The organism is Prevotella sp. Sow4_E9_plate (assembly GCF_052116205.1).
Lineage (GTDB): Bacteria > Bacteroidota > Bacteroidia > Bacteroidales > Bacteroidaceae > Prevotella.
Map to the genome: position 1 here is coordinate 57,672 of NZ_JBQKLN010000004.1, position 57,671 is coordinate 115,342.

The window sequence follows — 57,671 nt, forward strand, 5'->3', positions numbered from 1 at the left end:
CAAGTATTATTTCGAGGACATCGGTATTAGAAATGCCGTGGTAGATTTCCGACAGATAGAATTCACCCATATCATGGAGAATGTGGTTTATAACGAGTTGCGGAAGCAGGGGTATACTGTGGATGTGGGGTCAGTGGAGAACTTCAGGCGGGATGAGAATGGCAAACTGCAGCGTAGGAATCTTGAGATAGATTTCGTGGTGAACCGTCATGATGAACGCCTCTATATCCAGTCGGCTTACGCCTTGCCGGATAAGGAGAAGGTAAATCAGGAGCAGGCTTCTCTTTTGAATATAAACGATGGCTTCCGCAAACTGATAATCGTAGGGGATAGATATCGTTCGGGTTATAATGAAGAAGGCATTCTGATGATGAGCCTCTCCGATTTCCTCTTGGGGAAAGAAAATAAGGGATAGATGGTCTTGAAGAAAATATCAAGAGCGGAAGGACAACAGGGGTTAACAGAGTTAACAGTTGTTTTTCCGCTCTTTCTTTATCTTTATATAGGATTTTTATGCCTCGCAGAGCCTTGCCAATTCTTCCAGGTTATTCGCCACTTCAATCACATCTCGCCAATCGCCGCGAATCATGCTTTTCTCTGCCATATCATCCAACAGAGCGATGGTGGAGTTCCAAAAGCCTTTCATGTTGTAGAGAATCACCATCTTGTGGTGGTAGCCGATGGTGTGGGCGGCGGCGATGGTGAAGATTTCATCCAGGGTGCCGACGCCGCCAGGAAGGGCTACGAAGATGTCGCTCTGGGCGAGCATCAGGTCCTTGCGGTCGCTGAGATTATCACATGGAATCTCGATGTCGAGGTCTGGGAAGGTTCTGCCGCCTCGCTCTACAAGCGTAGGAACCACACCGATGGTTCTGCCGCCATTCGCCTTTACTGCCTTGCCGATGCAATCCATCAGACCGGAGTTGCAGCCGCCGAAAACCAGGTCGTGGCCGTTCTCAGCCATCCACTTTCCCATCTCTTCAGTCATCGTGAAGAAGTCGGGGTCGATATTCTTATTTGCTGAACAAAAAACTGCTATTTTCATATTGCTTTATCTTCTATTTGATAATGTTTTATCCGTTATTTATTGATGTTTTATCTTCTATTTGCTAATGTTTTATCCGTTATTTATAGATGTTTAGGCAAAGGTACGCAAAAAAATCGAGATTATTAGGCTCTTTTTGCGGATAATTTCTTAATTTTGCAAACTATAACTAATCTTATAAACAGGAAGATAGATTTCTAACAAAACAAGACAAGAGAATGAAAAGGATTATCGCATATAGTATTATAGCATTGTTGCAGGCGTCGGTGTCGCTTGCTCAGACCCCTGTGTCGCTTGCACAACCCCCTGTGTCGCATGCGCAAACCCCTTCGAAGCCAAAGCTTCAGAAGCGGGAGAAGTATGAATGGCAGGGAGAGATTCCTACCTATGTAGAAACGCTGAAGAAGGAACTGACCTATCCGATGGCTTGGGGAAACAGTCCGATTAAGAACTTCAAGAAGTGGAAGAAGGCGGCAAGGGCGAAGGTATTCGAATGCATGATGACGCCTCCGAAGGCGGCTGCGGCTTGGGATATGGAAGTATTGGGCGAGGAACAGAGAGACGGATATAAAGCGCAGAAAATTGCCTTCAATATCAACGCCTATTCCCGAATTACGGCTTATCTCCTGATTCCGGATTCTGAATACGGAAAGAACTCGAACGCAGAAGATGGAAAGAACTCGAAAGCAGAAGATGGAAAGAACTCGAAAGCAGAAGATGGATTGCTGCTTTCTGCTCAGAATAAGAAAGCTGGAAAATTCCCAGCCGTGGTGGCGCTCCACGACCATGGTGCCCATCTCTTTATCGGAAAGGAGAAGATGATTCGCCCTTTCTTTATCGCTTCTGAAGAGCAGGATGCGGATGGGAAGATTTCTGAAAAGAAGAAGGCTGCCAACCAGGAAATATTGGATGATGCGGATGCGTGGATAAACCAGCTTTATGAGGGGCAGTACGTGGGCGATTACCTGACGAAGCATGGCTATGTGGTGCTTTCGATTGATGCGCCGATGTGGGGAGAACGAGGCCGGAAGGAGGGCGTGGACAGAAACAAATACGACCTGATAGCCGGCAACATGATGATGCTGGGTAGAGACCTCTCTGCCTTCATGACTTACGATGATATTTCCAGTACCGAGTTCCTGGCTTCGCTGCCGATGGTAGATGCGAAGTGTATCGGATGCGTGGGCTGTTCGATGGGAGCCTATCGCTCGTGGATGCTCTCTGCATTATCGGATAGAATCAAGGTGGGTGCTTCTATCTGTTGGATGATTACCACCGATGCTCAGCTTACCCGAAGATTTGGAAGAAAGGAGAATGGCGGTTTTGCGAATTGCATCCCAGGGTTGAGGCAATATCTCGACTATCCTCACATCGCCTCTCTCGCCTGTCCGAAGCCGATGCTCTTTATCAACGGCACAAAAGACAAGCTCTTCCCTGTGCCTGGTGTAAAGGATGCTTTCGCCGAAATGCACAAGGTTTGGAAGAGTCAGGGAGCAGATAATCTGCTGGATACGGAGCTTTGGGAAATTCCTCATTCCTGCGGTTTGAAGGCGCAGGAGAAAATGCTGGAGTTTCTGGATAAGAATCTGAAATAGGGGTTAACAGAGTTAACAGTTAACAGCTGTTTTTCTGTACCTTCTTCTCTAAAATATCAAAAGTCTACTACGCTAACCCCTTAAAAAATGGCGTTAGCGTAGTAAACTTTTGCGTTTTGCTTGTGTTTCCCGAGAAAAAGTTGTATATTTGCACCCAACAAAATATAAAGTTTGCAAGTATGGGTACTTTTAATGGAATTATAGGAAGACAGCGTGAGATGGCTCTGTTGCAGGAGATTTACGAATCTCCTAGGGCGGAGTTCGTGGCTGTTTATGGCAGAAGACGTATCGGTAAGACCTATCTTATCGACAAGTTCTTTGGCGATAAGTACGACTTTTATATGACGGGTATCTATGAGGGTACCCGTAAGGAGCAGTTGGCAAACTTTGCCCATCAGCTGGAGTTTTATTCTCATAAGGATCAGAAAACTCCAAAAGACTGGATGGAGGCTCTGTTTATGCTTCGCAAGTATCTGGAGACATTAAAAAAGGAAAAACCAGTACTCTTGTTCTTTGATGAAATGCCTTGGCTGGATACCCGTTATTCTCGCTTTCTCAAGGCTTTCGAACTGTTTTGGAACGAGTGGGCTTCGAAGCAGGACAATCTGAAACTGATAGTTTGTGGTTCGGCAACCACCTGGATGACGAATACCTTGCTGGGCAACAAGGGCGGTTTGCACAATCGTGTGACTCGCTCCATCTATCTCCGTCCGTTCAATCTGGCAGAGACGGAGGAGTTTCTGGTTTCAAGAGGATTCTCGATGGAGCGCTTCCAGATAGCCGAGTTGTATATGGCGATAGGTGGAACCCCTTTTTATCTCAATATGCTGAATCGTTCGCTGAGCGTGGCGCAGAATATCGATGAACTCTTCTTCTCATCCAGTGCCCCTTTGAGAAGCGAATATGGCTTTCTCTTCAAATCGCTCTTCAAGGAATCCACGCTCTATAGAAGGGTGGTGGAGGCTTTGGCTAAGAAACTGAAGGGAATGACTCGCCCTGAGTTGATAGAGGAGCTGAAGGTGGAGGATTCCGGGTATGTTTCTACCGTGCTCTCTGACTTATGCAACTGTGATTTCATCCGCAAATATTCGGCTTTTGGCAAGATGGATAGGGATTTCATGTATCAGTTGACCGACCTGTATTCGCTTTTCTATCTGAAGTATGTGAAGAACTATCATGGTGAGGATGAGCATTATTGGAGTCATCGCCAGATGGATATTTCCAGTTGGGAGGGCTATGCTTTCGAGCAGGTTTGTCTGCATCATATTCCTCAAATCAAGAGGAAGTTGGGAATCGGTGGTATTCTGTCGAATATCTGCACGTGGTCGTGCCGTGCTTTTACGGATGCAGAGGGTAATAAGCAACCTGGGGCACAGATTGACTTGATAATTGATAGGGGAGACAAGACGATTAATCTCTGTGAGATGAAATTCGTGAATCATCCTTATTCCATCACTCCCGATTATGCGGCTTGGTTAATCAAGCGCAGGGAGTTGTTCAAGCAAGCTACAGGAACGAAGAAGACTCTCCATCTAACGATGATAACTTCGTATGGTGTGGAGCATAATGCCGGTTGGCAAAACATTCAGAACGAGGTGGTGCTGGATGATTTGTTCAAAGTAGAATAACATGGTTTTTATGCTGTAGTATTTCTTTATTGCAAGCAATTTTTAAATTAGTGATTTTGAAATAACTAACTGAGAAAATACTAGAATATAAAAGAGCGGAAGAACAACCGGGGGTTAACAGAGTTAACAGTTAACAGTTGTTTTTCCGCTCTTTTCAATATGATTTTACCATAATTCAGCAGGCGATAGATCCTTGTCCTTTCTGCCCATCAGATAGTAATCGGCAAGGAACTGGATGTAAGCCTGGGTAACCTTCAAACCGATTTCTCTTACATATTTGCTGGTGAAGAGGTTGGCATCAGGCAACATATTGTTTTCTATCAGCTTGCACACAATCTCGTAAGGGAATGGACGGCCCAAGCCAGAGATGATATTGAAGCTGTCGAGCTCTGCATGCTCAGCGTTGTAATATGGATTCTCAGGCGATGCGATGCAGTGGGCCATACCGAAGCAGATATTGATTCCGGTATATGGACTTCCGCAAACGATGATTCCCTTCTCGTACTTTGGAGGGAACTTGATGTTGGCTGGTAATTCGAAACCAACTTCCTTTAGGAAACTCTTCAAGGTCTTGACATCCTCCAGGAAGATGAACTTATCACCGTAGCCCTTTGCCTTGAGCAGGTTGTAATCGTTGATAGGCTGCTCGTGGTTCACCTGAGCCTTCTCTGCCTCAATCTGCTCCTTGTTCTCCTCGTAGTTTGGGTTCAGCAAAGCACCCGTCTGCCACCAGTCGCCACCGAAGTAGAAGAGATTGGTAACCATCAGCTGCTCGCCACTGAGGAATGCGCTGGCATCTTCGATATTGGTAGAATCCTTTCGAACTCTATATAACTTCTCTTCCTCAGCATCCTTATCAGAAGCATCTTTCTCAGAAGCATCATACAAATCCTTCAGATAGAAGAAGTTCTCATCCTCCTTGATCATCTTGAAGGCACGGGTGCCCTTGTAGTCGATTTCTGTCCAGAGTTTGTGGGCAGGATGATGTTCGCTCACCTTGGCAAGCCATTCGGCAGAGGTGAGGGCGAGGAGGTTGTTGCGGCTGTTCATCGTATGCTCTATCTGGATAGAGTAGGCGATGACATCATTGAAGCCCTGTGGAGAGTGGGCGAGGCGCTCCAGCTCCATCTGAAGGCGGAAGCGGTTTCCCACGTTGAAGAAGCAGCCATAGTGGAACCAGGCTAAGGCATCGCGATATTCATAGAACTTGTCTTCATCGGTTGGCAATTCGCAAAGGAAATCGTAGAGACGCTCGTTCTCCGGCGCTGTCTCGTATTCCTTGTCGAGCACATTATAAGCCATCTTGGCTGCCAGCTCCAGGGTGCTAAACAGGAATGGTACAGGTTCCTGCACATAACTGCTCTGCTGGTAATGGTGCCAGCACAGGAACTTGATGTCTGCATAGTTGATTTCGTCAGGATCGTATGGAGACTCATCATCGTTCAGCGTATTCTGGATAAATTCCTTCTCGTTCTCGTAGAAAGGAATGTAAGTGCCATAGCGCTTCTTGCATTCTGCAGTAAAGGTCTTCCAGATGCAGGTACCTGAGATGACGTCCTCAAAGTAGCCGGCGATGCTGAGTGCAAGCTGCTTGGCTTCTTCCACGTTCTTAAACTGGTGGGTGAAGCACGCCTCATCGAGGGCATGGTATATTTCGTTAGCCAGTTCTGTATAGTACTGATCTACTTCATTTGGTTTCTCGTATGGATGCATTGTCATCCATTCTTGGGTGAAAATTACCTTTTTCATATCTTTCGATTCTTTGTTATTCGAGGTTATAATCGATATTCGTTGTGATGCGATGTCGTTATTTCTCGGGTTATTATATCTATTTGTTAGTCGTTCGGCATGAAATGTCGTCCGAATTATCTGTAAAGATAATGCAAAGATAATGATTTCTGCGCAAAAAAAGCAAGAAAGTCACATTTTTTTCGTATCTTTGCACCCGAATTTAGGCAATCTTAATAAATACGTACGATTGCCGCAAGCGTTTCGGAAGGATTTTGCACCCTAATTCATGGCTGGGAGGGTGAATTCGGCCTTCCATTTTGATTATAATGAATTAAGGTTAAAAAGATTTGAAGACATTTGAAGAATTGGGCGTGAGCGAGGAGATTCGCCGTGCCATCGAAGAGCTTGGATTTGAAAATCCAATGCCAGTTCAGGAAGAAGTAATCCCATATTTGCTTGGTAATAAGAACGACGTGATTGCGTTGGCGCAGACCGGTACGGGTAAGACTGCATCTTACGGTATTCCGGTTATCCAGAAAACTGATGCCAGCAGCAAGCAGACACAGGCTATCATCCTCAGTCCTACACGTGAGCTCTGCCTCCAGATAGCAGACGATTTGAACAGTTTTGCCAAGTACATCAACGGTTTGCATATTGTCGCTGTTTATGGCGGTACCGACATCGGAAGCCAGATTCGCACCCTGAAGCATGGTGTGCAGATTATCGTGGCTACCCCTGGTCGTCTGCTCGATTTGATTAATCGTGGCGTGGCTCAGTTGGAGAACGTGAACAACGTGGTGCTTGATGAGGCTGACGAGATGCTGAACATGGGCTTCTCTGAGAGCATCAATGCCATCTTCGAGAACGTGCCGGAAGATAGAAACACTCTGCTCTTCTCGGCTACCATGAGCAAGGACATCGAGAAGATTGCCCTCAACTATCTGCACGACCACAAGGAAATCGTAGTGGGTTCGCGCAATGAGGGTGCTGAGCATGTAAACCACATCTACTATCTGGTAAATGCCAAGGACAAGTATCTCGCCCTAAAGCGTGTGGTGGATTTCTATCCGCGCATCTTTGCAATTATCTTCTGCCGCACCAAGCTGGAGACTCAGGATATTGCAGATAAGCTGATTAAGGACGGTTATAATGCAGAGGCACTGCACGGCGACTTGAGTCAGCAGCAGCGTGACCTCACCATGCAGAAGTTCCGCAACCATACCGTTCAGTTCCTGGTGGCTACCGATGTGGCTGCCCGTGGTCTGGACGTAGAGGATCTGACTCACGTTATCAACTACGGTTTGCCTGATGATGTGGCTAGCTACACCCACCGAAGCGGTCGTACGGGTCGTGCCGGAAAGAAGGGAACATCCATCTCTATCATCCATACCAGAGAGAAGTTCAAGGTTCGCCAGATTGAGAAGCAGATTGGCAAGGAGTTCGTGGACGGCGTTTTGCCAACTCCAGAGGAAATCTGCAAGAAGCAGCTCTTCAAGACCATGGACGACATTATGAAGACCGATGTGGACGAGGATCAGATTGAACCATACATGGCTGAAATCAACCGCCAGTTTGAGTACATCGACAAGGAGGACATCATCAAGAAGATGGTAACCATCACCTTCGGTAAGTTCCTCGATTACTATAAGAATGCTCCTGAGATTATCAAGCCTGAGACCGGCAAGGGTTCCCGTGGCGGTGAGGGTCGTGGAAATCGTGGCGAAGGCCGTGGCAAGGTTTCCAATGGTCGCAGAAAGCATGAGACTGAGGCTGGTTTCAAGCGCCTGTTCATCAACCTGGGTAAGGCGGATGGTTTCTATCCGGGCGAAATCATGCAGTATCTGAACAAGCACGTGAAGGGTCGTCAGGAGGTGGGTCACATCGACCTGCTGAGTAAGTTTGCCTACATCGAGGTGCCTGAGGAGGATGCGAAGCGCGTGATGAAGGCATTGAACGGTACTGAGTACAAGGGCAGAACCGTAAGATGTAACGATGCTGATGAGGAAGGTCATGGCAGAGCAGCCCGTGGCGGACGTGATGCTGAGAGCCGTGGCGGCCGTTCTTCAGAAAGAGGCGGACGCAGCCGCAGAGGTTCTTCTGATGATGCAAGAGACTCTCGTGATTCTCGTGGAAAGGGAGGACGTGGAAGCCGTGGCGAATCTCGTGGCGGCAGAAAGTCTCGCTCTCAGGAGGATACAGGCGATTGGCGTCAGTTCTTCCAGAACAACGACAACGTGAAGTTCAAGGGTGAGGAACCAAACTTCGAGGAAGAAGGCTGGGCTCGTCGCAGACCTAAGAAGAAGTAATTTAGGCAGCGATTTATAATAAGATGAAAGCCTGCATCAAAAGGGATGTTTTGATGCAATATTCATATTTTGCGGTAAGAATACAGCTATTTCTTTGGTAAATTGCGGTGTTTTTACCGCAATTTTTGTATATTTGCAGCCGTAAACATCAAATAAGGCAAGAAATATGGAATTATTGAAGCAACTTTCAGACAATCTTATCAAGCGTACCGATACTCGATACCTACGATATATGTATCATCAGATTCCTTGGTCGAATCGGATGACGGCTCTTGTTGGACCTCGTGGAGTCGGCAAGACAACACTTCTTTTGCAGTATATCAAATTGAATCTTCAGATAAAAGACACACTCTACGTGAGTGCGGAATCCATCTATTTCGCTAATCATACTCTCTTTGAAACTGCAATGAAGTTTAGCCAACTTGGAGGCAAGCATCTTTTTATCGATGAAATACATAAATATAAGGGATGGGCTACAGAACTTAAAATGATATACGATAATCTGCCAACCTTGCAGGTGGTTTTTACCGGTTCTTCTGTGCTTGATATTTATAAAGGTACAGCAGATTTAAGTCGACGAGTACTGGTCTTTACGATGCAAGGTTTGTCTTTTCGCGAATACATCGGTATGGAAAAGGGCATAGACATTCCTGTCTCTACATTGGAACAAATCGTAAACAATGAAGTCGTTTTGCCGGAGGAGATTGAGCATCCGTTGGCATTGTTTAATGAATATCTGTGCAAGGGCTACTATCCTTTTTCTAAGGATGAGGGCTATCGGATGCGACTGAATCAAGTAGTGAGTATGACTTTGGAGACGGATATTCCACAATATGCCAATTATACGGTGATGGTGTCCAGAAAATTGAAGGAACTGATGCAGGTAATAGCTGATAGTGTGCCTTTCAAGCCAAACATGAGTACCATTGCTACAACTATCAAGGTAGATCGCAATAATCTGCCCGATTACTTCGAACTTATGGAGCGTGCAGGTTTGATAGCCCAACTTCACGAGTCCACAGAAGGTGTGCGTGGTTTGGGCAAGGTAGAAAAGGTGTATCTTGATAATACCAACCTCTCCTTTGCTCTCTCTTCTTCGGTGCCTGATATTGGCAATCAACGAGAGACTTTCTTTTTTAATCAGATGCGTGTGAATCATGCTGTCTTCAATTCTCCAATCTCTGATTTCATGATAGAAGACAAGACTTTTGAGATTGGTGGTAAAAAGAAAGGTCAGAAGCAGATTTCTGAGGCAAAAGAGGGATATGTTGTGAAGGATGATATAGAGACAGGCATGGGTAATGTTATTCCACTCTGGGCTTTTGGTATGAACTATTAGACAATTATAAGTTAATGAAGAAAACTATTCTTATCGCTTGTCTGGGACTGGTAAGTCTGGGCTTGCAAGCACAGAGCATTTCGCTCGCTGGTGAATGGAATGTGGAGTTGGGAAAGAGCGGTAGTGCTTTCGTCAAGAGTAAGCATGCCTCGCAGGGTGAGGTGAAGCGTGCCATCCTTCCTGGTACCATCGATACGAACCATCTGGGATTCGCTCCGAAAGATACGATGGAAACAACGCATCTTACGAGACTCTATGCCTATAAAGGAGCTGCTAGATATTCCAGAACCATCAATATCCCGAAGGATTGGAAGAAGAAGCCGGTAGAACTCTTCCTGGAGCGTACCCGCCCGACATGGGTGTATGTGGATGGAGAACTGGTGGACTCCTGCAACTTCATCTCTACTCCTCAGCGCTATCTTCTGCCCAAGAAGGTGAAGCCGGGCAAGCATTTCCTGGAAATCGTGGTGGATAATGGAAGAAGTGTGCCTGAGCAGGTTTACGGTTCCAGCCATGCTTATACGGAAGATACGCAGACCAACTGGAATGGAATTATCGGAAGGATAGAACTCCAGCTAGCCAGCTCTGTAGAGAGCAAATCTGCAGAAACTCTAACAGGAGCAATCCCTAGCCGTTCTGTAGCTTCTCCTTCCACCCTTCAGATGCCTGATTTCGCCAAGGATTTCCATATTGAGGGCGCCCACTTTTACGCCAATGGCCATAGGATATTCCTTCGTGGCAAGCACGATGCGGCTGTATGGCCGCTGACGGGACATGTGGAGATGAGCGTGGAAGGCTGGATGAAGTATCTCGGAACCTGCAAGGAGTATGGAATCAACCATGTGCGCTTTCATTCCTGGTGCCCACCGGAGGCGGCTTTCGTGGCTGCGGACAGTCTGGGAATCTATCTCCAGCCGGAGCTTCCTTTCTGGGGTTCTTTCGATAAGAAGGATGAAAGGCTGATGGCGTTCCTGCATCAGGAAGGCGAAAATATCCTCAGAGAATATGGTCATCATCCATCTTTCAGAATGATGGCGCTGGGGAATGAACTCTGGGGCGACATCGACAAGATGAAGGAGTTTGTGGATGATTTCCGCAAGATTGCGCCAGAAAAATACTATACCTTCGGAAGCAATTACTATCTCGGTTATCAGGGAATAAAAGAAGGAATGGATTACTTCACCACTTGCCGCATCGGAGGCGAGGGATGGGGCAAATACAATACTCATACCCGTGGTTCCTTCTCGTTTGCCGACGCCTACGATGGAGGAATGATCAATCATTTCCATCCTAATTCTACGATGAATTTTGATGAGGCTTGCGATAAAGCCGGAATCCCAATCATCTCTCACGAAACAGGCCAGTTTCAGACCTATCCTGATTATCGGGAGATGAAGAAATACACCGGAGTGCTTCATCCTTATAACTTTGAAGTGTTCCGCCGCAGGCTGGCTGCAGCCGGAATGCTTTCGCAGGCAGATGATTTCCACAAGGCTTCGGGCTTATGGAGCGTGAAACTCTATAAAGCCGATATAGAGATGGATTTGAGAACCCGGAATATGGCGGGCTTTCAACTGCTCGATATTCAGGATTATTCCGGTCAGGGAAGTGCTTTCGTAGGCATCCTGGATGCGTTTATGGAGAGCAAGGGAATCACTACGCCCGAGGAATGGCGCCAGTGGTGCTCGCCTGTGGTTCCTCTGCTGGAAATGAAGAAGTTCTGCTTCGAGGATGGCGAGAAGATTCTGGCTAAGGTAAAGGTAGCCAATTATGGCGGTTCTTCGCTGAAGGGCAAGAAACTGAAATGGCATCTGGCTGCCGAGAACGGATTGTTCTGTATGGATGATGGAACTTTCAGTACCAAGGATGGTGAAGTGAGAAAGAATGTGGGTGACTTGATGGCTGAGGATGAGGGAGTATTGAACATCTTTTCATACGATGAAGGTTTGGTGGATGTGGGTGAACTGAATGGTGTTTTCCACGTGCAGAAACCTACCAAGCTGCTTCTTACATTAAACATTGAAGGAACAGAGGCAAGAAACTCCTACGAATTTTGGATTTATCCGAAGAAGACGTTGGAAAAGAAGGGCGTCATCATTGCCAGAGATTTGAACCAGGAAGTAGTGAAAGTCTTGGAAAATGGTGGAAAGGTGCTTTGGATGCCTACGGCTTCCAGTCTTTTTGTGGCTGCCGATGATACGCTTTCGCAGGCAGATAATGCCACGCCTTATACAGTGGGCGGACTCTTCCAGACCGATTACTGGAATTATCGCATGTTCAAGACCATCTGCGAGAACAACAAGAAGAAGGTTTCTCCAGGAACCCTGGGCATTCTGACGAATCCGGAACATCCGATATTCAAGGGATTCCCTACGGAAATGCACACCAACTGGCAATGGTTCCCGGTTATTAAGGAATCGCATCCGCTGGTGCTTGACAACTTCGCCAAGGATTATCGCCCGATAGTTCAGGTGATAGATAATATCGAGCGGAATCATAAGTTGGGCTTGGTAATGGAATGGAAGGTGGGAGCCGGAAAGCTTCTCGTCTGCATGAGTGATTTGGAGAAGGCAGCCAAATATCCGGAAGGCAAGGCTTTCTATCAGAGTGTAATTGATTATATGCGCTCTGCTTCTTTCAATCCATCTGCAGAAATAACGGTGGATGAATTGAAAAAGAAACTTGTCGAGAAGCCTCGTCAGGTTTCATTGAAGGAGCTGAATAATATCTCGCAATATTAATAGGAATTCTGTAAGTTGCGAATCTGTAAGATAAAAATAAGCTGAAAATCAGCAAGATAACAAGAATAGGAAGACTAAATAAAACAAGAGCGGAAAGCCAGGAGTTAACAGGGTTAACAGTTAACAGCTGATTTTCCGCTCTTTTTATATCATCCTGGGATTAATCTTTATCCCAGGATAAACCTTTATTATCATCTCTGTTGATTCAGAGATAGGATTTACTTCGCATTGATCTCCTTCAAGAGGCGGTCTGCGTGTCCCCACTTATCCATCAGGTAGAGCACGTAGCGAATATCCACACCAATGCAGCGAGCCAGGCGCTTGTCGAAGTTGATGTCAGAGCTGAGGCTGTCCCAGTTGCCATCGAAGGCAAGACCAATCAACTCACCCTTGCCGTTGAACATTGGGCTACCAGAATTACCACCGGTAATATCGTTGTTGGTGAGGAAGCAGAGCTGCATCTTGCCAGTCGTCTTATCCTGATACTTGCCGAAATCCTTCTCAGAGAGAAGCTCGTGCATGATAGGCTCAGCGTAGTAATCGATTATCTTATCGCCCTGCTTCATCTTCTCAACGATACTCTCGGCTGTGGTATAATAGCCTGATGGCTTGCCACCGAGGTCGAAACCGCCTACCTGACCATAGCTCAATCGCATGGTGAAGTTGGCGTCGCTGTAGTGAGGCATGTCTTCCTCCATACGGAGCTTGGCAGCACAGAGATACTTCTCCTGCTCGGCGATGCTATCGTTGATGCTGCCCATCTGAGCAGCGAAATCACCATATACATCGTTCAGATCCATACCGAAGATGACGCCTGGATCCTTCTCATATCCCTTCTTGTTGAAGTAGAGCTTAGCACCCTTCTTCATGATGAGCGACTTCTCCCAGAGATAATCCACATACTTGGCGTAGTTGCCGCCAAACTCAGCATCGATGGTCTTGTAGAACTTAGGCAACCACTTGCTGTCTACGTGCTCCTTGTAATTCTTCAAGAGGGTAGCGAGCACCTCCTTATCGAGCGCCATATCCCATTCTGCAGAGTTATCTTCAAACTCATGATACTGCTTCTTCTTCTTGTTCTTCTCAGGACCCTTCACCTCCATGTTGGTCTGGAGCTTGATGGCACGGGTAGAGAACTCGATGTTGCTTCTTCTTGTGAAAGATTCAGAGAAGTTGGTCCAGGCATACTTCACGTCTGCGCTCTCCTTGTAGAGCTTGGCGAGCTTGTCGAAATCTACCTTGTGGGCGAGGTCGTTGGCTGCCTTGGCTGTATCCTGCCAAGCACGGAGACGGGTTTCGTACTCACGCTTCAGATTCACGATGCCGATAGAGTCGATACACTTGTTCATACCGATGGCATTCTTCCAGTAATTGGAGCTCTGGGCGTACTTGCTGTCATACTTGATGCGCACAGCCTCGTCGGCACGCATGTGCTTCTGCATCACCTCCTGCTTTACGCCACGAACCTGGGCACGAGGCGCATTCTCTGCATCGCGCATGGTCTGGATTCCGTAGCTTGAAAGATAGCGCTCTGTGCTGCCTGGGTAACCCATGGTCATCGCATAGTCGCCATCCTTGTAACCCTGGAGAGAAACCTGTGCCCAACGCTTAGGATGATAAGGCACATTATCCTTGCTGTAGGCAGCAGGACCATTGGTCTTAGGGTCGGCATAGATGCGGAATACAGAGAAGTCGCAGGTCTGGCGAGGCCACATCCAGTTGTCTGTATCGCCACCAAACTTACCCATAGACTTTGGTACGGTGAAAACCAGACGCAGGTCGGTGAAGTCGCGATAGGTAGTAGCGTACCACTTGTTGCCCTCGTAGAATGGCTGAACGGTGATATGAAGGGTAGAATCGTTCTTCTTCACCTCCGTAGTCATCTCGTTCTCCAGAGAATCGATGAGTTCATCGCGCTTCTTGTTGTCGAGTTTCTCGTATCCGAGGCTCATCACCTTATCGGTTACATCTTTCTGTTCAACCATAAAGCTGACGAACATATTCTCGTTAGGCAATTCCTCTGCGTAAGATTTAGCAAAGAAACCGTTGAGCATATAGTCGTGCTCTACGGTAGAGTGGCTTCTGATAGCCTCGAAACCGCAATGGTGGTTGGTAAATACCAGACCGTCTGGAGAAACGACTACGCCTGAGCAATAGCCAGAGAAGTTAACCACAGCGTTCTTCAAGGCGTTCTCGCCGTTGTAGAGCTGGTCGTAAGTCATACTGAAGCCTTCGCGCTGCATCATCTCATACACAGCGTTTGGCAAGTTGTAAATCGTCCACATTCCCTCGTCAGCGTGTGCGGTATTGATTCCGCAGAACGCCATGATAGAGGCGATAAGGACCGTTGCTTTTTTCTTCATTTTATTCTTTGTGTTGTTGTTATATGATTTGCAAAGTTACGATTTTTCTGCGAGATAACATCAAGTAGAACAGAAAAAAGCGAAAAATTCCATTAAAGTTTCCTTTTTAGAGTTATTTCTTTCACTTATACTAGAAATATTCGATAAAAACGCAATGTTTTTCACTTATACATGAAAAAGGTTATAAAAGTAGCGAGTTTTTCTTGTATAAGTGAAAAATTAGTGCTATCTTTGCGCCATAAAAAAGTGTTTCTTATTTTTTGATGATCCATTTCCCTCCCTTGTCTGGTCCTATTCGTTCTATTATGTGTTCTTCTTTCAGTTTCTTTATATGTTTAGAGATGGCACTTCGGTTGATTTGCAATTGTTTACTCATCTCATTGGTGGTGACAAATGGGTCGGATGCGATAAGGGAAAGGATAGAGTCTTTGGTTTTCTGTCCACCTTTTCTGCCCACCTTTTCTGTTTTCTGTCCACCTTTTCTGTCCACCTTTTGATGAGGCGTATGGGGTACTTGTGGGGTAGCAAGTCTTGGCTGTACCTTCCATTCATCTGTAGGATCTATATGCAAGTATCTGTTTTTGAGCACCCAGCTATCTTTTAGGAGTAAGTTCCTGAAGAAACGAACCAGGTAGATAGGAGAATAATCTATGCCTTTCTGAATGTTTCGATAGTTGGCACGAACCAGGGCATTGCGGAAATACCAGGAATGCTTGGCAAACATTTCGTTGTTCACTTCATATCCTAACGAACGGAGATATTGGATGGTGAAGATCGCCGTGGTTCGGGTGTTTCCCTCTCTGAAAGCATGGATTTGCCAGAAACCTGAAATGAATTTGGCAATATGCTCAATCTTCTCATCATCCGTCAGACCTTTGTATGAGAAGTTCTTCTCCTGTTCAATATCCCAATCCAAGGCTCTTCGCAAGTCTTCCCAATTCAGGTAGTTTACGGAATCTCCTTCGAGCACCCATTCTTTCTTGGAAATATCGTATTGGCGGATTTCTCCTGCGTGCTTGAATACTCCCTCGAATATTCTTCGATGCAGGGAGACATAACCGTTGGTATTGAAGGCAAAGGTCTTGCTGGCGAGAATCTTCGCGATGTTGGCAGAAACCTTATCTGCCTCTTCCTCGTCTTCATCCTTAGGTGTACGGACCGTCTTGCTCTGATAGTAAGAGTCAATCAGTTTTCTGGTTTCATCCAGAGTGATTTCCCCTTCGATATTTCGTTTAGCCACATCTATGAGATACGCCGATGGTTGCAGCCCATCTACAGCCTGCAATCCGATAGCCGTCTTCCAGTTCTCGGCCCTTTCCTTCTGCAAAGGCTCTCCTTGTCGAAGATATTCATCGAAGGATGCGAACTCGTTGATATTATCTTTATTCATAGATGTAATGCTTGATATTTAACCTTGCAATTTGGACTCCCTTGCAAGCCGTTGTTCCCGCAAGCGCTTGAATTGAGCTAAGCACTCCTCCAGCGAAAGCGGATGCTCTCGCCAATAAGCCATTGAAGCCATCTTCAAGGCATTGACTTTCTTGTGATAATCGTTCAGTTGTATCTCCATCCATTTATGTATTATATTGTTAGAATATTACGTTTGCAAAGTTACGACTATTTCCCGAATTTTCCAAGGCTTCGCTTGATTTTCTTCATAATTTGCCTTTTTGCCGATAACATTCCTGGTGATAGAACCTCTTGCTCCAGCATCTCCAGAGCCATTCTTAATTCTTCAAGGAGTTCGGGATAGTACTTCATCTGCTCGTAGGCGAGCTTCATGCAGTAGCAGCGGATGGCGTAGGGCTGGGAACAGGCGGTAATCTTGGCGATGCAGAAATCGATGAAATCGGAACGGAGTGATTCTTCCTCGAAAGGCTGACGGAGAAGAAGATGGAGCATCAGGCGGCGCTTGGTCTCATTCTTCTCTACGAGAACCCTATCTATCAGTTCGTCATGCTTCTGAAAGAGCCAAGGGTTGTTGGCTTCATCGAAATGGGTTAAAGCCCAAAGCGCATTGAACGATACACGGTCGTTTTCATCGAAGGTGAGTTGGTAAAGCTCTTCCTTTAAACAATTATTCTCTTTGCCTTGCGTCTGAAGGCAAAGAGAATAAATATCGTTTACACTTAATCTGTTTATGAGTTGATTCCTCATCATTTCGCTTCTTATAACTTCATAAGATGCTTTACTTTCTAAAGTATTTTCCCACTACCGGCAGACTCTTCAATGGGAAATCCTTCTTCACGAGATAAGCGGCGAAGATGAGGATGAGTACCGTATTGATGAGGCAAGCGATGGCTGTAGAGAAGTATTTGTTTGCCTCGGTCATTCCTGCGAAGAGGATGAGGGCGAGAACCACATAAATCATAATCTCCTTCACCGGATAGTTGATAGGATACTTCTTCTGACCCACGAAGTAGGAGAGAATCATGGCTGTTCCATATCCAGCGAAACCAGCCCAGGCACAGGCAATGTAGCCATAAACTGGTACGAAGATAACGTTGATGGCAATCAATACCAGGCAACCGATGCCCGAGAAGTAAGCACCCCAGATGGTCTTGTCGATGAGCTTGTACCAGAAACTGAGGTTGAAATATACTCCCATCATGATTTCGGCAGCCATTACGATAGGCACTACCTTCAAACCATCCCAGTAGTCGCGACCGATGATATGGCGTAATACATCCAGATAACCTACTACTACCAGGAAGGCGAGCAGAGTGAAGATGACGAAATACTTCATCGCTGAAGCGTAAGTCTGTCGATTGTCCTTATCCTTTGCCTTGCCGAATACGAATGGCTCGTAAGCATAGCGGAAAGCCTGGGTAATCATCGCCATGATCATCGCAATCTTGCTGGCTGCTCCGTAGATTCCGAGTTGCGCATGAGCATCGCCCTTCTCATAGATGTAAGGGAAGAGAATCTTGTCGGCTGTCTGGTTCAGAATACCGGCAATACCGAGCACGAGGATAGGCCAGCTGTAGCCCAGCATCTTCCTGACGAGCACCTTACATTCACTCCAGGAGCATTTCTCGCCCATGAATCCTTCCTTCAGTTCCTTGTAGAAACAGAAGGTGATGGAGGCGGTACAAACCAGGTTGATGTAGAAAGCATAGCCCACATCGTGACCATCCATGATGACGTAGTAAACCAGGTTGAGCGCAATGTTCAGACCGATGAAGAGTAACTTGAAGGCAGCAAACTTCAATGGGCGCTTCTTGTATCTGAGGTAAGCGAACGGGATGCACTGGAAGGCATCAATAGCCACGGTTACGAACATGGTCCATACATAAGCCGGATGGTCGGCGTAGCCCATCGCATCGCTCAAAGGCGTGATGAAGAGGAATACCAGGGCGATGAAGAGTAGGGAAGTGAAGCCCACCATGCTCAATACTGTGTGATAAACCTTTTCTGAGTTTTCTCCCTCCTTGTTGACGAAACGGAAGAAGGTGGTCTCCATTCCGTAGGTCAGGATAACGAGGAGTAACGCCGTATAGGCGTACATGTTGGTGATGACACCATAACCACCACTGGCGGCGCTGATCTTTGCCGTATAGAGTGGTACAAGCAGATAGTTGAGGAATCTGCCGATGATACTGCTCAAACCATAGATGGCGGTATCCTTTGCTAAACTTTTGAGGTTTGCCATATTAATTTGTTTTTTATTATCCGAAGAATAAATATGCTATAGCGATTGCTGCGATGACTCCTGCCAAATCGGCGAGCAAGCCGCAAGCCACGGCGTGGCGGGTATTCCTGATGCTTACGCTTCCGAAATATACTGCCAATATATAGAAGGTGGTATCGGTGGAACCCTGGAAGATGCAGCTCAATCTGCCCACAAACGAATCAGGACCATAGTTCTTCATCGCCTCCAGCATCATGCCTCGTGCACCACTTCCCGACAGCGGTTTCATGATGGCGGTAGGCAGGGCGCCTACGAAATCGGCATTCAAGCCGCATTGTTCTACCGACCACGAAATGCCTTGAATCACCATATCCATCGCTCCCGAAGCACGGAACACGCCGATGCCCACAAGGATAGCTACGAGATAAGGGATAATCTTCACCGCAGTAGTAAAACCTTCCTTCGCTCCCTCGATAAATGCATCATATACATTCACCTTCTTCCAGAAACCAGCCAGGATGAAGCAGAGGATGATGCCCAGGAGAATCATGTTAGAAGCCAAGGTGGTAACCGTGTTCATCGTATCCTTGTCCATCTGTCCGAATCCCCAGATGATGATGCCTACGAAGGCGCACATTCCCAACAGAGTAGCGAGCAATACCGGCTGCAGGATGTTGATGCGCTGCCAGAGCGAAGTGATGATGATTCCGGCAAGCGTAGCCACGAGCGTAGCCATCAGGATAGGGATGAAGACATCCGTAGGCTGGGCTGCTCCGTAGGAGGCACGGAAGGCGAGGATGGTGGTAGGGATGATGGTGAGTCCAGAGGTGTTCAGAACCAGGAACATGATCATCGGGTTCGTTGCCGTATCCTTCTTCGTGTTGAGTTCCTGCATCTGCTGCATCGCCTTCAATCCTGTAGGTGTTGCTGCATTATCGAGTCCCAGCATATTCGAAGCGATGTTCATGAAGATGCTTCCCATCACCGGATGGTTCTTCGGAATATCAGGGAAGAGACGGGTGAAGACCGGGCTGAGTGCTCGGGCCAACACATTCACTACTCCCGCCTTCTCTCCAATCTTCATGATGCCAAGCCAGAGGGCGAGCACGCCCGTCAGTCCGAGAGAAATCTCGAAGGCATTCTTGGAAGAATCGAAGGTGGAATCTACAATCTTCTGGAAGATAGTCGTATCTCCCATAGCCAATCCGATGAGTGCGAAGATGAACGCAATCACGAAAAATGCTATCCAAATGTAATTTAAAACCATATTCTGTTTATGCTTTCTTAATCGTTGTTATTGCTAGTGGAATTCTTTGCGGATTGCTCTTTCATTTTGAGACAATGACAGTCTGATGCCTCCAGGGTACACGAAGCAAAATTGCAGGCATAGGAACGCTAGTACTTTCTAAGGTTTCTAATTTTGTACCAGCTTGGTACAAAAATTCATTTTGCGAAGAATAGAAGAGATACCACTTGCGTATTTTATAAAGATTTGACCAAGAAAATCCTTCTACATTTGGAAATGCAGAACGCAAGTCCAAACTAAGCTGTTTTATAAAATTAGTGCCCCACTTATATAGCTTTTGCTTGTTACAAATGTCTTCTCCCAAACTCCAATAAAGCTTGTGCAACTCTTCATTAACTTTGATAGCCGCTTTGAGTTGGGCGATGCGAATACGACCTTTCAAATCGGAGAGCCACTTCACATAGTTGCTATCCGACATAATAGATTCGCTATTCACGAATTGGGGTATGCTATTCTTTTCTGCCATATCGTTTACTCTTCTGTTTTATTTGTTGCTTTTCCAAGCACGGGTGCAAAAGTACAATAAAAATTTCGCATAGCGTGGTTAAATACAGAAAAATCCCTCAGAGATGGAGGAATTTGATGATTTTTATCCCTCAAAGAGGATTTTTTGCTAACAACTTTTGTTCTTTCAAACATTATTCGTATATTTGCCGATGATTCTGAGTAAGAATCACGACATAATGGAAAAGGCGCATACTTAGCGCTTTGTTCTTGACTTTCTGAAACTTCGCAAACTTCATGCATTGTCAGAACATAGCAACGGTAGGTGCTCTCGGGATGTGTTAATTCACATCCCTTTATTTAGAAAAGAGGGGGTGTCATAAGTCTGGATAATAGTTGGCGCATAACAGTTGACCACCGCATGCACATCACTTGTTGTGCATGCGCATATCAGCTGCTATGCAAGCGCACAACAGCTGTTGTGCGACCGAAGATACTAACTTTCTCAACAACATATACTATGTTTTTCAACAACATATCAGTAATATTCCAATAAAAAGAGGGTGAATCATTAACTTATGACACACCCTCCTTTTATTTTCATATAGAATCTTTATCCAACAAGAAATCAAATACGTCCATAAATACGATGCCGTCATCGTTTTGGTATTTTTTGATGAGGTCGCCTGTTATCACATACTTCATAAAACTATCGTCTATACGTAGCAAAGAGGCAAGTTCTTGTTTCGTCTTCTCCTTGTCTGGCAAACTGAGAGCCGACTGGATGTAGCAGCGTTTGTAGCCTTGGTTGCAAACAAAGTCAACTTCAAGCATCCGTCTCACTTTGGTTCCTTTTTCGTCCACGCCGTTGATTTCTACGTTGCCAATGTCCACACTATATCCACGGTAGCGAACTTCATTATAGATGGCATTCTCCATCAGATGGGTTTTCTCTTGTTGGCGAAAGCCGAGAAGTGCATTGCGAATGCCTAAGTCAGAAAAATAATATTTCAATGGCGTTCCGATATACTTACGGCCTTTTACGTCATAGCGATTGCATGGCTCAAGCAAGAACGCATCTGCAAGATATTCGATGTATTTCTTGATGGTTGCAGAGCTTATAGAGACATTCTTTACAGATTGGAAAGTATTGGCAAGTCGTTGCGGATTGGTAAGTCCGCCAATTCCCGATGCGAGAATCTTGAATAAATCGTTGAGTTCTGCATCGTTCTTTATCTTGTTTCTGTTGATGACATCTATCATGTAAGTCTCAGTCAAGAGGCTGTTCAGAAGTCTCACTTTTTCTTCTTCTGTCTTTTGTAAAACAACAGGCGGAAGACCACCATAAAGCAAATATTCGTTCCAACCATCCTGCTTGTCGCCATCATATACGGTCATAAATTCAGCAAAGCTGAGTGGTGAAACGTGTATTGGGTATCCTCGTCCACGAAATTCGGTTATTATATCCTTGGATAGGAAGCGTGCATTGCTTCCCGTCACATAAACATCAGCATTGGGAATATGTAATAATCCATTTAGTACATCTTCAAACTCGTCAAGCATCTGTACCTCATCAAGCAGAATGTAATAAGGTTGGTCGTCAGCAATCTTCTCTTTTACATACTTATAAAACTTGTCAGGATTGCGAAACTCCTTGAATGCATAGTCATCGAATGCCATTTCTATGATGTGGTCGGGCATGACTCCATCGTCTTCAAGGAAACGCTTGAAGAGACGAAACAGCAGAAAGGATTTTCCGCAACGGCGCATACCGGTAATGATTTTTACCAGTCCATTATGGCGTGAACTAACCAACTCTTGTAGATATTTGTCTCTATTTACAATCATAACAGGAAAGATTTTTGCGGATTTCCGCATTTTTCTTTTGCAAAGATAATACTTTTATTAATTCTATGTAGAATTTTTGCGGATTTCCGCAGTTTTCTTTCGCAGAATTAACGGTTACCGCTTGATATTTTAAGTTCGTTAACTTATAATGGTAAATACAGAATCATAAAACTATCGTCTATACGTAGCAAAGGTAGATATTAGTCTCTATATTTACAATCATAACAGGAAAGATTTTTGCGGATTTCCGCATTTTTCTTTCGCAGAATTAACGGTTATGGCTTGATATTTTAAGTTCGGTGATTTGTCGAATTCCATGCTTTTCTCTCTTCGTCATCACATTATTCCCTATTCGTTATACTTTTTTAATCTCTCTTTTTATCCGATTTCAGAAAAAAGATGTACTTTTGCCGCTCAATTAATGAAAGACAGGAATTTGGTTATACAAAAACATTATTAAGGAAGCAAAGGACTTCTGTTATATTTTATAGTATGGACAAGAATGAGAGAATAAATAACGAGCAAGAGATGCCCACTGAAACGAAAAAGAATCATTCCGCAGATGCGGATAGAGTAAAGGAAGTATATAAGGTGACGATAGCGGGAAGCATCATCAATGTGGTGCTGCTCGTGCTGAAGTTTGCTGCAGGTATCCTCGGACATTCGGCAGCCATGATAGCGGATGCCATCCACTCGCTTACCGATTTTGCCACCGATGTGGTGGTACTGGTATTCGTAAAACTGAGCAATAAGCCGAAGGATAAGGACCATGATTATGGGCATGGCAAATACGAGACGCTTGCCACAGCGATCATCGGTATTTCGCTCTTCGTGGTGGGTGTGATGATCTGTTATTCTGGCGTTACCAAGACCTATCGTGCCATCTGCGGCGAGACACTCCAGCAGCCGGGCGTTGTAGCCTTGATTGCTGCCATTGTAAGTATCGTGATGAAGGAGTGGGCTTATCAGTTTACGGTTAAAGCCGGAAAGAAATATCATTCCGAGGCTGTAGTGGCGAATGCCTGGCATCATCGCAGCGATGCTTTATCGAGTATCGGAACGATGTTCGGTATTGGTGGCGCCATCATTCTGGGAGAAAAGTGGGCGGTGCTCGATCCGCTGGCAGCCATCATCGTGAGTGCCTTCATCATCAAGGCTGCCTGGGGACTGGTGACGCAGTCTGTGAAAGAACTGACGGATGCCAGTCTTCCAGAAATGGAGGAAGATGAAATTCTGAAGATTGCGAACGAAGAGCAGGGAGTAGGAGAGATTCATAACCTGCGTACCCGTCGCATCGGAAACAAGATTGCGATAGAGATGCACGTCCGCATGCCGGGTTCTCTCTCGCTTTATGAGGCGCATGAACATGCTACCCATATCGAACGAAGATTGAAGCAGCACTTCGGCGCAGATACCCATGTGGGAATCCATCTCGAACCGATTAAAGTGAATGGAAAATATCAGAAACCAGAATAACTGAAATAAAAGGAAATAGCCGGAATAAAAAGAAACGAGCCTTGACGGTAGGATGAATCTTCCATCAAGGCTCGTTATTTTATTTGATATCCGAATCGTGTTTCGGATATTTATCATCTTTTGGGATGATTATTATCTGATTATATTATCGGCCGAGATTTACGCTGGCTCCTGCCATAATCCACAAACCTGGCTGCTTAACAGCTGTGAGGTCGTAGTAGCGGTGGCAAGTGATGTTGTCGGCTTTCACGAAGATATTGTATTTCTTCTCATCCCACATCAGCTTGCAATCCACCTTGGTGTATGGATGATAGCCATTCATTCTCTGCTGCCATCTTACGCTCCAGGAAGCTGAAAGCTTGTTCCAGATCTGATGATCCAGACCGAATACAGCCTTGTGCTTCAGATACTCCAATGCATAGAGTGATTTCAGAATGTTTGTCTCGGTCTTATGATCCTGATAGATGTAAGCATAACCCAACTTGATGCGGGTGATGAAACTGTTTGGTACCAATTCCCTCATGTAGATAGTAGCATCTACGTTGTAGCCCATGTTGTTGAGCTTTCCGATGTTCATCACGTGATACTTGCTGTCATTCTGCTCGGTCACGGATGTCTGAACCCAGTCAATCATGTTGGTGCCGTGTGCGTAGAATCCGCTTACGGTTGCGGTAAAACCAGTCTGGCGATACTGGGTTCCTACCTTGAAGGTGGAGTTTTTCTCTGGATTCAGGTTGATGTCGCCCTGCTGCACCACATTACTTATATATAAGTCGGTGTAGGTAGGCATTCTCAGAGCCTTGTTCCAGGATGCGTAGAACTTCCAGTTGTCGTTAGGACGATAACTCATATCTACACCAGGATAGAAACGGAAGTCGTTGTCCAAACCAGTATTCTTGTTAGCCAAGATACCAGCCGACAAGGTGAAGCCGCCGAAGATGAAGTTGTGCTCCAACATGATGTTGGTGTTGGTGCGCTCACCCTTTCGGGTATATTGACGGTCGGAACCCGAGATGTCCTTATAGTCTTTCTCTGTGAGTTCCTCGCCCAATGCAGTAGAGTAGATGCACTCCTTGCTGATATCGAAGCCCACTGCGGTCTTACCCAAAGCCCAAGCCACGTTGGCATTCAGACCACCACCATAAACATCTAGGTCGTGATAGTTCTCGCCCGCTTTGGCTCCAGCCATACCGCGAATCAACTGATAGTGATCCTTGAATTTGTTATAATAGAATTGAGGCGCAATCTCCCAGGTCTTCTCCTGGTTGTGCAGACTCAGGTTGAGCGAAGCCATACCGTGGTCTGTCTTCTCATATTGGTTGTTGTATTTGGCGCTGTAGAAAGTGTTGGCACCGTAGCTCTGGGTAGCAATACCCAGCTGGGCGATGATGTCGAAACGCTGGTCGTAAGAGAACGAGAGATTGCCGTAGCCCTGTCCCTTCTCGAAGTCGCTGTTCTCCGTGCCGCCATCCGAGCGCTTGTAGCCTCCGCTTACGGAATAAGCCTGAGTCCACTTGCCCGTTTCAAAAGCCGTCTGCACACGCCCCTGTGCTCCGAAACTTCCAAAGCTTCCGCCTTCTACACTTGCAGATACTCCATCATTCTTTGCCTTCTTGGTCACGATATTGATGGCACCATTAAAGGCTGAAGTTCCGAATACGCGCGATGCTGCCCCCTCGAGCACTTCGATGTGGTCGATGTCAGCAAGAGCTACAGGAAAATCAGAAGCATTGTGACCAGTCTGTGGATTGGAAATGTTGACGCCATTCAGGAGAATGGTAATCTGGTCGAAGGTTCCACCATTGATGGAGATATCCGTCTGAACACCAAAGCCACCACGCTGACGGACATCCACGCCGGTAGCTAATTTCAATACATCGTTGATAGTCTGCGCAGCCGCACGATGAATATCGTCGCGGGTAATGACAGACACAATCTTAGGTGACTGCTCTACAGTCATCGGCGCACGAGATCCGGTAACGCTCACCGCATCCAGCTCGTAAGCCTTTCCGCCCTTGTAGAGGGTAGAATCAACCTTGGCTCCCTCTGTGCTTACGCCTGCTGCCTTGGCATGGCTCAGGGTAGCAACGCTGAGTGCACCAACAAGTACCTCTCTTCCCAAAACTGCGAAGAGTGAGTAGTTCTTGTTAGAGAATCGGTTGAACTTCAAGCTGTTGCGCTTGTTGAAAATTGTTTTGTACATTAAATAAAATGTTTATAAATGAATAATAAATCGAAGCCGCAAGCCTGCACGGTTTTCGGCATTCGGGGTGCAAAGGTACTGCCTTTCCTCGAAAAGACAAAGCAAAATGTGATTTATTTTATTTCCATCGTAAAGTTTTAATTTAAATCAAGCGAATTTGTATTTTACTCTTCACTCTTCACCTTTTCGCCTGAAATGCCGATAAACACTGGGGGTGTGAGAGGTGAAGAGTGGTCCTTCACTCTTCACCACTCTTCACCACCCTTCACCTTTTTTTGAAGTTTTCGTCCTTTTGGGATTAATTGTTTTAGGGCTTTTGGTCCGTTCCTGCACTAAATGCGAGGATTCTCTTACTAGGAAAAAATAATCGTCCTGTAGGAGATTTTTTTCTGTCACGACGTTTCGTTTTGTGCCTGGTCGGGGCAAAATATTGCCACGGCAAGGGCAATATTTTGCTCTCCTGAGATAAAAAACTGAACGTCAGGACGCTGTTCAGGTGAAGGGTTGTGAAGAGTGGTGAAGAGTGAAGGACCACTCTTCACCTCCCGTAATGCCGATAAACACAGGGGTTCCCGGCGATTTGGTGAAGAGTGAAGAGTAAAATCGAGAGTGGCTTTTATGCCAATTGTTTTGAGCAGGATGCAATCTATTCCTATCTATTTTGCGATTTTCTTGGAGAATCATTTGCTTTTTCAGATTATTCTTGTATCTTTGCAACTGATATGAGCAGCCTTCGGCAATGACTTGGCATGGCTTTTGCTGAATGCTGTATGATTTCATCATTAAAACTATTAGTAAATAAAAAGAAAGAAACAGATAAAATGGAAAAGATCAACGTAAAAGAACTGAATGATAATATCTTCGACACGATAGGTAAGGAGTGGATGCTGGTTTGTGCCGGCAATAAGGAGAAATTCAATATGATGACCGCCTCATGGGGCTGCCTGGGATGGCTTTGGAACAAGCCGGTGGCAGTAGTTTTTATCCGTCCGGAGCGCTTTACTCACGGCATCATCGAGGAGAATGAATTCATGACCCTCTCTTTCCTCGGAAATAGCGAGGAGGCTCGAAAGATATATAACTTCTGCGGTTCTAAGAGTGGACGTGATTTCGATAAGGCAAAGGAAACAGGATTGACTCCTGTAGAGACCGATAACGGCAGCATTGCATTCGAACAGAGTAGACTCACCCTGGAATGCCGCAAACTCTATAAGGACAATATGACAGCGGAGAAGTTCCTCGACAAGGACTTGCTGCAGTGGTATGGTGCCAAGGGTGGATTCCACGATGTCTATGTCGTGGAGATTACCAATGCTTATACAAAGTAATAATTCAAATATGGCTCAAGAACAGACAGCAATTCGTGAACGCCAGAAAACGAGGCTCAAGGAGCCGGGGCGTTACGTGGTAATGATGTTCAACGACGACTTTACACCGATGGACTTCGTGGTAGACATCCTCGAAACCATCTTCTTCAAGTCGCAGGCTGAGGCTGAAGCAATCATGCTCAAGGTTCATCACGAAGAGAAAGCCGTGGTGGGCACCTACAGCTATGACATCGCCAAGAGCAAAGTGGAGAAAGCGATGGAGAAAGCCCGTACGCAGAAGTATCCCCTGAAGCTCACTTATATGCCAGAATAATAAATGGGAATTTAGAGGGAAGTGAAGGCAAGTTAGAGTGATTTTTGGGGGCGATAGCTCCTAGAATGATATTTACTTTTTTCGCTTTCCCCATAAAAAAGAAGGGAAAAGAATAGATGGATAGTATGGGATTAACCCGATATATGAGTGTCTTGATGGATGACGCAATGAAGCAGGCTCGGTTCTTCGACCATGAGTTTGTGATGCCGGAGCACATGCTCCTGTCATTGCTCCGCCAGTATGCCTTCTGCCAGGCTTTGCAGGAGGAGGGCGTGGATAGTTTCAAGATGCACGAGGACTTGGTGGGATGGCTCGCCAAGCAGGAGCGTGTGCCTGAAAATATCAAATATCTGCCAGAGCCTTCATCGCTCTTCAAGACGATGTTTGGTACGGCTTGCGCCTTGGCTGCTGCCGCTGACCGAAAACTCGTGAACGTGCCTCATTTCGTACAGGCAATGTTTGGCTTGCAGAATTCAGAAGCCGCCTTCCTGCTGTGCAAGAATGTGGGCGACCGGCAGGGCGAGTTCCTGGCGAGTGTGGATAGCTATTATCCGCTGGAAAACGAGGCTGCGGAGGCTAATATAGGCATAGGCGCCGACTATGATGACGACGATTATGACAATGACTATGATGAAGACGAGGAGGAAGGCAGAAGCCGACAGCCTCAGGATTGGCATCATCTGGTTACCTGTATCTCTGATAAGGTGGAGGAGCATAATCCGCTTATCGGCAGAGAGCAGGAACTGGATAGAACCATCCAGGTGCTCTGTCGTGCCGAAAAGAATAATCCGCTTCACATCGGTGAACCGGGTGTAGGCAAGACCGCCCTGGTTTATGGTCTTGCCAAGCTCATCAATGAGAATCAGGTTCCTAATCGTCTTAAGGGAGCCCGCATCTATGGTATGGATATGGGACAGATGCTTGCCGGCGCCCAGTATCGTGGCGATTTCGAAAAGCGTATCAAGATGGTGATGGAGGGAGCCGCCAAGGAAGGCAACACCATCATCTATATTGATGAGATTCATAATATGATAGGTGCAGGTCGTGGCTCTGATGGTGGACCTGATGCATCCAATATGCTCAAGCAGTATCTGGAGGCAGGCGACATCCGTTTCATCGGCTCTACCACCTACGAGGAGTTCAACCGCTACATGGCTCAGAGCAAGGGCATCGTGCGCCGCTTCCAGCAAATAGATATCAAGGAACCTACCGAGGAGGAGGCTATCAAGATATTGGAGGGCTTGCAGTATAAATACAATAAGTTCCACAACGTGACTTATCGCAAGGACGCTCTGGAATATGCCGTCCGTGCCAGTGCCAAATACATCAGCAACCGCTGTCTGCCTGATAAGGCCATCGACCTGATGGATGAGGCGGGTGCTTATCTGGAGGTGCATCCTGTGGAATATCGCCAGCGTTCTTACGTTACCAAGGCGATTATCCAGCAGATTCTTACCAAGGTCTGCAAGATAGATGCGGCTGCCATCAAGGATGAAAACAATGATTCTCTGGCTACACTCCGCCAGCGCATACTCGACAAGATCTATGGTCAGGACAAGGCTGTGGATAAGGTGGTTGAGGCTGTGATGATGGCGAAGGCAGGACTGGTGGACGATGACAAACCGATGGCTTCGCTGCTCTTCGTGGGGCCTACGGGAGTGGGTAAAACCGAGGTGGTCCGTGTGCTGGCTAAGGAACTCGGCATCGAGCTGGTGCGCTTCGATATGAGTGAATACACCGAGAAGCATACCGTGGCTAAGCTCATCGGTTCGCCTGCCGGATACGTGGGTTATGAAGATGGCGGTCTTCTTACCGATGCCATCCGCAAGACACCAAACTGTGTACTCCTGCTCGATGAGATTGAGAAGGCGCATAGCGACATCTACAACATCCTGCTTCAGGTGATGGACTATGCCCGATTGACCGACAACAAGGGGCAGAAGGCAGACTTCCGCAACGTGATCCTCGTGATGACATCGAATGCCGGAGCGCAGTATGCTTCGCAGGCAAATGTAGGTTTCAGTGGCAATGTAACCCGTGGCGAGGCGATGTTGGCTCAGGTAAAGAAGACCTTTAAGCCAGAGTTTATCAACCGACTTTCCGATACCGTGGTGTTCAACGATATGGATAAGCACATGGCAGAACTGATTCTTGCCAAGAAGCTTCGTCAGCTCGATGCAAAGTTGGCAGCAAAGGGAGTTTCCATTACGCTTACCGATGCGGCAAGAGAGAAGATTCTGGAGTGGGGCTTCACCAAGGAATATGGAGCCCGCGAGATGGACCGTGTCATCGGCAACCGCCTGAAGCCAATCCTGATGAAGGCGCTGCTCTTCGGCAAGCTCAAGAAGGCAGGCAAGGGCTGCGTAGATTTCGATGGTAAGGAATTGGTGATTAATTGTTAGAAAGCGATGATATTACAGATAGATGAAAATGCGGAAGAGATTTATTTTCCCGATCCGCATTACGGCGATGACGACGGATGTTTTGCGATAGGTGGCGACTTGAGTATCGACCGCCTGCTGCTGGCTTACAGCAACGGCATCTTTCCCTGGTATAGCTTTCGCGACCAGCCGGAGATTCTCTGGTTCTGTCCGATGAAGCGCTTCGTCATCTTCCCGGACGAAATCCACATCAGTCATTCCATGCGCACCCTGCTGAGGAAGAACCGATACAGCGTGGGAATCAACGAAGATTTCGATGCTGTGATTCGTGCCTGCAGCAAGACCAATGGCCGCTATGAGGAAGAGGGTGCCTGGTTGGGCGAAAACATCATCCAGGCATTCACCGCCCTTCATGAGCAGGGCTTTGCGGCAAGCGTGGAGGTATGGGATAATGAGACCGGTGAACTGGTAGGTGGACTTTATGGCGTCACCATCGGTAAGGTCTTCATTGGCGAGAGCATGTTCTCCAGGGTTCCGTCGGGTTCAAAGATAGCCCTCATCTTCCTGGCTCGTTATCTGCAGGAGCATGGAGGTAAGATGATAGATTGTCAGCTGGAAACCCCGCATCTCAAGTCGATGGGTGGCAGATATATTTCCTACGAGGAATATATGGAAATCATGAATGATGAATAAGAGTGATTCTTCTGAGAATGGATAGAAGAACTTCTTTTGAATAAAGAAATAAAGGCTAGGTTCCCAGAATCGGGAATCTAGCCTTTATTTTATTTAGAATATCGGTGTGCCTATGCAACCGTTAGGTGCCTGAATATGCAGCATCGCACAGACGGTAGCGGCAATATCCGTCATATAGTGAGGCTGGGCACTCTCGCCGTGCTGGATGCCCCAACCCATAAACAGGCAAGGAATATGGATATCGTATGGATTCCATGCTCCGTGGGTAGTTCCCTTTCCGTTGCCGTATTCGTAGTGGGCTGGCTTCAGTACAATCTGGACGCTTCCGCTGCGCTCACGGTTGTAACCGTTGATGGCACGGAACTTCAGTTCTTCAGGAATGCTCTCTGTGGAGGTCTTCTCCATGTCGAAGGCATAGTGCACGTCCTTGTCTTTCTTCAATCTGTCTACTACCACCTGCTTGATGGCTGCGTAATCCAAACCGAGTTCTTCGATGATATCTGTGTTGAAGAACACCTGGTAGTTCATGATCGTCTTCACGAGATCCTTGTCGGTATTGAACTTAGCTTTCAGAATCTGATTCAGCTCTTCTACCAATCCCTTTTTGTTCCAGATGCCGGCAGGGATTCGCTGATCCTGCAGGAAGGTAGCGTTGTTCACGCCTCCATGGTCGGCGGTGAGGAAGGTGAGATAATTTCCCTTGCCCACGGTCTGGTCGAGATAAGCGAAGAAATCTGCCAAAGCCTTATCTAATCTAAGATAGCAATCTTCAGTTTCGATAGCGTTTACGCCCACCTGATGACCGAGGTAATCGGTGCTTGAGCAGCTGATGGTTAGCAGGTCAGTATCTGTGTTTCTACCCAGGTTCTCGCCCTCGATGGCAGCCTTGGCAATATCGAAAGTCAGGTTGCAGCCGAATGGAGTGTTGCGGAGAATCTTGTAACCATGCTTTTTATATAAGGTAGGCAGGTCGAGTGGCAATACAGCCTTCTCGCCCTCAGCGATTCCATTCTCGTAGTTGTTGTCATCGCTGGTGCTTTCCTTATAGGAATCGATAGGGTAGAGCGTCTCCCATTTCTTGGAAAGATACTTGTTTGGGAGTTTCTGCTTGTTGAACTTGTTCACCCACTCTGGCAACTTATCCATATAGAAAGTACTGGTGATGAACTTACCCGACTTGTCATCAAACCAGAAAGCGCCATTGGCGTGATGGCCCGCAGGGAGGATGGATGCTCTGTCTTTCAAGGCTACACCAATCACCTTAGAGCGGTTGTTGGTAGCCAGACGGAGTTCGTCGCCGATGGTGGTTACCCACAGATTGCGAGGCGACATCTTGCCAGCCTTGCTGTCGGCACCTACAGGGTTAACGGTATCGTCGGCAGTACAATTCACTACCTTTCCATCTTTCACGAAGTTATTTCCTGCAATTCCGTGGATGGAAGGAACGGAACCGGTCCAGATAGAAGAGTGGCCGATGGCTGTAACCGAAGGAATGTAAGGAATCTTGCAGTTTTCTACGCTGAATCCTTCTCCGAGCATTCTCTTGAATCCGCCTTCGCCGTAGCGGGCGTAGTAGCGATAGAGATAATCCCATCGCATCTGGTCGATTACGATGCCTACAACGAGCTTAGGTCGTTGAGGCTGAGCCTGTGCGATGCCGCAGAAGCAGCAGAGCACGAAGATGAGTTTAAAAATCTTATTCATAGTCAAAATGTCTTTTTTATACATAACCATTCAGTATTGTATATTATAATTCGGTTGCAAAGATACAACTTATTTTGGTATTTAACGATAAAAAAGACGATTTTTACCCAAACTTCTCATGGCGTTCAATACAGCCAGTACCGTAACACCTACATCGGCAAAGACAGCCATCCACATGGTTCCAAGACCAATGGTGGCGAGAATCAGTACGGCAACCTTCACTCCGATGGCAAATATCACGTTCTCGTGAGCGATATGAATGGTTCTTCTGGCTATCTTTACGGCAAGGGCAATCTTTCTAGGGTCATCATCCATCAGTACTACATCGGCAGCTTCGATGGCTGCATCGCTACCCAGTCCACCCATGGCAATGCCCACATTGGCACGTTTCAATACAGGGGCATCGTTGATGCCATCGCCTACGTAAGCGAGCGTCTTGCCTGCAGGTTTCGTCTTCAGCAGTTGTTCTACATGCGAAACCTTGTCGGTTGGCAGCAGTTCTGCGCGGCACTCGTCCAGTCCCAGTTTGTGGGCAACATCTTCTCCCACTTCTCTGCGGTCACCCGTCAGCATTACCGTTTTCTCCACTCCCAGTTCTTTCAGCTCTCTGATGGCGTGGGCACTTTCTTCCTTAAGGGTGTCGTTGATTACAATATGTCCCGCGTACTTGCCATCAATGGCGACGTGGATGATGGTTCCCACCTGGTTGCAGTCGTGCCATTGGGCACCGATGCTTTCCATCATCTTCTTGTTGCCCACGCAAACCACCTTTCCGGTCACTTGGGCACGGATACCCTGTCCTGCAATTTCCTCTACATCGGTCACCTCGCAGCCATCTGTTGCTTCTTGCGGGAAGGCAGTACGCAGGGCTGCTCCGATAGGATGAGTGGTGAAATGCTCGGCATGAGCTGCCAAATGCAGCAGAATCTTCTCCTTGTCAGAATATTCGCCAATATGCACATTATCTGCATTGTGGGATGGATGGTCTGGGCAGGAAGCGTCTGTATGAACAGCTGCCACGGCAAACTCTCCGTGGGTCAAGGTACCCGTCTTGTCGAACACAACGGTTCCCACCTTGGCTAAAGCATCCATATAGTTGCTGCCCTTGATGAGAATACCGTTCCGGGATGCTCCACCGATGCCGCCAAAGAAGGTGAGGGGCACGCTGATGACCAGGGCGCAAGGGCAGGAAACCACCAGGAATATCAAGGCGCGGTTGAGCCATAATGGGAAGTTCTCGCCAAAGGTTCCTTCACCTACGATTCCTGTTGCTGCCAGGAATGGAGGAATAACTGCCAGGGTAATGGCTGCGAAAACAACGATAGGAGTATAGACTCGGGCAAAACGGGTGATGAAAGCCTCGCTCTTCGACTTATTCTTGTCTGCACTCTCTACCAGAGAGATAATCTTGGATACGGTACTTTCGCCAAAACTCTTTGTGGTGCGTACACGAACCACTCCCGACAGGTTGATGCAACCGGACATGATAGTATCGCCTTCGTTCAAATCCCGTGGCATACTTTCTCCCGTCAGGGCAACAGTATTCAAGGCAGAATTGCCCTCAATGACAACGCCATCCAGAGGCACTTTCTCTCCCGGACGGATTACGATAGTTTCTCCTATCTTGACGTCTTCCGGCGAAACCGACTCTACTTTTCCGTTTCTTTCGACGTTCGCCACGTCTGGTCGGATATTCATCAGATGTGAAATACTGTCACGGCTCTTTCCTTCTGCATATCCTTCGAAGAGTTCGCCCACCTGAAAGAAGAGCATCACAAAGACTGCCTCCGGGAATTCTGTATCTGATCCTGGGAAGAATCCGATGCAAAGTGCTCCGATGGTAGCGATAGCCATCAGGAAGTTTTCGTTAAACATATCGCCCTTGGCAATGCCTTCTGCAGCTTCGCCCAGCGTCTCGTGTCCTATTAATAAATAAGGAATGAGATAGACGAGGAGTAACTGCCAGGTAGCCAGGTCGTAATTCTTTTCGATGAAAACAGCTGTTATCAGGAGAATAACAGTTACACCGATAAGGATGAGTTTGGATTTCAAACCGCCTTCTTCATGGTGATGATGGTGGCAACCGCATCCCTGGTGCTCATGTTCTTCTGTGGAGCATGAGCAGTCATGATGATGTTCATGATGATGTTCGTGAGAATTTTCACAATGGCATTCATGATGATGTTCGTGAGAAAGTTTCATTTCTTCCATAATTTTGCAATACTTTTAGTTCTATATAACCAGGAACATTCAGTTCCTTTTTCTATTTCGGTTGCAAAATTACGAAAAGGTTTCTGCAACTTGGTTGCAAAAGCTCCAGTTGCCCTCTTTTTTGCCGGATACTCTTACTCAATCGTCTGGCTTCTTGGGCAAAGTAAGAAGAAACGTAAAGATGATAGCTCATCGAGATGACATTCTCGAAAATGAAGGGCATGCCGTATCAAGTAACGACATGCCCCTATTGCTTTATTCTTCATTTACCATTTCCCAATCCAAAACGCCTTTGCCTTCTTCGTCTAGTTCTATGCCTAAGCCTACTACCTCTCGCTTGTCGGCCTTGAAAGGCTCCAGGTATTGTCGGTCATGAATTTGCTTGATGGCAGCTTCCTTGCCACCATTGTTTCTTAACTTCAACTCTATTACGTAGATGTGATGAGTTGTTTTGACAATGAGGTCGATTCTGCCAGTAGAAAGCATGTGCTCTACTTCCACCTTCAAGCCGATGGCATTCAAGATGGTACTGATGATCAGTCGGTAACGCTCTTCCATATCCATGGATGCCAACTTCTTGTTGCTGTAAGGCACATCGGCAACCAATACTTTGAGCGCTTTCATCGCTTTGTCTAACTCTTTATATTCCAAATATTGGTACAACTGCGCTTGCAGAGACTGCGTATCAGCCTCTTGTCGCATGGTCAATGCAGGCAGTACGCATTCGTAGAGCGCCTGTTTTACCTCTTCATTTGGGAAACCTAGGTGATAGACATTTCCTACGCACGATTTGATGGTGAGATAACCTGATTGATATAAGAAGAGTTCTGGACCTCCGCCAGTAACATCGGAAGTCTCCAATGTGTTGCGGAGAATCATGCAATCCTCAAAATCAGGTAGGCGCAACTCAGCATCTTTAATGAACTTCGGCAGCATGGAAGTGGCTCCCGATGATGCCCAATAACTGTTGAGATCCTGGGTGTCAAGCGCATTGATGAGGCTGAAAGGATTGTAGACGTCAACCATGTTTCTGCGACTGAAATGGTAACCGTCGTAGTAGTCCTTCAGCTTGTCGTGGGTTTCCTGTAAAGTCCATCCGTTTACCTCTGCCATTTTTTCAAGTTCAGGCTTGAAGTTTTCTTTTATCTCCTCCTCAGTGATGCCGCAGATGGCTGCATATTCAGGGAGGAAACTGATGTTGGTTAAATTGTTGAGCACGGAGAAAAGGGAAATCTGCGTAAACTTGGTGATGCCTGTGATAAAGACCAGACGCTCGTATTCATCATCGGCCTTTAAAATGGCAAAGACTTCACGATATACCTCGGTGCATGCTTCGTGTTCCGGGGTTTTCCAGGAGTGCTGGAGTGGAGAATCATATTCGTCGATGAGGATGGCAACCTTCAAGCCCGTCTGTTTGTATGCCGTCGTAATGATGGCATCAAAGCGGTCGGCAAGCTGGGCGGTAGGATCGGGAGTGATGGCATACTTCTCTTCGTAGTATCCGAATCGCAGATTCAGGTACGAACGCAAGGTTTCTGTATTGGCTCCTCCACGGCTCATGTCGAGTCGAATCACAGGATATGCCTTCCAGTCCTTTTCCAAGTCCATGATTTTGAGACCTTCGAAGAGTTCCTTTCTTCCTTCAAAGTAACATTGTAGCGTATCAATGAGCACAGACTTTCCGAATCGGCGAGGACGGCTCAAGTAATTATACCTTCTACCTTTGTTCGCCAAATCCCAAATGATGTCAGTCTTATCAACATAGAGATAGTTTTCTTCTCTTATCTTGTTGAAAGATTGTATGCCTATAGGCAGCTTTCTGTATTCATTGTTTGCCATAATCCTTTCTCCTTTATTTGTATGACGCAAAGATACGGCAAATAATTGAAACCACCAAATTTTAAAAGAGGAATTACGGTGTTGCTTTTAGGATGTACATTCTTTCTGCATGCTTGAATGCGCGGTTTCAATCATTGTTTCCTGAAAACGAAAAAAGCAGTTAAGCACTTTCTGCTTAACTGCTTGATTTTCAAAGTGGACCAGCTAGGGCTTGAACCTAGGACCTCCAGATTATGAGTCTGTTGCTCTAACCAACTGAGCTACAAGTCCATTGAATTTTTATCAAATTCGAGTGCAAAGATACTAGATTTTGGGCAAATAACCAAATAAAATCTTAAAAATTTTCCTTGAATCAGAAAAATAGCGTATCTTTGCACCAAAAATTATGTGCGCACACGTGCGTATGTACTTATTAATCGTACAAAAGAAAAGTATTTCTATTCAGAAATGGACATAGACAAAAACAAAAGAATCGGTCTTACCGACGAACAAGTAAAACAGAGTAGGGAACAGCATGGCAAAAACGTGCTAACCCCTCCTCAACGTACCTCATTATGGAAACTGTATTTGGATAAGTATCGCGATCCGATTATCCAGATACTTCTTGTGGCGGCTTTCGTATCCCTCATCCTCGCTTTTATCGAAAAGAATTTCATGGAGACCATCGGTATCTTCGTGGCTGTTTTCCTTGCTACTACCGTGGGCTTCTACTTTGAGCGCGATGCGGCCAAGAAGTTTAATCTGCTCACGGCACTCAGCGAAGAGCAGCCGGTTAAGGTGCGCCGCAATGGTAAGGTGATGGAAATTCCGCGCCACGATGTGGTGGTGGGAGATGTGGTACTCGTGGAAGTGGGCGACGAGGTGCCTGCCGATGGCGAACTCATCGTCTGCAACGACCTGCAGATTAATGAATCTGCCCTTACGGGCGAACCCGTTACCGAGAAATCTCTGGAGGGCGGTGGCGATGGAGCCTATCCACGCAACATCATCCTCCGTTCTACCATGGTGATGAATGGTAGGGGCGAGTTCGTGGTTACTGCCGTGGGCGATGCTACCGAGATTGGTAAGGTGGCGAAGAAATCTACTGAACAGACTTCGGTGGAGACACCGCTACACATGCAGCTCGATAAGTTGGCAAAGATGATTTCCAAGGTAGGCTCCGTAGTATCTGTGGCAGCCTTCTTCATCTTCCTGATTCATGATATCCTCACCAACCCGGCATGGGGCGGCAAGGATTATTTCTATATGGCAGAAATCGTGCTGAAATACTTCATGATGGCTGTTACCCTGATTGTTATGGCGGTGCCTGAGGGATTGCCGATGGCGATTACCCTTTCTCTGGCGCTCAACATGCGAAGAATGCTGAAGTCGAACAATCTGGTGCGCAAGCTTCATGCCTGCGAAACCATGGGTGCCGTTACCGTGATCTGTACCGATAAAACCGGTACGCTTACCCAGAACAAGATGCAGGTGAGTGCCCTGGAACTCAAGCAGGGCGATGAGGCGCTGCTCGATACTGCCATCGCCCTCAACTCTACAGCCGAGTTGAATGACGGCAAACCTATCGGAAACCCTACCGAGTCGGCTCTCCTGCTCTGGCTCGATGCCCAGGGCAAGGATTATGAAGAACTCCGCAAGCAGGTGAATGTGCTCAAGCAGTTGCCTTTCTCTACCGAGAGAAAGATGATGGCAACCTTGGCAGAAGTTGATGGCGAGACCTATCTCTTCGTGAAGGGTGCGCCTGAAATCGTGATGAAGAAATGCATCATCGAAGATAGAATGCTGAGACAGTCAGCCGAAGAACTCGACGAGTGGCAGCATAAGGCGATGAGAACCCTGGCGTTCGCCTATAAGAAGATAGAAACTTCTATCATGAGAACTTCCAGAACCTCTACTGCCGAAGTGGTAGCACTTCTCGATGCCAACGATCTTCAGTTGCAGGCCATTGCAGCCATTGCCGATCCTATCCGTCCTGATGTTCCTGCTGCCGTGCAGGAGTGCCGCCATGCGGGTATCGAGGTGAAGGTGGTTACGGGTGATACGGCTGCCACCGCCTTGGAGATAGGCAAGCAGATAGGTGTCTTCGAAGATGAACCTGAGAATATCGGAGCAGATGGCTCTCTGACCTCGCTCGACCAGCAGATGATTACGGGCGAACAGTGGGAGGCTCTTTCTGATGAAGAGGCTTACGAACGGGCGAAGGATATCCGTGTGATGAGCCGTGCCCGTCCTACCGATAAGCAGCGACTGGTGGCCATGCTCCAGAAGCGTGGCGAGGTGGTTGCTGTAACAGGCGATGGTACCAACGATGCTCCGGCACTTCACTATGCCCACGTGGGCTTGTCGCTGGGTTCGGGAACTTCCGTGGCTAAGGAGGCTTCGGATATGACCCTGCTCGATGATTCCTTCAAGTCTATCGCCAACGCCGTGATGTGGGGACGCTCGCTCTATCGCAACCTGCAGCGTTTCCTCTTCTTCCAGTTGGTCGTGAATGTGGCAGCCCTCCTGCTGGTGCTTGGCGGCTCTGTCATCGGAACCGAGATGCCTTTGACGGTTACCCAGATTCTCTGGGTGAACCTCATTATGGATACCTTCGCAGCCTTGGCACTTGCCTCATTGCCTCCATCTCACGAGGTGATGAAGGATAAGCCACGCAAGGCATCCGATTTCATCATCAACAAGAGCATCGGTTTCGGTATCCTGTTCTGTGGCATCGTCTTCTTCCTCGTGATGTTTGCCCTGCTGGTTTACTGTGAGCGCAGAGGCAAGGGTGGAGTAGATGTGCATGAACTGACCATGTTCTTCACCACCTTCGTGATGATCCAGTTCTGGAACCTCTTCAATGCCAAGGCGCTGATGAGTCATCACACCGCCTTCCGCCATTTCCTGAAGGATAAGGGAATGATACTGGTGCTTGTTCTGGTATTGGTGGGTCAGTGGATTATCGTCACCTTTGGTGGCGAAATGTTCCGCACCACACCATTGTCGCTCCACGAGTGGCTGCTCATCATCGGCTCAACCTCTGTTGTGCTCTGGGTGGGCGAGCTATGGAGAGCTTTTAAGAGAATGATGGCAAAGAGAAGATAACCCACAGGGGATTCTTCTGATATGAACGATAAAGATAGAATGAATACAATACATTATAACGATACCGTGCAGTTGCCGCCATGTGTGGCAACCATCGGTTTCTTCGATGGGGTGCATCGGGGACATCAGTTCCTGATTCATCATCTCGTAGAGACAGCACGAAAGGATGGCTTGCAATCTACCGTCATCACCTTCGATGCGCATCCCCGCAAGGTATTGCAGGCGGATTATCAGCCTGAGATGCTGAGCACGCTCGATTCCAAACTGCTGCTGCTTTCGAAGGCGGAAGTGGATAATGCCGTGGTGCTGCATTTCAACAAGGCGATGGCTGCCATGTCGGCAAGAGAGTTTATGCAGCAGGTGCTCCACGACCATCTCAACGTAAGGAAACTCTTCATCGGCTACGACCATCGCTTCGGTCATAACCGCGAGGAGACTTTCGAAGATTACGTGCGCTACGGCAGGGAGATTGGCATTGAGGTAATCAGGAACGAGGCCTTCCAGATAGATGGCATCAACATCTCTTCTTCCGTAATCCGCTCATTCCTGAAAGAGGGAGAAGTGGAGATGGCAGCCCGGTGCCTCGGTTTCCCTTACACCCTCATCGGAAAGGTGGTGAATGGATTCCATGAAGGCAGAAAACTCGGCTTCCCTACAGCCAATCTCGATATCTCGCATTTCGGACAGTTGATTCCTGCTCCTGGTGTCTATGCCGTAAAGGTAAGACTGGAGAATTCGGTGGTATGGAAGAGAGGAATGATGAATGTGGGCAATCGCCCAACCTTCAATGGCAGACAACTGACGCTAGAGACGCACATCTTCAATTTCGAAGGCGATATTTACGACCAGCTCTTGCTCGTAAGCTTCGTGAAGCGAATAAGGGGCGAACAGAAGTTTGACAGTCCCGAGGAGTTGGCGGCGCAGCTGAAAGAGGATGAGCAGACCGTGCTGGATCTCTTTGAAAAGGAAGCGGAATGATAGCGAGAATGCTATTAACTATAAACGATTAATTATAAAACAGTAAAAGCAATGGCAAAGATTAATTTAAAGAGAGGTTTGACGGATATCGTCCTCTACCTTATTATATTTATAGTAGTACAGATTATCGTGATGTATGCTGGCGTAGGAATCTGGGCGGGCATTAAGGGCGAAGGTTACCAGGCAACGCTCCTGGCTATCAGTTCGGGCAGCAATCCTATCCTGACGGCGCTTACCTCAGCGTTCAGCAACGTTATCACCCTCGTCATCTTCCTGAAGACGAAGTGGACACCGCTGACCCGCGATTATCTGCTTTCCAAGCCTTGGGCAACGCTTCTCTGGGTGGCATTGTTCACCCTGGGAACCATCATTCCTCTGGAGTTCATCTATGAGCAGATAGGCATCGAGATGGACGAGAATGCCGAGCAGATACTCGCATCGCTCATGAAGGAGCCTTGGGGCTATGTGGCTATCGGCGTTTTGGCGCCTTTTGCTGAGGAGGTTGTGTTCCGTGGAGCCGTTCTCCGCACCCTGCTGGGTCTTATGAGCAAGAAGAACCATTGGGTAGCCATCATGATTTCGGCTGCCATCTTCGGTCTGGCTCACGCCAACGTAGCGCAGTTTGTCAATGCCCTCCTGCTGGGCTTACTCCTGGGTTGGATGTATTATCGCACCAAGAGTCTTGTTCCGGGCATCCTGCTCCACTGGGTGAACAACACGATGGCGTATGTCCTATCCAATATCATGCCGCAGAGCGATGGCAAGCTCATCGACCTCTTCCATGGCGATGAGAAGACCATGTATTATGCCGTAGGCTTCTCTCTCTGCATCATGATTCCAAGTTTTATACAGATGATTATCAGATTAAAGAAAGCAAAGGCTTAAGAGATAATAAACGAGTAAAAAGGTTACCTGAATGGGTAGCCTTTTTTCAGATATATAATCAGATAGATCAGTAGATTTTATGAAGATAATAGAAAGCAGCATTATAGGAAAGAAGAGCCAGGAGGCTTGTGAGGATGGAATGGTAGTTACCGATGATTTCATCGCTGTGATTGATGGCAGTACGAGCAAGACTCCGAAGCATCTCAATCCTGATATGAAGAACGGAAGATACGCCATGATGCTTATCTCGGAGTATATTCGTGAGGAGTTGAAAGCGGATGCCTCGGTAGATGATTTCTGCCAGGGTGTGACAGCCTACATATATAATAAGGTGTATGAAAAGCTAGGGGTGGAAGAGCGGTTGCAGGAACATCCGGAAGAGCGGCTTACCGCCTCGGCTATCCTTTATAGCCGGACAAGAAATGAAGTCTGGATGGTGGGCGATTGCCAGGCCATCATCGATGGAAAGCTTTATGAGAACGGCAAGCCTTATGAGCAGGAGATTGCCAGGAAGCGAGTGGAGCTGATAGAACAGGGCCTTTCTCCTGCCGAGGCTAGAAAGCAGATAGAGCCATTGCTTATCAAGGCGATGCTTTCGGGGCAGAACCGGACCTATACGGTTATCGATGGATTTCCTATCTATCGGGAGGGAGTGAAGGTTGTCTCTGTTTCAGATTCTTGTTCTGTTCAAGATTCTGTCCCAGCATCAGATTCAGTCCCTTGTTCTGACTCTGTTTCTGCATCAGGTACAATTTTTGTCTCCTCCTCCGAGATTGTATTGGCTAGCGATGGCTATCCTTTCCTGAAGCCAACCTTGGCAGCGAGCGAGGCGGCATTGGTAGAGCAGATTGCCAACGACCCTCAGAACATCCATTCCTTTATCGCCACCAAGGGCATTGTTGAGGGCAATAAGAGCTTCGATGATAGAACCTATATCCGATTTTCGGTTGAAAAATAAAACACGGACAAATTGAATTTGTCCGGCTCTTTTGTCCGGATGCTTGTAACTATCCAATAATCAGTTGTTTATAAGTCATCGGACAATTTGTCCGTGTTATTTTTTTAACATGAAATCATTAAAAAAAACAAGGATTTTGATTCGGTAAGCGATGAGTTGCCAAGAAGAAAACGATGACTTCTGTACCGAGAACCGGTGAGTTTTGGGGAAGAAAACTATGAGTTAGATTCGTTAACAAAGAGGGCAAGGAGTTAACAGGTTAACAGTTAACAGCTGTTTTTTGCATCCTCCCCCTCTTTCCCATACCTTATGTTATATATAAATATATATACTTATTATTATATGTGAGTGGGGAGTAGTATGCATTTTCGGACTGTTAACTGTTAACCTGTTAACCCCCATCAGGAAAACCTCCCCATGGATAATCATGTTGCCACTATGGGTTGGTTCTATTGTCTGCCCTTTTTCGGCAGAATAACCGTATTGATGTTCCAATACATGATAGGGCACATCATTATGATGCCCCATCACTTTGTCTTTTCCTATCCAATTAAGTGCTGGCATTATATCTATAGTTTATGGGAGTGAGGAGTAAGGACTTATGCCTCTTCATGTGCATAATTAGCGTAGTTACCTAAAATTTGTTCGATATGGATTACTTCTGGGCATGAATCCCATGTGAAGCCACCTCCCATTAGATACCAGTTGTTTCTTTCTTTAACAGGCACTTTCTTCATGCTTGGAAAAGCAGAAATAGGCATCGTTATAGAACGACCGTCTTGCAGGGTAACTTCAAACTTACCTCTCTTTGGGAAAGATACAGCCTTGATTTTAGGCTTCACATTCCAATAACCTTCATTCTGATACATATTTTTACTTTTTTATTTTTATTATTCTTATAGTTTTACCTTCCTTGAATTGCTTCCATTGGTAAAGCAGTTTAGTTTGGTATCTCTTTGCTATATCAAGAACCTCTTTGGCTTGTTTGTCAGTGAGGTCTCCTTGTTTTGCCATTTCTACTTCTGGCTCCAACCAAATCTTACAGAGTTCTTCTGTTCCTCGCTTACCTACATGAACATGAGCTCTGTTCTCATGGAAATTTGTGTTATAGAACAGAAAGTTCCAAATGATTTTGGCTGTTATGTATAGAAGAACTTTAGGCATAAATCCCCTCCTTCATGATTCTTTGTTTAAGCAAGCCATTCATCCTGTCTCTTACCCTAACCATATCGACCATGGCTCCAAACAACTTTTCCAAGTCGGTTTGTATCAAGTCTAATGTCAAGAAAGAAGGAGCCTTGCCTTCGTAACAAACGTCAACATCACTCTCGTCAATCTGTTCACCACGAGCTACTGAGCCAAAGATGCCAATCTTTGTCAATCCATATTTTGAAGTAGCGATACTCTTGTACGACTTCAAAAGGTTTAGTATTTCAGATGTTGTCTTCATTGTTATAATATTTATGTCCTTCATTTCACTCTTTCATACCCTTCGTAATAGTACGACAGCTCGATGCCCTTGAAGATGACTTCTCGGTTACGTGATTTCATCTTGTAAGACGCCTTATTACGGACCCACTGCAAAAATACAAACTTTTTTCTAAACTCTCGCATAAATGAGGAAAATATTTTCATTTATCATTCGTTTTAAGTAATAAGTCCATTTGGTGCATATTATCCGATAAAAGGCAACCCGTGAGGGCTGCCTCTTACCATATAGCAAGGGCTGCCAGTACATCCTGGCAGCCCTAATACGTTAGTATGTTATGAAAAATTTGAGAGAATTGAAACTTCACAGTTTCATAATTGTTTTACTAAACATGATTTTTATATAGAGAAAGCATAGAAATAACTACTTCAATATCGTAGGAGTTGCATTGGTGGTGCTCACCTGGTCGATGCCCGTGCGCTGCATGGAATCAACGGCAGCAGAATCGCCCATGGCTACGGAAACACCCTTTCCGCTCTTTGTATATCCTACGTTTTCAATCTGATTATCGACATCGTTCTGGAAAGGAACCTGAGCAGCATTGCCCAAGGTCAAGACGATAGCTACTACGGCAGCAGCCTTGAAGAGCGGCTTCAGGCGCTCTGTCAATGAAACCACCTTCGCCTTGTTTGGCTCCTTGGTGTATTCATCCTCAATCATCGCCATCATCTTCTGGTCGAAGTCATCACCCAATGTCTCATGCTTAGCCTCACCCATTTCGTAAGAGAAGAGGGCTTTATATGGCTTCAGCTCGGCAGGCAACTCGTCCTGGCTGAAGAATGCGCGGAGAATCTCCTCCTCTTCGAGAGAAGTCTCTGCCTTCCAATAGCGGTCCAAAAGTTGGTTGATGTACTTATAATCCATAACTGTCGAATTGTTGAAATCTTTGTTTAACTGTTTGTCGAGCCCTGTAGATATTCACCTTGACCTGGTCTTCGGTGATGCTGAGGATGTCTGCTATTTCCTTATAGGATTTTCCTTCGATGTCTCGAAGTTGCAGACAGCTGCGCTGCTTCTCGGGCAGTTCATTAATGATGTTCCTTACGATGTCCAGCTTGTCTTTCTGAATCATGCGTTCGGAAGGAGTGGATGATGTCTCGTCGAGCCTTTCCGTGGTCTGCTCTTCCAGTGAATCGTTCTGATTATCCATCTTCTTGATGCGGTCGATCGAGAGGTTGCGGGCGATGGTGAGGCTGTAGGCCTCGATTGAGTCAAGCTCCTGCCATCTTTCGCGGGCATTCCAGACTTTAATCATCGTATCCTGCACAACGTCTTCCGCTTCCTCCCGGTTGAGAGTAATGCGAAGGGCCAGCCTGAAGAGTTTATTCTTCAGTGGCAAAACATCGTTTTGGAAACTGATTTTTTTCATCCCTCTATAATTAATGACGACTTACCTGTAAGAAAGTTACAGGCCAGTACTAAAAAAGTTATTATTTAACAATCTCTAACAAATTTGGCGTGGAAAGCTTTTGCCTTTACAGGGCGATAGCAGCCCACATTCCTAACCCCAGGGGGCTACCCTGGGCTAAGAGCTTTTGGGCCTTAGCCCGTACTTGAACCACATGTGAAAGAGTAAAAAAGAAGAGTGATGAATTTTTCACTCTTCGTTCTTCACTTTTCACTTAATAACAGTTCCGTGCTTCCCGTCGATGGCGGTAGCGAGGGTGATAATCACCTCTTTCACACCTGCGTCGATGGCTGCAAGGGCATTCTCCAGTTTCGGAATCATGCCGCCTGCCACGGTACCGTCTGCTTTGTATCTCTCAAAATCGGCATGGGTAATCACTGGAATCACGCTGTCGTCATCCTCAGGATTGCTGAGTACGCCTTTCTTTTCAAAACTGTATATCAATGTCACGTCGTAGTAAGGAGCCAGAGCCTTGGCTGTCTCGCTTGCGATGGTGTCGGCATTGGTATTGAGGATATTGCCCTTTCCGTCGTGGGTCAATGGAGCCATCACGGGGGTAATGCCTTCGTTAATCAGGGTCTGGAGCATCTTGCCGTTGGCATGCTCCACGTCGCCTACGAATCCGAAGTCAATGCCGTCCTTCAATGGGCGCTTATGACTGTGGATTACGTCCATATCAGCACCTGTCAGGCCGAGGGCATTCACGCCGTTAGCCTGAAGCTTGGCAACCAGGTTCTTGTTGACCAAACCGCCATAAACCATGGTTACCACCTCCAGCATATCTGCATCGGTGATGCGACGGCCGTTTACCATCTTGCTCTCAATGCCGAGGGCTGCGGCTACCTTGGTGGCACGGCGTCCACCGCCATGTACCAATACTTTCTTGCCGGGAATGGCTGCAAAATCCTTCAGGAGCCGTGCCAGCTGCTCGCTGTCTTCAACGATGGCACCGCCAACCTTTACTACTGTTACTTTTTCCATATTGTTACTTTGAACTTTGAACATTGAACTTTGAGCTTTGAACATTGAACTTTATGATTAGTAAAGCAATTGAATTCTTCACTCTTCACTCTTCGTTCTTCACTTACTGAAGATATGTGTATCCAAAGAGACCATTGCGATAGGTGCCCAGGAATTCCTTACCCTCATCGAGAGAAATCTTGCCTTCCTTCACACTCTTGGTTACCCACTGCTCCAACTGGCGGACGAGCTTCTTAGGATTGTACTGTACGTAATCCAAAACCTCCTCCACGGTCTCGCCATCGAATATCTGGTCGATGCAGTACTTGCCATCCTTTACAGAGATGTGGGCTGCATTGGTGTCGCCGAAGAGATTGTGCATATCGCCCAGAATCTCCTGGTAGGCACCTACGAGGAACACACCGAGATAGTATGGTTCGTTCTTCTTCAATGGATGAAGTGGGAGAACGTTGCCGATATGACCGTCGGTTACGAAGTTGGCTATCTTTCCGTCGCTGTCGCAGGTGATGTCCTGCAAGGTAGCGTTGCGGGTAGGGCGCTCGTCCAGGCGCTGGATAGGCATGATAGGGAAGAGCTGGTCGATGGCCCAACTGTCTGGCAGGCTCTGGAACAGTGAGAAGTTACAGAAATACTTGTCGGCAAGAATCTTATCCAATCCTCTGAGCTCCTCAGGCACGTGCTTCATGTGCTTGGCAAGACTGTTGATCTCGTGGCACACGCTCCAGTACATCGCCTCAATCTCGGCACGGGTCTTCAAGTCTACGATGCCGTGAGAGAAGAGCTGCAAAGCCTCGTCGCGAATCTGCTCAGCATCGTGCCAGTCCTCCAGCATGTTGCGTGGATTCAGGTTGTCCCATATCTCATAAAGGTCCTTCACCAGCTGGTGGTCGGTTTCCTTTGCCTCAAACTCCTCTGGCATTTCCGGCAGGGAAGCAGTCTCCAAGACATCAATCACCAATACGGAGTGGTGGGCAGAGAGCGAACGGCCACTCTCGGTGATGAGGTTAGGATGCTCGATATTGTTCTTGTTGGCTGCATCAACGAAGGTGTAGACACAGTCGTTTACATACTCCTGGATAGAATAGTTCACGGAGCTCTCGCTGCTGGAAGAGCGGGTGCCGTCGTAATCCACGCCAAGACCACCGCCACAATCAACGAAATCTACATCGTAGCCCATCTTGTGGAGATTGATGTAGAACTGTGCAGCCTCTCGGAGAGCCGTCTGGATGCGGCGGATCTTGGTAATCTGGCTTCCGATGTGGAAGTGGATGAGGCGCAGGCAGTCGTGGAATCCCATCTCCTCAATCTTGTTGAGGGCGGTGAGCAGTTCGGCGCTTGTCAAACCGAACTTCGATGCATCGCCACCGCTCTCAGCCCATTTTCCTGAGCCGGAAGAAGCGAGCTTGATGCGGATGCCGATGTTTGGCTTCACGTTGAGCTTGCTTGCCACCTTGGCGATGATGTCGAGCTCATTGAGCTTTTCTACCACGATGAAGATGCGCTTACCCATCTTCTGTGCCAGCAAGGCAAGTTCGATATAGCTCTCATCCTTGTAGCCGTTGCAGATGATGAGCGAATCGCTCTGAGCCTGTACGGCGATAACGGCGTGGAGTTCAGGCTTGGAGCCTGCTTCCAGACCGAGGTTGAATTTCTTGCCGTGAGAAATAATCTCCTCAACGACTGGTTGCATCTGGTTCACTTTAATAGGATAGATGACAAAGTTTTCTCCCTTGTATCCATACTCTTCCTTTGCCTTTTGAAAACAGCTGGCTGTCTTCTCGATGCGGTTGTCGAGGATGTCTGGGAAACGGAGCAGTACGGGAGCGTTGATGTCGCGTAATGCCAACTCGTCCATGATGTCGCGCAAATCAATCTGCGTGTTATCCTTGCATGGAGTTACATAGACATCACCCTTGTCGTTGATGCCAAAGTAAGAAGTGCCCCAGCCACCGATGTTGTAGAGCTCCTTCGAGTCTTCAATAGTCCATTTCTTCATTTCTGTTCTTGTCTTGCTAGAAATCTGTTTGTTTATTTATGATATTACCTTATTATTATAGCCACGATTATACGTTCAGCATTTTCCGTATCTGCTCAACCATCCCGTTGATTTTGTCGAAGTCGTCCATCACATTGATGTCTATGATGTGTTTTGCCTTGTTGTAGAATGGTTCACGTAGCTTCAGTTGCTCACGGATGAAGATTTCAACCTCTTCGGGTGTTTTATTGAGCAGGAGAGGTCTCACTCCCTTGCCCATCTTCAAGTGGGTATGGAGTGTCTCTGGTGATGCTTTCAGATAGATGGTTTCACCTAATTGATTCATGTAGTCCATGTTGTCAAAGAAACATGGTGTTCCTCCACCGCAGCTCACTACTACGTTTTCAAACTCAGCTACCTCGTGGAGCATGTTGCGTTCAATTTTGCGGAACCCTTCTTCGCCTATTTCATCGAAAATCTGCTTCACGGTTTTTCTCATTCTACTCTCGATATACCAGTCGAGATCATAGAACATTACGCCAAGTTCTTTAGCGAGGGCTTTCCCGACTGTAGTCTTGCCGGCACCCATATATCCAATAATGATGATTGACTTCATTTCTTCAGTTTATTTCTTGCCATCGCTCTTTTTGGGGGCGATGGCAGATTCTCTTATTTCTTACGACCTCTGGTTTTTGGCTCAGGAGCTTCCTTGATGATGGTCATGCATTCATCATAGCTGAGCGCTTCAACGTTTTCCTGCTTTGCCTTAGGAATGCGATAGTTCTTTCCATCATAGGCAATGTATGGACCGTAACGGCCATTCAGGAGTTCCAGCTTGTCGTCTTCCTCGAAGGTCTTGATATGACGCTTTTCCTCGTTGGAGCGCTTTTCCTGGATGAGTTCGATAGCTCTTTCCAAAGTAATGGTCAGTGGATCATCTTCCTTAGGAATGGCTACATACTTGCGGTTGTGGAGCACGTATGGACCGAAACGGCCGGCACCGATGGTAACGGTAGTGCCTTCAAACTCACCAACTTCTCTTGGTAACTTAAAGAGCTCCAGCGCTTCGTCCAGCGTAATGGTCTCGATACTCTTGTCGGAAGGCAATTGGGCAAACAGAGGCTTGTCTTTATCGTCTGCACTTCCAATTTGTGCCACAGGACCGAAACGGCCTATCTTTACGTATACAGGACGTCCTGTCTTAGGATCCTTGCCCAGTTCGCGTTCGCCGGCTTTGTGCTCGCTGCGTGCATTCATGACTTCTTTCACTTCTGGCTCAAAACTCTTGTCGAAGTCTTTCATCCATTTGTTCCATTCAGTCTTTCCTGCAGCAATATCATCAAACTTCTGCTCTACGTTTGCTGTAAAGTTATAGTCCATGATGCTAGGGAAGTTGGCAATCAGGAAGTCATTTACCACGATGCCGATATCTGTAGGGAGGAGCTTGCCCTTCTCCGAACCAGCCATTTCCTTCTTGGTTTTCTGGGTAACCTTGATACCCTTCAGGGAATCTACAGTAAATGAACGTTCCACGCCCTGCTTGTCTCCCTTCACCACGTATTCACGCTGCTGGATGGTACTGATGGTTGGAGCATAGGTTGATGGACGGCCGATGCCTAAATCTTCCAGTTTCTTGACGAGGCTGGCCTCTGTATATCTTGCAGGAGCCAGAGAGAATTTCTCTGTAGCAATAATCTCACGGCGCTGCAAAGCATCGCCTTCTTTCATGGCAGGCAGGAGATGAGTTGCATCTTCTGCATTTTCATCCTCATCAGTAGATTCACGATAAACCTTGAGGAAACCATCGAAAGAAACAACTTCGCCATTGGCAATGAACTTTTCGCTTGCATTGTCGATATTGATGGTAATTGTTGTCTTCTCAATCAAGGCATCAGCCATCTGTGAAGCGAGTGTGCGCTTCCAGATCAGTTCATAGAGACGTTTTTCCTGACTGGTTCCATCGATGCTTGTCTCGTTCATGTATGTAGGGCGGATAGCCTCGTGAGCCTCCTGTGCTCCCTTAGAGCTGGTATGATAGGTTCGTGGCTTACTATATTCGTTGCCGTAAACCTTTATGATCTCATCCTTGCTTGCATTGGTGCAGAGGGAAGAGAGGTTTACGCTATCGGTACGCATGTAGGTGATTCGTCCACTTTCGTATAGTCGCTGTGCCACCATCATGGTCTGGCTTACGGTGAAGCCGAGCTTGCGGGCAGCTTCCTGCTGCAAGGTTGAGGTGGTAAAAGGTGGCGCCGGTGTACGCTTCAGTGGCTTCTTGCTCACAGTTTCTACAGAGAAGTTGGCGTCCTTACACTTCTCCAGGAAGGCTTCTACTTCTTCATGGGTTTTGAAACGTTGGTCAAGTTCTGCCTTTACCTCTGTAGCACCACCATTCTCATTGATGAGAGCGAAGATGGCGTTGACACGGTAGTATGGTTCGCTCTTGAACTTCTGAATCTCACGCTCACGTTCTACTATCAGACGTACGGCAACGCTTTGTACACGGCCGGCAGAGAGTGCAGGCTTCACCTTTCTCCACAATACAGGCGAAAGCTTGAAACCTACCAGACGGTCGAGTACACGGCGAGCCTGCTGGGCATTCACCAGGTTCATGTCCAGATGTCGTGGGTGCTCAATAGCGTCCAAGATGGCAGGTTTGGTAATTTCATGGAAGACGATACGGCTTGTCTTCTCCTCATCCAATCCGAGAACTTCGCAAAGGTGCCAGCTGATGGCTTCTCCCTCGCGGTCCTCATCGGATGCTAACCAAATCTTCTTGGCTTGCTTCGCTGTAGCTTTTAATTCTGTGACGAGTTTTTTCTTCTCCTCTGGAATCTCATAACAAGGTTCCATGGACTTCTCGTCTATACTGAGTTCCTTCTTCTTCAGGTCACGGATATGACCGTAAGAAGACATTACTTTAAAGTCTTTACCTAAAAACTCTTCGATTTTCTTGGCCTTTGCAGGGCTCTCGACGATTACTAAATTTTCTTGCATACGCTTCTACACAATTTCTTTTGGTCTGCAAAAGTAAATAAACTTTTTGCTTATACCTTATTATATAGCGATTTTTTTAGTTTTTTAAATGTTTCGGGGCTTTTTTCATTCTTTCGTCTTGTGTTTTGCAAGAAATTTGATGACTCCTTGTCTTACGGAACCTAATCCGAACTCTTCGGGATGGATGGCTTTAAGAGGAATCCAATAGGACTCTTCGGCATCGTCCATTGCTTCAACGTGAGAGAGGTCTTTTACCTTGACAATGTAGAACATATCAAGGGTGTGGACCAGAAAGCCAGAGTAAAGGTAGAGGTTGGGGATGCTGAACTGATAGTTTACTTCTATGGCGTCAAGCCCAGTTTCCTCTTTTACTTCTCTTGCCACGCCTTCTTCTCCGGTTTCGTCCATGTCGACAAAACCACCAGGCAGGTCGAGGGTTCCCTTGGCAGGTTCGTTCTTTCTGCGAACTACCAGAAGCTCGTCTTTCTCGTTGAGGATGAAGGCTACTGTGGCGCTGCTAGGGTTGAGATAGTAGGAGAATCCGCAGTCTGTGCATTTCTTGCTCTTGATGTTGTTGATTTCGAAGTTCGGGGATCCGCAAACGGGGCAAAACTTGAATTTATCTAATACGTGACTCATAATGTATATATTAAAGAACGGTCGGTCTTTGGATTAATCCAAGATCGACCGTTATGTTGTTGATTACCAGTTGTCTGTACGGAAAGGAAAGAGCGGAAGTCCACCGGCATTGGCCATGTTGCCAAGCTGGAAATTGCGGAAGCAATAGCGCAAAGCCACAGGCTTCTTTACCTTTGGGCTGGTTACGACGATGCACTCGTTCCATCCGTCGTTGCCACCTTCCTGCCAGAAATGCTTGGCTGTGGCAGGGTGGAATACCTTGTCTTCGCCTGCAACCTCGAAGCCCTTGATGCCTTCAAAACGGTTGTAGGCTCCGTAGGTGTTGTCGAAGTGAACCTTCACGGTGTCGCCTACTATCTTCATCTCCTTGAAGGTCATGCTTTCGCTGAAGAGTCCCTTTACTCCGTAGGTCTTGCTGAGCGCCTGGAGGGCAAGACGCTCGCCTACAGGCTGTTTCTGGCATGGATGTATCTGCTCCACTTCGTATGGGTAAACCAGGTCTTCGGTGCACACGATGCCGCTGTTAGGAATCACCTTGGCTGCGTTAAACTGCTGCTCGCGGAGTCTTGGTCCCCAGTCACCATTGACATCGCCATTATGATATGGTGCTATCTGAACGAAGTAGAATGGTAACTCTCCTTGTTTGAAATCACGACGCCATTGGGCTACAAGATCAGCAAGGCGCTGGATATATTGACCTGCCGGGTCGCCTACGTTAGAACAGCCTTGGTAGAAGAGAATCCCCTTTACGCTGTAGTTGAGGATAGGATGGAAGGTTCCGTTGCCCCAAAGAAGAGGGTAGAGGAAGTCCCACTTGAACTTAGGATTCTTCGTCATCTTGAGGGAGTCGAGATCTTCTTTCGTGTTCTTTTTCAGATAGTCATGGTCTAACCAGCTTTCTACACGGCTTCCGCCCTTGTTGGCCATGACCAGACCTACAGGTACATCGAGTGCCTTGTTTACTACCTGGGCAAAGAAATAGCCAGTGGCAGAAGCATCGCCTACCGTCTCTGAATTGATGGTCTTCCATTCGCAGTTGGCGTCATCAAGAGGTTTGCTGCTCATCACGCTAGGAATCTTTACGTAGTGAACGCCCTTGTACTGATTGGCTTCAAGTACCACCTTGTTGTATCCTTCAACAGGACAGTTGCCGAATCCTTTTACGGGCATCTCCATGTTACTCTGACCTGCACAAACCCAAACTTCGCCTGCAAGAACATTGTTGATGGTAGTCTTCTCTCCATCATCAAATGTAATGGAGAGCGGGGTGTAGCTTGCCTTGGGTGTCAAGACTTTGACTGCCCATTTGCCGTCTTTCCCAGTTTGGGTAGAATAAATTCTTGAAGACCATGAGGTGCTTACCTTTACTGTTGTACCTGGCTTGTCCCAGCCCCAAAGGTTGGCTTCTGAATCTTGTTGGATAATCATGTTGTCACCTAAGATATGTGGCAACTTTACTTTAGCCTGTGCTCCTGTCGTGATAAGAGCCAAAGCTGCTAATGCTAAAAATTTCTTATTCATTTTTTAGTGTTTAAAGTTTATTGTTGTTTATAAATTGTCTTTATCTTATAGAGCGAAATCTATAGCTTGAAGTTTAAGTTTGGAAGCTGGAAAAACTTTTCTGACTTTCAAACTTAAACTTCTGATTACCTATATTTATAGGAGATTTTTGATGGCTGCGTCTAAATCCTTAATCTGGGCGTCGCGAGCCTGCAAGGTGTTGTTTCTGTCAATGAGGAAGAAGGTAGGGATGCTTTGTACATTATATAAAGTCAAGCTTTTCCCCTGAATACCATTCTCGTCGCGTACACTAATCCATGGAAGGGCTGCTGTAGATGTTTTCCAGAAGTGTTCGTCCGGGTCTACTGATACCTGATAGATTTCCAGTCCGGCAGTATGGTACTTGTTGTAGAGTTCGCGGAGCATCATGATACGCTTGGTACTTTCGCTACTTGCGAAGGCATGGAAATCGAGCAATACTACCTTGCCCTTGAGGTCAGAGAGGCGGCGTATCTGTCCCTGATTGTCCTGTAAGGCAAGTTCTATGCAGCCGTTAACCTGTACCTTGCTGGCGTTAATCTTTTGCTGAGCCATCTGGTTTTCTATGATGCGGATATCCTTCATTCCTTCGATGGCGATATTGTGCAGGTTCTTGCCACGCTCTGCGCCTGGGTAATAAGTGTCCCAGCTGGTAGCTACGGCGGCGAACACCTTCACGTCTTCCTTGTTGTTGCGCGGATTGAATATGAGGGAATTCGTATTGCCGAGCTGGATAGTCTGGAAGAGAGCATAGTAAGATGAAGCCTGCATAGGAGCCTTGAAGATATAGTTCCTCTTGATATCTTGCTTGTAATCGTTCAGCATGCGGGTCACGATGACATCTACTGAGTCAACACCGATATTCGGATTCTTAACGATGCCGTTGATGTTGCTCTGCAGCAACATCTGCTTGAGTGACAATTCCTTGATGGTATTGCAGTTCTCTGAACCTTCTACCTCATACTTGTAACTCATCTGCGGATAAGCTGCCTTTACTGTAACAGTCTCGGTAGAGTCGATGCTGAGGTTGATGGTCTGGTTGGCGATGCGGAGTCGGTAGAATTCTGGAGTGATAGAATCCATTGCGTTTTCCTGGAAGTCGAAAGTACCATCTTCGCCCAGTTTTACGGAGTCTATTTTTACAGGGCCGTTAAGACTGATATTCTCCAGATAGAGCATAGAGTCCTTAGCCTCGGTAATATTACCGTTGATATGAAATTTCTTGTTGTTACAAGAAGTTAAAGCCAGGGCAGCGACCATAATCACTGCTGCTGAATAGAGTTTAGTTATCTTCATGAATTTATGATTTTGCAAAATTATCGACTGCAAAGGTAGTAATAAAATTGGTAATAATGCATCTTAGATAGATAAAATATTTAAAAAAGTTGAAAATAGTTGCTCATTTATTCGTTTATTAATTATTAAAGAGGTATCTTTGCACCGTTTTAGATATTTTAGATGTTAGACAAAACAATAAGTTTTTAATTTAGATGAACGTAATTACAAAAAGTGTTCAGTTGCCTGATGGAAGAACCATCACAATTGAGACCGGAAAAGTTGCAAAACAGGCTGATGGTGCTGCGGTTCTCCGCATGGGTAACACAGTGCTTCTCGCAACTGTTTGTGCAGCAAAGGATGCAGTTCCGGGTACAGATTTCATGCCTTTGCAAGTAGATTACCGTGAGCAGTACAGTGCTGCTGGTCGTTTCCCTGGTGGTTTCACCAAGCGCGAAGGCAAGGCTAGCGATGAGGAAATCCTTACCTCTCGCCTCGTGGACCGTGCTTTGCGTCCACTTTTCCCTTCTAACTACCATGCAGAAGTTTACGTACAGGTAATGTTGCTCTCAGCCGATGGTGTTGACCAGCCAGATGCCCCCGCAGGTTTCGCTGCTTCAGCTGCCATGGCTTGTTCAGATATTCCTTTCGAGCACTACATCTCTGAGGTTCGTGTAGCTCGAATCAATGGTGAGTATGTCGTTAACCCTACATTCCAGCAGATGGAAGAGGCTGACATGGATATCATGGTTGGTGCTACCAAGGACAATATCATGATGGTAGAAGGTGAGATGAAGGAAGTTGCTGAGCAGGATCTTATCGGTGCCCTCAAGGCTGCTGCCGAGGCTATCAAGCCTATGTGCGAGCTCCAGTATGAGTTGGCTAAGGAGAAGGGTACTGACGTGAAGCGTGAGTACGACCACGAGATCAACGACGAGGAACTCCGTGAGCAGATTAAGTCTGAGCTTTACAAGCCTGCTTATGATATCAACCACCAGGCTTTGGAGAAGCATGCTCGTCAGGATGCTTTCGACAAGGTTTTGGCTGACTTCCTTGAGAAGTATGACGCTGCTCATACCGATCTCTCTGAGGAAGACTTGGAGGAAAAGCACGCTGAGGCTACCCGCTACTATGATGACGTAATGCGCGATGCTATGCGTCGTTGCATCCTCGATGAGGGCTTGCGCCTTGATGGTCGTGCTACTACAGATATCCGCCCTATCTGGTGCGAGGTGTCTCCACTCCCAATGCCTCACGGAAGCGCTATCTTCCAACGTGGTGAGACCATGTCTCTCTCTACATGTACTCTTGGTACAAAGATGGACGAGAAGCTTATCGACGGTGTGCTCGAGAAGAGCTACCAGCGCTTCCTCCTTCACTATAACTTCCCTCCATTCTCTACAGGTGAGGCTAAGGCTCAGCGCGGCGTAGGTCGTCGTGAGATTGGTCACGGTCACTTGGCATGGCGTGGTTTGAAGGGTCAGATTCCTGCTGACTTCCCTTACACAGTACGTTTGGTAAGCCAGATTCTCGAGTCTAACGGTTCTTCTTCTATGGCTACTGTTTGTGCTGGTACTCTCGCCCTGATGGATGCAGGTGTTCCTATGAAGAAGCCAGTTTCAGGTATTGCTATGGGTCTTATCAAGAACCCAGGTGAGGACAAGTACGCTATCCTCAGTGATATCCTTGGTGATGAGGACCACTTGGGTGACATGGACTTCAAGACCACTGGTACCCGCGATGGTTTGACCGCAACACAGATGGATATCAAGTGCGACGGTTTGAGCTTCGAGATTCTTGAGGAGGCTTTGATGCAGGCTAAGGCTGGTCGTGAGCACATCCTCAACTGCATGATGGAGACAATCTCTGAGCCACGTGCTGAGATGAAACCACAGGTTCCACGTATCGTAGCATTCGATATTCCTAAGGAGTTCATCGGTGCTGTTATCGGCCCTGGTGGTAAGATTATCCAGCAGATGCAGGAGGATACTGGTGCTACTATCACTATCGAGGAGACTGATGGCAAGGGTCACGTACAGGTATCTGCTCCTAACAAGGATTCTATCGATGCAGCTTTGGCTAAGATTAAGGCTATCGTAGCTGTTCCTGAGGTTGGTGAGGTTTACGAGGGTACTGTCCGTTCTATCATGCCTTACGGTTGCTTCGTAGAGATTCTCCCTGGTAAGGATGGTTTGCTCCACATCTCTGAGATTGACTGGAAGCGTCTTGAGACAGTTGAAGAGGCTGGCATCAAGGAAGGCGACAAGATCAAGGTGAAGTTGATGGAGATTGATCCTAAGACTGGCAAGTACAAGCTCTCTCACCGTGTGTTGATGGAGAAGCCAGAGGGTTATGTTGAGCGTGAGCGTCGTCCACGTCCTGAGCGCGGTGAGCGTCGTGGCGGCCGTCGTGATGAGCGCCATGGTGAGGGTCGCGGTGAGCGTCCTGCTCGTCAGCCACGTCGTTATGAGCATCATAACGAAGAGCAGGCTCCAAAGGATTTTAACGATTCTTTGGACCATAACAATGATGTAGAATAGTACATTATAAGTGAAATATGTTAGGGTGCATCTTTTCCGAAAGGAGGAGATGCATCTTTTTTATGTTTTGATGGGTGTGGAGTGGTCTGTTATAGTTGAATGGAAAAGTATATTGGGAAATAGATACAAAAAAAGTCATAAGATAAACTTATGACTCTTATTGCGCTTCAAGATGGGCTTGAACCAACGACCCCCTGATTAACAGTCAGGTGCTCTAACCAACTGAGCTATTGAAGCAATTTGCTATGAAAGAAGATGAGTTACGAGGCTAGCCTGAAACTCTCTTGCGCTTCAAGATGGGCTTGAACCAACGACCCCCTGATTAACAGTCAGGTGCTCTAACCAACTGAGCTATTGAAGCGTTTTTTGCATCAAGAACATAACGTTCCTTATTTGCGTGTGCAAAAGTACTAACTTTTCTTCATTCAACCAAATTTTTCTCTAACTTTTTTTATTTTTTTCTTAAAAAAGTGCATTTTTGAGCAGTTTTCACTACTTTTTGCATCAAAGATGGCGGTTTTCAAGAAGAAATGAGTAATTTTGTGGGCGAATATATAATACAATAAAATAATGATGAAAAAACTATTGATTTCATTGCTTATGGTGCTCTTTGCAGCGCCAACTTATGCACAAATAGATAAGGATCACGATTTTAAAGTGGCGAAGAACATGGATATATTCAATGCCATTTATAAGAATCTTGATTTGATGTACGTGGATACGCTCGATGCGGAAGAAGTGGTAGGCAATGGTGTCAAGGCGATGTTGGGAAGTCTTGATCCTTATACCACATAC

General features: G+C 46.7%; 43 protein-coding genes and 3 tRNA genes (2 of these 46 cut by a window edge). 17 read left to right on the forward strand and 29 right to left on the reverse strand.

Going from position 1 to position 57,671, the window contains the following annotated elements; genetic code table 11:
* Positions 1-415 carry the 3' end of an ATP-binding protein gene (locus ACTQ53_RS02665; protein ID WP_441931964.1) on the forward strand. It extends 836 nt beyond the left edge of the window, so 415 of the gene's 1,251 nt are visible here — the last part of the coding sequence; its start codon lies beyond the left edge, outside the window; it ends in the stop codon at positions 413-415.
* A 96-nt stretch (positions 416-511) separates the two neighbouring features.
* Here the strand turns inward: ACTQ53_RS02665 and ACTQ53_RS02670 are convergent, their stop codons facing one another.
* A complete protein-coding gene (locus tag ACTQ53_RS02670) occupies positions 512-1,045 on the reverse strand; it encodes a TIGR00730 family Rossman fold protein (RefSeq protein WP_441931921.1) in 534 nt (177 codons plus the stop codon).
* A gap of 218 nt (positions 1,046-1,263) precedes the next feature.
* Between ACTQ53_RS02670 and ACTQ53_RS02675 the strand changes: the two genes are divergently transcribed.
* A complete protein-coding gene (locus ACTQ53_RS02675; RefSeq protein ID WP_441931922.1) occupies positions 1,264-2,640 on the forward strand; it encodes an alpha/beta hydrolase family protein in 1,377 nt (458 codons plus the stop codon).
* Positions 2,641-2,819: 179 nt separating this feature from the next.
* Entirely contained in the window at positions 2,820-4,268 is a 1,449-nt protein-coding gene (locus ACTQ53_RS02680; protein WP_441931923.1) for an AAA family ATPase, read from the forward strand.
* A gap of 165 nt (positions 4,269-4,433) precedes the next feature.
* Here ACTQ53_RS02680 and ACTQ53_RS02685 read toward each other — a convergent pair whose 3' ends face one another.
* Complete coding sequence (locus ACTQ53_RS02685; protein WP_295347747.1) at positions 4,434-6,017, reverse strand: DUF3843 family protein; 1,584 nt, start codon at positions 6,015-6,017, stop codon at positions 4,434-4,436.
* Between the two features lie 329 nt (positions 6,018-6,346).
* On the opposite strand from ACTQ53_RS02685, the gene ACTQ53_RS02690 reads away from it, so the two are divergent.
* The 3 genes from ACTQ53_RS02690 (at position 6,347) to ACTQ53_RS02700 (ending at position 12,385) form a co-directional block, all read left to right on the forward strand.
* Complete coding sequence (locus ACTQ53_RS02690) at positions 6,347-8,305, forward strand: DEAD/DEAH box helicase (protein ID WP_441931924.1); 1,959 nt, start codon at positions 6,347-6,349, stop codon at positions 8,303-8,305.
* 166 nt (positions 8,306-8,471) lie between these two features.
* Positions 8,472-9,644, forward strand: coding sequence for an ATP-binding protein (locus ACTQ53_RS02695; protein ID WP_441931925.1), 1,173 nt, complete (start codon positions 8,472-8,474; stop codon positions 9,642-9,644).
* A 14-nt stretch (positions 9,645-9,658) separates the two neighbouring features.
* Complete coding sequence (locus ACTQ53_RS02700) at positions 9,659-12,385, forward strand: beta-glycosidase (RefSeq protein ID WP_441931926.1); 2,727 nt, start codon at positions 9,659-9,661, stop codon at positions 12,383-12,385.
* A 218-nt stretch (positions 12,386-12,603) separates the two neighbouring features.
* On the opposite strand, the gene ACTQ53_RS02705 is transcribed toward ACTQ53_RS02700, so the two are convergent.
* The 8 genes from ACTQ53_RS02705 to ACTQ53_RS02740 form a co-directional block, all read right to left on the reverse strand.
* Positions 12,604-14,748 carry a S46 family peptidase gene (locus ACTQ53_RS02705; RefSeq protein ID WP_441931927.1) on the reverse strand — a complete coding sequence of 715 codons (2,145 nt, stop codon included), beginning with the start codon at positions 14,746-14,748 and terminating at the stop codon, positions 12,604-12,606.
* A gap of 253 nt (positions 14,749-15,001) precedes the next feature.
* Positions 15,002-16,138, reverse strand: coding sequence for a Fic family protein (locus tag ACTQ53_RS02710; RefSeq protein ID WP_441931928.1), 1,137 nt, complete (start codon positions 16,136-16,138; stop codon positions 15,002-15,004).
* An 18-nt stretch (positions 16,139-16,156) separates the two neighbouring features.
* A complete protein-coding gene (locus ACTQ53_RS02715) occupies positions 16,157-16,318 on the reverse strand; it encodes a hypothetical protein (RefSeq protein ID WP_441931929.1) in 162 nt (53 codons plus the stop codon).
* A gap of 47 nt (positions 16,319-16,365) precedes the next feature.
* On the reverse strand, positions 16,366-16,908 hold the full coding sequence (locus tag ACTQ53_RS02720; RefSeq protein WP_441931931.1) for a hypothetical protein: 543 nt from the start codon (positions 16,906-16,908) through the stop codon (positions 16,366-16,368).
* Positions 16,909-16,936: 28 nt separating this feature from the next.
* Positions 16,937-18,400 carry an oligosaccharide flippase family protein gene (locus ACTQ53_RS02725; RefSeq protein WP_441931932.1) on the reverse strand — a complete coding sequence of 488 codons (1,464 nt, stop codon included), beginning with the start codon at positions 18,398-18,400 and terminating at the stop codon, positions 16,937-16,939.
* Positions 18,401-18,416: 16 nt separating this feature from the next.
* A complete protein-coding gene (locus ACTQ53_RS02730; RefSeq protein ID WP_089545119.1) occupies positions 18,417-19,646 on the reverse strand; it encodes a nucleoside recognition domain-containing protein in 1,230 nt (409 codons plus the stop codon).
* A gap of 61 nt (positions 19,647-19,707) precedes the next feature.
* Positions 19,708-20,151: a DUF1016 N-terminal domain-containing protein gene (locus ACTQ53_RS02735; RefSeq protein WP_118201734.1), complete on the reverse strand. Its 444-nt coding sequence runs from the start codon at positions 20,149-20,151 to the stop codon at positions 19,708-19,710.
* Positions 20,152-20,729: 578 nt separating this feature from the next.
* Positions 20,730-21,977: an ATP-binding protein gene (locus ACTQ53_RS02740; RefSeq protein ID WP_441931933.1), complete on the reverse strand. Its 1,248-nt coding sequence runs from the start codon at positions 21,975-21,977 to the stop codon at positions 20,730-20,732.
* 492 nt (positions 21,978-22,469) lie between these two features.
* Between ACTQ53_RS02740 and ACTQ53_RS02745 the strand changes: the two genes are divergently transcribed.
* Entirely contained in the window at positions 22,470-23,453 is a 984-nt protein-coding gene (locus ACTQ53_RS02745) for a cation diffusion facilitator family transporter (protein ID WP_427865945.1), read from the forward strand.
* 145 nt (positions 23,454-23,598) lie between these two features.
* Here the strand turns inward: ACTQ53_RS02745 and ACTQ53_RS02750 are convergent, their stop codons facing one another.
* Positions 23,599-25,656, reverse strand: coding sequence for a TonB-dependent receptor plug domain-containing protein (locus ACTQ53_RS02750; RefSeq protein WP_441931934.1), 2,058 nt, complete (start codon positions 25,654-25,656; stop codon positions 23,599-23,601).
* 821 nt (positions 25,657-26,477) lie between these two features.
* On the opposite strand from ACTQ53_RS02750, the gene ACTQ53_RS02755 reads away from it, so the two are divergent.
* The 4 genes from ACTQ53_RS02755 (at position 26,478) to aat (ending at position 30,371) form a co-directional block, all read left to right on the forward strand.
* The gene (locus tag ACTQ53_RS02755; RefSeq protein WP_153122913.1) at positions 26,478-26,984 is read left to right on the forward strand and encodes a flavin reductase family protein; all 507 of its coding nucleotides are present in this window, start codon (positions 26,478-26,480) and stop codon (positions 26,982-26,984) included.
* A 10-nt stretch (positions 26,985-26,994) separates the two neighbouring features.
* The gene (locus ACTQ53_RS02760; protein WP_153122911.1) at positions 26,995-27,297 is read left to right on the forward strand and encodes an ATP-dependent Clp protease adaptor ClpS; all 303 of its coding nucleotides are present in this window, start codon (positions 26,995-26,997) and stop codon (positions 27,295-27,297) included.
* A gap of 167 nt (positions 27,298-27,464) precedes the next feature.
* Positions 27,465-29,699: an AAA family ATPase gene (locus ACTQ53_RS02765; protein ID WP_441931966.1), complete on the forward strand. Its 2,235-nt coding sequence runs from the start codon at positions 27,465-27,467 to the stop codon at positions 29,697-29,699.
* Between the two features lie 6 nt (positions 29,700-29,705).
* Positions 29,706-30,371 carry a leucyl/phenylalanyl-tRNA--protein transferase gene (gene aat / locus ACTQ53_RS02770; protein WP_441931936.1) on the forward strand — a complete coding sequence of 222 codons (666 nt, stop codon included), beginning with the start codon at positions 29,706-29,708 and terminating at the stop codon, positions 30,369-30,371.
* A gap of 93 nt (positions 30,372-30,464) precedes the next feature.
* On the opposite strand, the gene pafA is transcribed toward aat, so the two are convergent.
* The 4 genes from pafA to ACTQ53_RS02790 all read right to left on the reverse strand — a co-directional run bounded on the left by pafA (position 30,465) and on the right by ACTQ53_RS02790 (position 36,395).
* Positions 30,465-32,075 carry an alkaline phosphatase PafA gene (pafA, locus tag ACTQ53_RS02775; RefSeq protein WP_441931937.1) on the reverse strand — a complete coding sequence of 537 codons (1,611 nt, stop codon included), beginning with the start codon at positions 32,073-32,075 and terminating at the stop codon, positions 30,465-30,467.
* 81 nt (positions 32,076-32,156) lie between these two features.
* Positions 32,157-34,127, reverse strand: a complete 1,971-nt coding sequence (locus tag ACTQ53_RS02780) for a heavy metal translocating P-type ATPase (RefSeq protein WP_441931967.1) — start codon at positions 34,125-34,127, stop codon at positions 32,157-32,159.
* Between the two features lie 414 nt (positions 34,128-34,541).
* Positions 34,542-36,125: an AAA family ATPase gene (locus ACTQ53_RS02785; protein ID WP_441931939.1), complete on the reverse strand. Its 1,584-nt coding sequence runs from the start codon at positions 36,123-36,125 to the stop codon at positions 34,542-34,544.
* A 196-nt stretch (positions 36,126-36,321) separates the two neighbouring features.
* Positions 36,322-36,395, reverse strand: a tRNA-Ile gene (locus tag ACTQ53_RS02790).
* 177 nt (positions 36,396-36,572) lie between these two features.
* Between ACTQ53_RS02790 and ACTQ53_RS02795 the strand changes: the two genes are divergently transcribed.
* The 4 genes from ACTQ53_RS02795 (at position 36,573) to ACTQ53_RS02810 (ending at position 42,033) form a co-directional block, all read left to right on the forward strand.
* Positions 36,573-39,212, forward strand: a complete 2,640-nt coding sequence (locus ACTQ53_RS02795; RefSeq protein WP_441931940.1) for a calcium-translocating P-type ATPase, PMCA-type — start codon at positions 36,573-36,575, stop codon at positions 39,210-39,212.
* A 39-nt stretch (positions 39,213-39,251) separates the two neighbouring features.
* Entirely contained in the window at positions 39,252-40,190 is a 939-nt protein-coding gene (locus tag ACTQ53_RS02800; RefSeq protein WP_441931941.1) for a bifunctional riboflavin kinase/FAD synthetase, read from the forward strand.
* 51 nt (positions 40,191-40,241) lie between these two features.
* Positions 40,242-41,075: a CPBP family intramembrane glutamic endopeptidase gene (locus ACTQ53_RS02805; RefSeq protein ID WP_294967810.1), complete on the forward strand. Its 834-nt coding sequence runs from the start codon at positions 40,242-40,244 to the stop codon at positions 41,073-41,075.
* 79 nt (positions 41,076-41,154) lie between these two features.
* Positions 41,155-42,033 (forward strand): hypothetical protein, encoded by an 879-nt coding sequence (locus tag ACTQ53_RS02810; RefSeq protein ID WP_441931943.1) that lies wholly within the window; start codon positions 41,155-41,157, stop codon positions 42,031-42,033.
* A 599-nt stretch (positions 42,034-42,632) separates the two neighbouring features.
* Here ACTQ53_RS02810 and ACTQ53_RS02815 read toward each other — a convergent pair.
* The 12 genes from ACTQ53_RS02815 to ACTQ53_RS02870 form a co-directional block, all read right to left on the reverse strand.
* The gene (locus ACTQ53_RS02815; RefSeq protein ID WP_294967814.1) at positions 42,633-42,902 is read right to left on the reverse strand and encodes a DUF2442 domain-containing protein; all 270 of its coding nucleotides are present in this window, start codon (positions 42,900-42,902) and stop codon (positions 42,633-42,635) included.
* 4 nt (positions 42,903-42,906) lie between these two features.
* Complete coding sequence (locus ACTQ53_RS02820; protein WP_441931944.1) at positions 42,907-43,197, reverse strand: DUF4160 domain-containing protein; 291 nt, start codon at positions 43,195-43,197, stop codon at positions 42,907-42,909.
* The gene (locus ACTQ53_RS02825; protein WP_294967818.1) at positions 43,190-43,483 is read right to left on the reverse strand and encodes a nucleotidyltransferase domain-containing protein; all 294 of its coding nucleotides are present in this window, start codon (positions 43,481-43,483) and stop codon (positions 43,190-43,192) included. Before ACTQ53_RS02825 ends, ACTQ53_RS02820 begins: the two co-directional genes overlap by 8 nt.
* 402 nt (positions 43,484-43,885) lie before the next feature.
* Positions 43,886-44,386: a pyruvate ferredoxin oxidoreductase gene (locus tag ACTQ53_RS02830; protein WP_153122262.1), complete on the reverse strand. Its 501-nt coding sequence runs from the start codon at positions 44,384-44,386 to the stop codon at positions 43,886-43,888.
* On the reverse strand, positions 44,376-44,891 hold the full coding sequence (locus ACTQ53_RS02835) for an RNA polymerase sigma factor (protein ID WP_294967820.1): 516 nt from the start codon (positions 44,889-44,891) through the stop codon (positions 44,376-44,378). Before ACTQ53_RS02835 ends, ACTQ53_RS02830 begins: the two co-directional genes overlap by 11 nt.
* 249 nt (positions 44,892-45,140) lie before the next feature.
* Positions 45,141-45,911, reverse strand: a complete 771-nt coding sequence (gene argB / locus ACTQ53_RS02840; protein ID WP_441931945.1) for an acetylglutamate kinase — start codon at positions 45,909-45,911, stop codon at positions 45,141-45,143.
* Between the two features lie 103 nt (positions 45,912-46,014).
* A complete protein-coding gene (speA, locus tag ACTQ53_RS02845; RefSeq protein WP_294967823.1) occupies positions 46,015-47,907 on the reverse strand; it encodes a biosynthetic arginine decarboxylase in 1,893 nt (630 codons plus the stop codon).
* Positions 47,908-47,974: 67 nt separating this feature from the next.
* Positions 47,975-48,502 (reverse strand): shikimate kinase, encoded by a 528-nt coding sequence (locus ACTQ53_RS02850; protein WP_294967825.1) that lies wholly within the window; start codon positions 48,500-48,502, stop codon positions 47,975-47,977.
* A 53-nt stretch (positions 48,503-48,555) separates the two neighbouring features.
* Positions 48,556-50,883 (reverse strand): type I DNA topoisomerase, encoded by a 2,328-nt coding sequence (gene topA, locus ACTQ53_RS02855; RefSeq protein WP_441931946.1) that lies wholly within the window; start codon positions 50,881-50,883, stop codon positions 48,556-48,558.
* A gap of 105 nt (positions 50,884-50,988) precedes the next feature.
* The gene (locus ACTQ53_RS02860) at positions 50,989-51,522 is read right to left on the reverse strand and encodes an NUDIX domain-containing protein (protein WP_217760755.1); all 534 of its coding nucleotides are present in this window, start codon (positions 51,520-51,522) and stop codon (positions 50,989-50,991) included.
* A gap of 63 nt (positions 51,523-51,585) precedes the next feature.
* Positions 51,586-53,043 carry a sialate O-acetylesterase gene (locus ACTQ53_RS02865; protein WP_441931948.1) on the reverse strand — a complete coding sequence of 486 codons (1,458 nt, stop codon included), beginning with the start codon at positions 53,041-53,043 and terminating at the stop codon, positions 51,586-51,588.
* A 135-nt stretch (positions 53,044-53,178) separates the two neighbouring features.
* Entirely contained in the window at positions 53,179-54,357 is a 1,179-nt protein-coding gene (locus ACTQ53_RS02870; RefSeq protein ID WP_441931949.1) for a thioredoxin-like domain-containing protein, read from the reverse strand.
* Between the two features lie 194 nt (positions 54,358-54,551).
* Here ACTQ53_RS02870 and pnp point away from each other — a divergent pair, with 194 nt between their 5' ends.
* Positions 54,552-56,876 carry a polyribonucleotide nucleotidyltransferase gene (gene pnp, locus ACTQ53_RS02875; protein ID WP_441931950.1) on the forward strand — a complete coding sequence of 775 codons (2,325 nt, stop codon included), beginning with the start codon at positions 54,552-54,554 and terminating at the stop codon, positions 56,874-56,876.
* Between the two features lie 163 nt (positions 56,877-57,039).
* Here pnp and ACTQ53_RS02880 read toward each other — a convergent pair.
* Positions 57,040-57,113 (reverse strand) — tRNA-Asn (locus ACTQ53_RS02880).
* Positions 57,114-57,163: 50 nt separating this feature from the next.
* A tRNA-Asn gene (locus ACTQ53_RS02885) sits at positions 57,164-57,237 on the reverse strand.
* 212 nt (positions 57,238-57,449) lie between these two features.
* On the opposite strand from ACTQ53_RS02885, the gene ACTQ53_RS02890 reads away from it, so the two are divergent.
* On the forward strand, positions 57,450-57,671 hold the 5' portion of the coding sequence (locus tag ACTQ53_RS02890; RefSeq protein ID WP_441931969.1) for a S41 family peptidase. The gene runs 1,443 nt beyond the window's last position; 222 of the gene's 1,665 nt are visible here — the first part of the coding sequence; its start codon is at positions 57,450-57,452; the stop codon falls past the right edge of the window.

Coding starts and splice junctions, on each gene's coding strand:
- ACTQ53_RS02870 (WP_441931949.1), bottom strand. CDS start 54,357: ATGAAGATAACTAAACTCTATTCAGCAGCAGTGATTATGGTCGCTGCC.
- ACTQ53_RS02800 (WP_441931941.1), top strand. CDS start 39,252: ATGAATACAATACATTATAACGATACCGTGCAGTTGCCGCCATGTGTG.
- ACTQ53_RS02725 (WP_441931932.1), bottom strand. CDS start 18,400: ATGGCAAACCTCAAAAGTTTAGCAAAGGATACCGCCATCTATGGTTTG.
- ACTQ53_RS02755 (WP_153122913.1), top strand. CDS start 26,478: ATGGAAAAGATCAACGTAAAAGAACTGAATGATAATATCTTCGACACG.
- pafA (WP_441931937.1), bottom strand. CDS start 32,075: ATGAATAAGATTTTTAAACTCATCTTCGTGCTCTGCTGCTTCTGCGGC.
- ACTQ53_RS02685 (WP_295347747.1), bottom strand. CDS start 6,017: ATGAAAAAGGTAATTTTCACCCAAGAATGGATGACAATGCATCCATAC.
- ACTQ53_RS02675 (WP_441931922.1), top strand. CDS start 1,264: ATGAAAAGGATTATCGCATATAGTATTATAGCATTGTTGCAGGCGTCG.
- aat (WP_441931936.1), top strand. CDS start 29,706: ATGATATTACAGATAGATGAAAATGCGGAAGAGATTTATTTTCCCGAT.
- pnp (WP_441931950.1), top strand. CDS start 54,552: ATGAACGTAATTACAAAAAGTGTTCAGTTGCCTGATGGAAGAACCATC.
- topA (WP_441931946.1), bottom strand. CDS start 50,883: ATGCAAGAAAATTTAGTAATCGTCGAGAGCCCTGCAAAGGCCAAGAAA.
- ACTQ53_RS02760 (WP_153122911.1), top strand. CDS start 26,995: ATGGCTCAAGAACAGACAGCAATTCGTGAACGCCAGAAAACGAGGCTC.
- ACTQ53_RS02765 (WP_441931966.1), top strand. CDS start 27,465: ATGAAGCAGGCTCGGTTCTTCGACCATGAGTTTGTGATGCCGGAGCAC.
- ACTQ53_RS02835 (WP_294967820.1), bottom strand. CDS start 44,891: ATGAAAAAAATCAGTTTCCAAAACGATGTTTTGCCACTGAAGAATAAA.
- ACTQ53_RS02795 (WP_441931940.1), top strand. CDS start 36,573: ATGGACATAGACAAAAACAAAAGAATCGGTCTTACCGACGAACAAGTA.
- ACTQ53_RS02830 (WP_153122262.1), bottom strand. CDS start 44,386: ATGGATTATAAGTACATCAACCAACTTTTGGACCGCTATTGGAAGGCA.
- ACTQ53_RS02720 (WP_441931931.1), bottom strand. CDS start 16,908: ATGATGAGGAATCAACTCATAAACAGATTAAGTGTAAACGATATTTAT.
- ACTQ53_RS02850 (WP_294967825.1), bottom strand. CDS start 48,502: ATGAAGTCAATCATCATTATTGGATATATGGGTGCCGGCAAGACTACA.
- ACTQ53_RS02680 (WP_441931923.1), top strand. CDS start 2,820: ATGGGTACTTTTAATGGAATTATAGGAAGACAGCGTGAGATGGCTCTG.
- ACTQ53_RS02735 (WP_118201734.1), bottom strand. CDS start 20,151: ATGGCAGAAAAGAATAGCATACCCCAATTCGTGAATAGCGAATCTATT.
- ACTQ53_RS02810 (WP_441931943.1), top strand. CDS start 41,155: ATGAAGATAATAGAAAGCAGCATTATAGGAAAGAAGAGCCAGGAGGCT.
- argB (WP_441931945.1), bottom strand. CDS start 45,911: ATGGAAAAAGTAACAGTAGTAAAGGTTGGCGGTGCCATCGTTGAAGAC.
- ACTQ53_RS02805 (WP_294967810.1), top strand. CDS start 40,242: ATGGCAAAGATTAATTTAAAGAGAGGTTTGACGGATATCGTCCTCTAC.
- ACTQ53_RS02715 (WP_441931929.1), bottom strand. CDS start 16,318: ATGGAGATACAACTGAACGATTATCACAAGAAAGTCAATGCCTTGAAG.
- ACTQ53_RS02820 (WP_441931944.1), bottom strand. CDS start 43,197: ATGCCTAAAGTTCTTCTATACATAACAGCCAAAATCATTTGGAACTTT.
- ACTQ53_RS02700 (WP_441931926.1), top strand. CDS start 9,659: ATGAAGAAAACTATTCTTATCGCTTGTCTGGGACTGGTAAGTCTGGGC.
- ACTQ53_RS02865 (WP_441931948.1), bottom strand. CDS start 53,043: ATGAATAAGAAATTTTTAGCATTAGCAGCTTTGGCTCTTATCACGACA.
- ACTQ53_RS02825 (WP_294967818.1), bottom strand. CDS start 43,483: ATGAAGACAACATCTGAAATACTAAACCTTTTGAAGTCGTACAAGAGT.
- ACTQ53_RS02740 (WP_441931933.1), bottom strand. CDS start 21,977: ATGATTGTAAATAGAGACAAATATCTACAAGAGTTGGTTAGTTCACGC.
- ACTQ53_RS02670 (WP_441931921.1), bottom strand. CDS start 1,045: ATGAAAATAGCAGTTTTTTGTTCAGCAAATAAGAATATCGACCCCGAC.
- ACTQ53_RS02860 (WP_217760755.1), bottom strand. CDS start 51,522: ATGAGTCACGTATTAGATAAATTCAAGTTTTGCCCCGTTTGCGGATCC.
- ACTQ53_RS02815 (WP_294967814.1), bottom strand. CDS start 42,902: ATGTATCAGAATGAAGGTTATTGGAATGTGAAGCCTAAAATCAAGGCT.
- ACTQ53_RS02705 (WP_441931927.1), bottom strand. CDS start 14,748: ATGAAGAAAAAAGCAACGGTCCTTATCGCCTCTATCATGGCGTTCTGC.
- ACTQ53_RS02695 (WP_441931925.1), top strand. CDS start 8,472: ATGGAATTATTGAAGCAACTTTCAGACAATCTTATCAAGCGTACCGAT.
- speA (WP_294967823.1), bottom strand. CDS start 47,907: ATGAAGAAATGGACTATTGAAGACTCGAAGGAGCTCTACAACATCGGT.
- ACTQ53_RS02710 (WP_441931928.1), bottom strand. CDS start 16,138: ATGAATAAAGATAATATCAACGAGTTCGCATCCTTCGATGAATATCTT.
- ACTQ53_RS02785 (WP_441931939.1), bottom strand. CDS start 36,125: ATGGCAAACAATGAATACAGAAAGCTGCCTATAGGCATACAATCTTTC.
- ACTQ53_RS02750 (WP_441931934.1), bottom strand. CDS start 25,656: ATGTACAAAACAATTTTCAACAAGCGCAACAGCTTGAAGTTCAACCGA.
- ACTQ53_RS02730 (WP_089545119.1), bottom strand. CDS start 19,646: ATGGTTTTAAATTACATTTGGATAGCATTTTTCGTGATTGCGTTCATC.
- ACTQ53_RS02745 (WP_427865945.1), top strand. CDS start 22,470: ATGGACAAGAATGAGAGAATAAATAACGAGCAAGAGATGCCCACTGAA.